General features: G+C 62.5%; 50 protein-coding genes and 2 tRNA genes (2 of these 52 running past the window's edge). 38 read left to right on the forward strand and 14 right to left on the reverse strand.

What is annotated here, in order from left to right:
* The 8 genes from PU724_RS11480 to PU724_RS11515 form a co-directional block, all read left to right on the forward strand.
* Nucleotides 1–507 carry the 3' portion of an alpha/beta fold hydrolase gene (locus tag PU724_RS11480; RefSeq protein WP_354422169.1) on the forward strand. 537 nt of this gene lie to the left of the window's left edge, so 507 of the gene's 1,044 nt are visible here — the last part of the coding sequence; its start codon lies beyond the left edge, outside the window; the stop codon is at nt 505–507.
* Nucleotides 508–802: 295 nt separating this feature from the next.
* Nucleotides 803–2,659, forward strand: a complete 1,857-nt coding sequence (locus PU724_RS11485) for a PAS domain-containing sensor histidine kinase (protein WP_354422167.1) — start codon at nt 803–805, stop codon at nt 2,657–2,659.
* Nucleotides 2,660–3,445: 786 nt separating this feature from the next.
* Nucleotides 3,446–4,282: an alpha/beta fold hydrolase gene (locus PU724_RS11490; protein WP_354422468.1), complete on the forward strand. Its 837-nt coding sequence runs from the start codon at nt 3,446–3,448 to the stop codon at nt 4,280–4,282.
* Between the two features lie 234 nt (nt 4,283–4,516).
* Nucleotides 4,517–5,167, forward strand: a complete 651-nt coding sequence (locus PU724_RS11495) for a VOC family protein (RefSeq protein WP_354422165.1) — start codon at nt 4,517–4,519, stop codon at nt 5,165–5,167.
* 408 nt (nt 5,168–5,575) lie between these two features.
* Complete coding sequence (locus PU724_RS11500; RefSeq protein WP_426213192.1) at nt 5,576–6,043, forward strand: MaoC family dehydratase; 468 nt, start codon at nt 5,576–5,578, stop codon at nt 6,041–6,043.
* A 406-nt stretch (nt 6,044–6,449) separates the two neighbouring features.
* On the forward strand, nt 6,450–7,169 hold the full coding sequence (locus PU724_RS11505; RefSeq protein ID WP_354422163.1) for a hypothetical protein: 720 nt from the start codon (nt 6,450–6,452) through the stop codon (nt 7,167–7,169).
* A gap of 54 nt (nt 7,170–7,223) precedes the next feature.
* On the forward strand, nt 7,224–7,982 hold the full coding sequence (locus PU724_RS11510; protein WP_354422161.1) for a sulfite exporter TauE/SafE family protein: 759 nt from the start codon (nt 7,224–7,226) through the stop codon (nt 7,980–7,982).
* Between the two features lie 16 nt (nt 7,983–7,998).
* Nucleotides 7,999–8,190, forward strand: coding sequence for a hypothetical protein (locus PU724_RS11515; RefSeq protein WP_354422159.1), 192 nt, complete (start codon nt 7,999–8,001; stop codon nt 8,188–8,190).
* Between the two features lie 152 nt (nt 8,191–8,342).
* Here PU724_RS11515 and PU724_RS11520 read toward each other — a convergent pair whose 3' ends face one another.
* The 5 genes from PU724_RS11520 to PU724_RS11540 form a co-directional block, all read right to left on the reverse strand.
* Entirely contained in the window at nt 8,343–9,374 is a 1,032-nt protein-coding gene (locus PU724_RS11520; protein WP_354422157.1) for an NADP-dependent oxidoreductase, read from the reverse strand.
* Nucleotides 9,375–9,384: 10 nt separating this feature from the next.
* Nucleotides 9,385–10,509 carry an alkene reductase gene (locus tag PU724_RS11525; RefSeq protein ID WP_354422155.1) on the reverse strand — a complete coding sequence of 375 codons (1,125 nt, stop codon included), beginning with the start codon at nt 10,507–10,509 and terminating at the stop codon, nt 9,385–9,387.
* A gap of 74 nt (nt 10,510–10,583) precedes the next feature.
* Nucleotides 10,584–11,162, reverse strand: coding sequence for a TetR/AcrR family transcriptional regulator (locus PU724_RS11530; RefSeq protein WP_354422154.1), 579 nt, complete (start codon nt 11,160–11,162; stop codon nt 10,584–10,586).
* Nucleotides 11,163–11,514: 352 nt separating this feature from the next.
* Nucleotides 11,515–14,532: a PAS domain S-box protein gene (locus PU724_RS11535; RefSeq protein ID WP_354422152.1), complete on the reverse strand. Its 3,018-nt coding sequence runs from the start codon at nt 14,530–14,532 to the stop codon at nt 11,515–11,517.
* 220 nt (nt 14,533–14,752) lie between these two features.
* A complete protein-coding gene (locus PU724_RS11540) occupies nt 14,753–15,229 on the reverse strand; it encodes a hypothetical protein (protein WP_354422150.1) in 477 nt (158 codons plus the stop codon).
* A 601-nt stretch (nt 15,230–15,830) separates the two neighbouring features.
* Between PU724_RS11540 and PU724_RS11545 the strand changes: the two genes are divergently transcribed.
* From PU724_RS11545 to PU724_RS11560, 4 genes are all read left to right on the forward strand, one after another.
* On the forward strand, nt 15,831–16,223 hold the full coding sequence (locus tag PU724_RS11545; RefSeq protein WP_354422149.1) for a response regulator transcription factor: 393 nt from the start codon (nt 15,831–15,833) through the stop codon (nt 16,221–16,223).
* A 41-nt stretch (nt 16,224–16,264) separates the two neighbouring features.
* Complete coding sequence (locus tag PU724_RS11550) at nt 16,265–16,924, forward strand: response regulator transcription factor (RefSeq protein WP_354422147.1); 660 nt, start codon at nt 16,265–16,267, stop codon at nt 16,922–16,924.
* Between the two features lie 168 nt (nt 16,925–17,092).
* On the forward strand, nt 17,093–19,396 hold the full coding sequence (locus PU724_RS11555; RefSeq protein ID WP_354422145.1) for a PAS domain-containing protein: 2,304 nt from the start codon (nt 17,093–17,095) through the stop codon (nt 19,394–19,396).
* Complete coding sequence (locus PU724_RS11560) at nt 19,393–19,767, forward strand: response regulator (RefSeq protein WP_354422143.1); 375 nt, start codon at nt 19,393–19,395, stop codon at nt 19,765–19,767. The genes PU724_RS11555 and PU724_RS11560 overlap by 4 nt, the downstream gene beginning before the upstream one ends.
* 79 nt (nt 19,768–19,846) lie before the next feature.
* Here PU724_RS11560 and PU724_RS11565 read toward each other — a convergent pair whose 3' ends face one another.
* Nucleotides 19,847–20,194 carry a hypothetical protein gene (locus PU724_RS11565; RefSeq protein ID WP_426213193.1) on the reverse strand — a complete coding sequence of 116 codons (348 nt, stop codon included), beginning with the start codon at nt 20,192–20,194 and terminating at the stop codon, nt 19,847–19,849.
* 231 nt (nt 20,195–20,425) lie between these two features.
* Here PU724_RS11565 and PU724_RS11570 point away from each other — a divergent pair, with 231 nt between their 5' ends.
* Together PU724_RS11570 and PU724_RS11575 are read left to right on the forward strand one after the other, a co-directional pair.
* Entirely contained in the window at nt 20,426–20,881 is a 456-nt protein-coding gene (locus tag PU724_RS11570; protein WP_354422140.1) for a (2Fe-2S)-binding protein, read from the forward strand.
* Between the two features lie 12 nt (nt 20,882–20,893).
* Nucleotides 20,894–23,089, forward strand: a complete 2,196-nt coding sequence (locus PU724_RS11575) for a xanthine dehydrogenase family protein molybdopterin-binding subunit (protein WP_354422138.1) — start codon at nt 20,894–20,896, stop codon at nt 23,087–23,089.
* A gap of 185 nt (nt 23,090–23,274) precedes the next feature.
* Here PU724_RS11575 and PU724_RS11580 read toward each other — a convergent pair.
* A tRNA-Asn gene (locus tag PU724_RS11580) sits at nt 23,275–23,349 on the reverse strand.
* A gap of 199 nt (nt 23,350–23,548) precedes the next feature.
* On the opposite strand from PU724_RS11580, the gene PU724_RS11585 reads away from it, so the two are divergent.
* The 5 genes from PU724_RS11585 to PU724_RS11605 all read left to right on the forward strand — a co-directional run bounded on the left by PU724_RS11585 (nt 23,549) and on the right by PU724_RS11605 (nt 27,611).
* Nucleotides 23,549–23,824: a hypothetical protein gene (locus tag PU724_RS11585; protein ID WP_407045990.1), complete on the forward strand. Its 276-nt coding sequence runs from the start codon at nt 23,549–23,551 to the stop codon at nt 23,822–23,824.
* A gap of 267 nt (nt 23,825–24,091) precedes the next feature.
* Nucleotides 24,092–24,165: transfer RNA gene (locus PU724_RS11590), tRNA-Cys, on the forward strand.
* A 96-nt stretch (nt 24,166–24,261) separates the two neighbouring features.
* Entirely contained in the window at nt 24,262–24,936 is a 675-nt protein-coding gene (locus PU724_RS11595) for a protein-L-isoaspartate O-methyltransferase family protein (RefSeq protein WP_128276172.1), read from the forward strand.
* Between the two features lie 183 nt (nt 24,937–25,119).
* Nucleotides 25,120–26,508: a TolC family outer membrane protein gene (locus PU724_RS11600; protein ID WP_127283802.1), complete on the forward strand. Its 1,389-nt coding sequence runs from the start codon at nt 25,120–25,122 to the stop codon at nt 26,506–26,508.
* A gap of 269 nt (nt 26,509–26,777) precedes the next feature.
* The gene (locus tag PU724_RS11605) at nt 26,778–27,611 is read left to right on the forward strand and encodes a PopZ family protein (protein ID WP_354422136.1); all 834 of its coding nucleotides are present in this window, start codon (nt 26,778–26,780) and stop codon (nt 27,609–27,611) included.
* Nucleotides 27,612–27,678: 67 nt separating this feature from the next.
* On the opposite strand, the gene PU724_RS11610 is transcribed toward PU724_RS11605, so the two are convergent.
* Nucleotides 27,679–27,786 carry a VOC family protein gene (locus tag PU724_RS11610; protein ID WP_407045994.1) on the reverse strand — a complete coding sequence of 36 codons (108 nt, stop codon included), beginning with the start codon at nt 27,784–27,786 and terminating at the stop codon, nt 27,679–27,681.
* Nucleotides 27,787–28,101: 315 nt separating this feature from the next.
* Between PU724_RS11610 and PU724_RS11615 the strand changes: the two genes are divergently transcribed.
* The 4 genes from PU724_RS11615 to PU724_RS11630 all read left to right on the forward strand — a co-directional run bounded on the left by PU724_RS11615 (nt 28,102) and on the right by PU724_RS11630 (nt 35,293).
* Complete coding sequence (locus PU724_RS11615; RefSeq protein WP_354422134.1) at nt 28,102–30,885, forward strand: valine--tRNA ligase; 2,784 nt, start codon at nt 28,102–28,104, stop codon at nt 30,883–30,885.
* Nucleotides 30,886–31,244: 359 nt separating this feature from the next.
* Nucleotides 31,245–32,456 carry an OmpP1/FadL family transporter gene (locus tag PU724_RS11620; RefSeq protein WP_128275340.1) on the forward strand — a complete coding sequence of 404 codons (1,212 nt, stop codon included), beginning with the start codon at nt 31,245–31,247 and terminating at the stop codon, nt 32,454–32,456.
* A 289-nt stretch (nt 32,457–32,745) separates the two neighbouring features.
* On the forward strand, nt 32,746–34,470 hold the full coding sequence (gene ilvD, locus PU724_RS11625; protein WP_354422132.1) for a dihydroxy-acid dehydratase: 1,725 nt from the start codon (nt 32,746–32,748) through the stop codon (nt 34,468–34,470).
* Nucleotides 34,457–35,293, forward strand: coding sequence for a tetratricopeptide repeat protein (locus PU724_RS11630; RefSeq protein ID WP_127283793.1), 837 nt, complete (start codon nt 34,457–34,459; stop codon nt 35,291–35,293). The genes ilvD and PU724_RS11630 overlap by 14 nt, the downstream gene beginning before the upstream one ends.
* A 31-nt stretch (nt 35,294–35,324) precedes the next feature.
* On the opposite strand, the gene PU724_RS11635 is transcribed toward PU724_RS11630, so the two are convergent.
* From PU724_RS11635 to erpA, 4 genes are all read right to left on the reverse strand, one after another.
* Nucleotides 35,325–35,618 (reverse strand): hypothetical protein, encoded by a 294-nt coding sequence (locus tag PU724_RS11635; RefSeq protein WP_354422130.1) that lies wholly within the window; start codon nt 35,616–35,618, stop codon nt 35,325–35,327.
* A gap of 79 nt (nt 35,619–35,697) precedes the next feature.
* Nucleotides 35,698–36,492, reverse strand: coding sequence for an exodeoxyribonuclease III (gene xth / locus PU724_RS11640; RefSeq protein ID WP_354422129.1), 795 nt, complete (start codon nt 36,490–36,492; stop codon nt 35,698–35,700).
* Nucleotides 36,489–36,893, reverse strand: a complete 405-nt coding sequence (locus PU724_RS11645) for a VOC family protein (RefSeq protein ID WP_354422127.1) — start codon at nt 36,891–36,893, stop codon at nt 36,489–36,491. Before PU724_RS11645 ends, xth begins: the two co-directional genes overlap by 4 nt.
* 10 nt (nt 36,894–36,903) lie before the next feature.
* Entirely contained in the window at nt 36,904–37,251 is a 348-nt protein-coding gene (gene erpA / locus PU724_RS11650) for an iron-sulfur cluster insertion protein ErpA (RefSeq protein ID WP_126054194.1), read from the reverse strand.
* A 69-nt stretch (nt 37,252–37,320) separates the two neighbouring features.
* Here erpA and PU724_RS11655 point away from each other — a divergent pair, with 69 nt between their 5' ends.
* The 13 genes from PU724_RS11655 (at nt 37,321) to PU724_RS11715 (ending at nt 53,144) form a co-directional block, all read left to right on the forward strand.
* The gene (locus PU724_RS11655; protein WP_354422125.1) at nt 37,321–38,550 is read left to right on the forward strand and encodes a deoxyguanosinetriphosphate triphosphohydrolase; all 1,230 of its coding nucleotides are present in this window, start codon (nt 37,321–37,323) and stop codon (nt 38,548–38,550) included.
* A gap of 64 nt (nt 38,551–38,614) precedes the next feature.
* Nucleotides 38,615–40,372: an arginine--tRNA ligase gene (gene argS / locus PU724_RS11660; RefSeq protein WP_127283788.1), complete on the forward strand. Its 1,758-nt coding sequence runs from the start codon at nt 38,615–38,617 to the stop codon at nt 40,370–40,372.
* A 103-nt stretch (nt 40,373–40,475) separates the two neighbouring features.
* Complete coding sequence (locus tag PU724_RS11665) at nt 40,476–43,832, forward strand: SPOR domain-containing protein (RefSeq protein WP_354422122.1); 3,357 nt, start codon at nt 40,476–40,478, stop codon at nt 43,830–43,832.
* Nucleotides 43,833–43,964: 132 nt separating this feature from the next.
* Nucleotides 43,965–44,984 (forward strand): beta-N-acetylhexosaminidase, encoded by a 1,020-nt coding sequence (nagZ, locus tag PU724_RS11670; RefSeq protein ID WP_354422121.1) that lies wholly within the window; start codon nt 43,965–43,967, stop codon nt 44,982–44,984.
* Between the two features lie 63 nt (nt 44,985–45,047).
* A complete protein-coding gene (locus tag PU724_RS11675; RefSeq protein WP_127286573.1) occupies nt 45,048–45,848 on the forward strand; it encodes a segregation and condensation protein A in 801 nt (266 codons plus the stop codon).
* Nucleotides 45,845–46,600, forward strand: a complete 756-nt coding sequence (gene scpB / locus PU724_RS11680; protein WP_127286569.1) for an SMC-Scp complex subunit ScpB — start codon at nt 45,845–45,847, stop codon at nt 46,598–46,600. Before PU724_RS11675 ends, scpB begins: the two co-directional genes overlap by 4 nt.
* 180 nt (nt 46,601–46,780) lie before the next feature.
* Entirely contained in the window at nt 46,781–47,002 is a 222-nt protein-coding gene (locus PU724_RS11685) for a twin-arginine translocase TatA/TatE family subunit (RefSeq protein WP_127286570.1), read from the forward strand.
* 29 nt (nt 47,003–47,031) lie between these two features.
* The gene (tatB, locus tag PU724_RS11690) at nt 47,032–47,820 is read left to right on the forward strand and encodes a Sec-independent protein translocase protein TatB (RefSeq protein ID WP_128275374.1); all 789 of its coding nucleotides are present in this window, start codon (nt 47,032–47,034) and stop codon (nt 47,818–47,820) included.
* Complete coding sequence (gene tatC, locus PU724_RS11695; protein WP_127285296.1) at nt 47,817–48,692, forward strand: twin-arginine translocase subunit TatC; 876 nt, start codon at nt 47,817–47,819, stop codon at nt 48,690–48,692. The genes tatB and tatC overlap by 4 nt, the downstream gene beginning before the upstream one ends.
* Nucleotides 48,693–48,792: 100 nt before the next feature.
* Nucleotides 48,793–50,097, forward strand: coding sequence for a serine--tRNA ligase (gene serS, locus PU724_RS11700; protein WP_292557003.1), 1,305 nt, complete (start codon nt 48,793–48,795; stop codon nt 50,095–50,097).
* Nucleotides 50,097–50,855 carry a 5'/3'-nucleotidase SurE gene (gene surE, locus PU724_RS11705; RefSeq protein ID WP_126054204.1) on the forward strand — a complete coding sequence of 253 codons (759 nt, stop codon included), beginning with the start codon at nt 50,097–50,099 and terminating at the stop codon, nt 50,853–50,855. The genes serS and surE overlap by 1 nt, the downstream gene beginning before the upstream one ends.
* On the forward strand, nt 50,852–51,511 hold the full coding sequence (locus tag PU724_RS11710; RefSeq protein WP_127311166.1) for a protein-L-isoaspartate(D-aspartate) O-methyltransferase: 660 nt from the start codon (nt 50,852–50,854) through the stop codon (nt 51,509–51,511). The genes surE and PU724_RS11710 overlap by 4 nt, the downstream gene beginning before the upstream one ends.
* 115 nt (nt 51,512–51,626) lie before the next feature.
* Nucleotides 51,627–53,144, forward strand: coding sequence for a peptidoglycan DD-metalloendopeptidase family protein (locus PU724_RS11715; protein WP_354422117.1), 1,518 nt, complete (start codon nt 51,627–51,629; stop codon nt 53,142–53,144).
* A gap of 137 nt (nt 53,145–53,281) precedes the next feature.
* On the opposite strand, the gene PU724_RS11720 is transcribed toward PU724_RS11715, so the two are convergent.
* Together PU724_RS11720 and PU724_RS11725 are read right to left on the reverse strand one after the other, a co-directional pair.
* Complete coding sequence (locus tag PU724_RS11720; protein WP_354422115.1) at nt 53,282–54,106, reverse strand: isocitrate lyase/PEP mutase family protein; 825 nt, start codon at nt 54,104–54,106, stop codon at nt 53,282–53,284.
* Nucleotides 54,107–54,235: 129 nt separating this feature from the next.
* A complete protein-coding gene (locus PU724_RS11725; protein WP_354422113.1) occupies nt 54,236–55,111 on the reverse strand; it encodes an ATP-binding protein in 876 nt (291 codons plus the stop codon).
* A 274-nt stretch (nt 55,112–55,385) separates the two neighbouring features.
* Between PU724_RS11725 and yajC the strand changes: the two genes are divergently transcribed.
* Together yajC and secDF are read left to right on the forward strand one after the other, a co-directional pair.
* Nucleotides 55,386–55,724, forward strand: coding sequence for a preprotein translocase subunit YajC (gene yajC / locus PU724_RS11730; RefSeq protein WP_126054208.1), 339 nt, complete (start codon nt 55,386–55,388; stop codon nt 55,722–55,724).
* A 52-nt stretch (nt 55,725–55,776) separates the two neighbouring features.
* Nucleotides 55,777–57,671 carry the 5' portion of a protein translocase subunit SecDF gene (gene secDF, locus PU724_RS11735; protein WP_292350768.1) on the forward strand. It continues 661 nt past the right edge of the window, so 1,895 of the gene's 2,556 nt are visible here — the first part of the coding sequence; it begins with the start codon at nt 55,777–55,779; its stop codon lies beyond the right edge, outside the window.

The following is a 57,671-nucleotide window of genomic DNA, read 5'->3' on the forward strand; positions in this document are numbered from 1 at the left end:
CTCATCGGCAGCCAGGAGCTCAACAAAGAGCCCCTTCCGCCCAGGGCCGAACTTCAGTGGTGGTACCAGTACTATTTTGCCACGGAACGAGGTGCGGCCGGCTACGCGCAATACACGCACGAATTTGCACGTCTGATCTGGGAGTTGGCCTCCCCACGGTGGAAATTCGACGACGCCACTTTCGCGCGCTCCGCCACCGCCTTCGACAATCCCGATCATGTCGCGGTCTCGATCCATAACTATCGCTGGCGGCTAGGCTTGGCACAGGGCGAGGTAAGGTTTGACGCCCTGGAAAAAAAGATCGCGGCGATGCCCGACATTGGCGTGCCCACCATCACCATCGAAGGCGATGCCAATGGCGCGCCACATCCGGATCAGTCTGCGTATGCCAAGCGCTTTACCGGCAAGTATCAGCACCGGATTTTTAAGGGCGGGATAGGCCACAACGCACCGCAGGAGGCGCCCAAGGAATTCGCCCGGGCCGTTATCGACGCCGACAGACTTTGACGGTCAGTTGCGGTTAAATCATGGATCATAGGTGTTGAAGCCATCGTCATTCGAGCCGGTCAGGCCGGACCCTCGCTGCCCGGGTGGCCCCTGGGGCGTCAGCGGCCAGGAGGCGACCCACCCGATCCCGGGACGTCGTGCCGTCGTTCAGACGTCGAGCGCACAGGCCGATGAGCGGCTATGCGCGTCGACCCAGGTGAGGGACCATGCTAGGCTTGGCCATTAGAGGCGAAAGGACCGGCGGGGATCCAGTCACCCGAGACTAACTTGTCAACGGTACAGACAGACGAGTGACATGTCGTTCGAGCTCAGCGATCTGATTGATGCGCTTCCGGGCTTGGCCTGGAGCGCCCTTCCGGATGGTTGCGCAGAACTCCTCAATCAATCCTGGCACGACTACACGGGTTTTACCGCGGAGGAGGCCGCGGATCGAGGGTGGATCCATGCAATTCATTTGGAAGACCGATTGCGTGTCGACAATTGTTGGTCGTCGTGCGTGTCCTACGGCGAACCTAGGGAGACCGAAGCGCGGTTACGTCGTCGCGACGGGGTCTATCGGTGGTTCCTGTTTCGCGCCAATCCATTTCGCGACAAGGCCGGCAACATCTCCAGATGGCTTGGTTTCGCCATCGACATAGAAGACTTCAGACACCGCGAGGAGCCGCTTCAATCCAGCGAGCGCAATCTGAGTCTGATCATAAACACTATTCCTTCCCACATCTATGTGCTGAACACCGAAGGATTCGTCCAATATGTAAATCAGGCGGTGATGGATTACACGGGCCTCACTTTGGAGGACGTTCAGCAAGAGGACTATCGGGATCGTGTCATTCACCCGGAGGATTTCAAACGAGTCCGCGAAGGACGAGCAGCGTCGCTGAAGCGAACAACGCCTTTCAGCACTGAGCAGCGAGTTTTAGGCAAAGACGGGGAGTATCGCTGGTTCCTCGTGCGCTACAAGCCTTTGCTTGATGAGCAGGGACGCATAACCCGGTGGTATGTTGCGGCGGTAGACATCGAGGACCACAAGCGCGCCCTCGACCAGCTACAACTGCTCGTCAACATGATGCATGCAATGCCTGCAGCAGTATGGTCGGTGACGCCCGATGGAACTCCGGATATCGTGAATCAGAGCTTGTATGACTATATCGGGCAGACGCCTGAGTACGTCCATAGGCACCCCGAAGCGTTGACGGCCACGATACATCCCGACGACTTGGGAGCAGCGCGAAAAACCTACTGGGAAGGTATTCGGTCCGGCTCTGGCTTCGCCATGGAGGTCCGGTTCCTTCGCGCTCGGGATCAAACTTACAGATGGCACCTGAACCAAGCGATTGCCATACGCGACCAGGAGGGAAACATCATCAGGTTCCTCGGTAATTCCACGGACATCGATGATCTCAGAGTTGCCCAGGAAGAATTGCAGACGACGCGGGCGAGCCTCGCACATGTCAGTCGCTTGATTACGATGGGCGAGCTAACCGCATCTATTGCTCACGAGATCACCCAGCCGCTTACGGGCATCGTCATTAACGCCAACGCGTGTCTTCGGATCTTGGCGGCTGATCAGCCCGATCTCGAACGTGCACGTGGTACGGCGCGTTTGACCATTCGTGATGCTGGTCGCATGTCTGATGTGATTTCTCACTTGCGGGCAATGTTTGCAAACAAGAAACCAGCGGTCGGACCGATTGATCTCGCGGAGGCCACAGAAGAAGTAATTGCGCTTTGTGGAAGCGACTTGCGGCGAAAGGGTGCTCTGCTTTTTAGCGAGTTCTCCAATGATCTTCCCGTAGTGGTCGGTGATCGAATCCAGCTTCAGCAGGTGATCCTGAACCTGCTTACGAATGCCGCAGATGCCATGCTGACAGTCGACGACAGGCCGCGCGAGCTGAGCATAAAAATCGGAATCGACGCCGATACACTAGTGAGAGTAACGGTTCGAGACAGTGGCGTGGGCTTCGAGTCCAGCGGCGCAGACAAGCTGTTCGCCCCGTTCTTCAGTACCAAGCCGCAAGGCATGGGTATCGGCCTATCCGTCAGTCGCTCGATCATCGAGAGTCATCACGGTCGCATCTGGGCGGAAAGAAATGAAGGCTCCGGAGCAACATTCGCTTTCGCAATCCCACGCAGTCCTGCGCCAACTGAATGAGGCACACCTTAGCGGCAGCACCTTCGTCTGATGGACTTTGGGTTCCCGTTCCTATTGCTTGAACCCAAGGTCAAGGCCACGCCGATCGTGCCGACCGAAATCACGTCAGTACGGTCGCAGATGAGAAGGGCGCGCTTGGCATCCTCTCGATCAAGACGACCGAAGGCATCCTCGAGGTGGCTTTGGACGCCGCAGCCGCCGACGCCATCGGGAGGTTTAGCTGTGCCTAATGTGCATTGCCATCATGACGCTTGGATGAAGCCCCGTTTGGCCATATCTGGTTGTCGCCGCGCATAAGCCGGCAGCTCTCGTCCAAACTAGGCACGATCACCGAAGCTCCCTTGACCGAATAGAACGTCGCTACGGGTCGTGGCGATGGCGTCAACCACGCTATCCAATTGGTAGTCTCTCGATTCGGCTAGTCGTCTCCCACCGACGGTATCGTCGGCTGACTTCCACCAGCCGTCTTCTATGATGGAACCCGAGAAGGGCGCACGGCCTCCATCCATACCAACGTATCGCCGACACCATCATGCAATAGATTGACTTGCGCACAGCTGATATTCGACTCTGTGTCCGAGCGGATTGGTGAGATCGCCAAGGCGGTCGGTCAATACAGCGGAGAGTTACATGAAAACAGAAGATCAGGCGAGCAGCGCAAACGCTTTCTCGCGACGGGTAGTATTGACGGCCAGCGCTATTGCAGCAGCGACGACGCTGCTTCCACGCATCGCAATCGCCCGGTCCGCAAGCAATGAACCCACTCGACATCAAGGAGACCCGACCATGTCAACCGTAACGACCAAGGACGGTACAAAGATCTTCTACAAAGATTGGGGGCCAAAGGAGGCCCAGCCACTCGTGTTCCATCACGGCTGGCCGCTCAGCGCGGACGACTGGGACGCGCAGATGCTATTCTTCCTGGCAAATGGCTTTCGCGTCGTCGCGCACGACCGCCGAGGGCACGGCCGCTCCGCACAGGTCAGCGACGGTCACGACATGGACCATTATGCTGCCGACGCATCAACCGTGGCAGAGCACCTCAAGCTGAAGAACGCCATCCATATCGGGCATTCGACCGGCGGCGGCGAAGTTGCCCGTTACGTTGCAAGGTATGGCCAGCCCCAAGGCCGCGTCGCCAAGGCTGTCCTGATCAGCGCGGTTCCTCCCCTCATGGTGAGAACCGACAGCAATCCCGGTGGCACCCCGCTCGAGGTATTCGACGGTTTCCGAAAGGCACTTGCCGCCAACCGGTCGCAGTTCTTTCTCGATCTGGCGTCGGGACCGTTCTACGGCTTTAATCGGCCGGGCGCGGCGATTTCGCAGGGCATCATCCAGAACTGGTGGCGCCAGGGCATGATGGGTGGCGCCAAGGCGCATTATGAAGGGATCAAGGCCTTCTCGGAAACCGATCAGACAGAAGATCTGAAGGCGATAACGGTGCCAACCCTCGTCATGCAGGGAGACGACGATCAGGTCGTGCCCTATAAAGACGCGTCCCTCATCCAGGCCAAACTGCTCAAAAACAGCTCCCTCAAGATTTACCCGGGCTTTTCGCATGGCATGTGCACGGTGAACACGGATGTGATCAATTCCGACCTGCTCTCGTTTATACGCTCATAGGCCCGAACGTCGGCTCGGCACCGGTCGAGGGGGAACAGCGCGAGGTGTGCCGAAAAGCAGCCTTGCCGATACCAAAGTATCGCCAACACCATGGTGCAATAGATTGGATTCGGTCCACGGCCGATATTCGCCTCGTGTCCGCGACAGAGTGGTGAAGTAGGCTGGGAAGGCCAATCCAGGCCGTCGTTGATCACGCCAATCAAGATCGCCGGAGCAGCACTATTGGAGACTGACATGAATATCACGCAAACCAGCGGAGAAACCAAAGCACGAGGCCGCATGTCCGACCTGAAGCTCGAGGTCGTCGTGATCTCCGTCAAGGACGTGGAACGTTCGAAGCGATTTTACAGCGGCCTTGGTTGGAGGCTCGATGCGGATTTCCCGGTCGGCGACAGCTTCCGCGTCGTGCAGTTCACCCCGCCGGGCTCGCCAGCCTCGATCCACTTCGGCATTGGGATTACCAGCGCCGCTCCCGGGTCGGCCAAGGGGATTTATCTCATCGTGGCCGACATAGAGGCGGCACGCGCCGAGCTCATCAATCATGGCGCTGACGTCAGCGAAATCTTTCACACCGCAGGTCCGGGGACTCCGCCGGTCGATGGGCCGGATCCGGAGCATCACAGCTACTCGTCATTCGCAAGGTTCAGTGATCCGGATGGCAATGAGTGGATTCTGCAGGAGATCAGGGCGCGACTTCCCGGCAGGGTCGACACCGACGCTACCAGCTTTGCTTCCGTCGCGGATCTTGCCGGCGCGCTGAGACGGGCGTCGATTGCCCATGGCGAGCATGAAAAGCGGACCGGCGGCCAGTATGATCAGAACTGGCCTGACTGGTACGCTGAATACATGGCTAGCGAGCAGGCCGGAAGGCCGCTCCCGACCTGAGCGGATGCCAACCCATGGACGTTGCTGCCGGTTCGCTGGAAGACACGTCAGCGGACACGGCAGAGGATCGAGTGAACGGGTGCCCCCGACCCGTTCTCCTCCCAGGGCGGACCGGGTCGCTTGAGCCCGGTCCGCCTCCCGTCTGTCCGACCGAACGAGCCGCCATCAGGCGATCCCCATGAGGACAGGGAAGCTGATACTAGCTGTTTTGCTTGCGCGGCATCAAATGTGGCGGAAGCTTGCATTGCAGATCAGCTGGTGCGCCAACCGACGCCAGTCATTGGCCGCTGGATCGAATCAAATTCTATGGCTCCGATGTGGAGGCCTTCGACTTCACATTTGGATAGCTGGCCCCGGCGGCGGCCAATCTCTTCAAAGGCCTGCCGCCAAGAAGACCCGGAGGAAGCCATGAGCAAAATGTCTGCACCTGCGGCCCGGCTGTTTCTCGATGATCTGCATGTCGGCCAGACATTTGCGAGCGCGGACCATGCGATCGACGAGACTCAGATCAAGGCCTTCGCGGTTCAATTCGACCCGCAACCTTTTCACACCGACACGGAGGCGGCTGCCGAAACTCTCTTCAAAGGCCTGGCGGCAAGCGGATGGCACACTGCTGCCATTACAATGCGTCTGAACGTGGATGGCGGCCTGCCGTTTGCCGGCGGCATTGTCGGCGCTGGGGGAGAGATCAACTGGCCAAATCCGACACGTGCCGGCGACGTCCTCCATGTGGAAAGCGAAGTGGTCGAAATCACACCGTCGCGTTCCAAGCCTGACCGGGGCATCGTTACCGTCATAAGCCGTACGTTGAACCAGCGTGGAGATGTCGTTCAGACGCTCAAGGCCAAGCTTGTCGTTTTCCGCAAATCGCTATGAAATGAACGCCGATTCTGTCGGCATCGTCTTGTCTCGATTGGTTAGGCAAGATCTCTATGGCGACTGGTAGATCGACATCGCAAGCATCGTCGGTGCCCTACAAGTAAAGAACGCGACGTTTCCGTCGTTCGGTATTGAACCGATACCTACGTGCAATTGCCCGCATTTTCCCAAGTCACCAGATTACGCCTTACCAACATTTCGCCGGAAGGCGCGTTTTCAGCGGGATCGTCGTGCGCTCATCGGCACAGCGGCGTCCTCATGCACAGAAGCGCTTTGCAGGTTGGCAGCGGCGCCAGCCGTGTCACAGCGTTTCCGAGAGTGCGTTATGGCCGAAATGGATTTGGCGGGGTTGCTGGGAAGCCCGGAAGAGTGATCTCGCCGACGAACCGAAAGGAACTTAGTCATGAGCACGACCGCAACATCAATGAGTCGCCCCACCAGCGTTTATGCCACTCCTGCGTTCTGGGAGCGCTTCTGGCGCTCAAGCGGCATTCAGGCCGCCGGTCTCTTTGTAATCGCCTACGTTGTCGTCGGGTCTCAGCCGCGGATCGGCGCCTCCAACGATGTCCTTGTCGCCTTCTACGATGGCGATCGCATCAGAGTCCTGGTCGCGGCGATATTGTCGGGCTTGGCGGTTCTCAATCTTCTGTGGTTCGCGGCGGCCCTGCGTGCGACTTTGGCCGATAGAGGACAAGATGGTTGGGGCGCCGCCGCGACCGCGGCCAGCGCGATGTTTGGCGCGCTGTTGCTGCTTCAGACAGCTGTTGGCTCCGCACTCGCTTATACGATCGCCGGCTCACAGGATCATTCGCTCGTCTCTGGCCTGAACGCTTTCGCCTGGACCCTCGGCGTGTTGAGTTCATTTCCGCGCGCAATGCTGATCATGTCAGGAGCTTTCGGCCTTTGGCGTGCCGGTCTGATCTCCAACGCACTTTTCGCGGCGGGGGTTGCGCTTGTCGTGCTCGGAGTGCTTGGCGGCACCACTTGGTTCGGCGACGGGATCTGGGCTCCCGACGGCGCCTATTCGCGGCTGGTTTCTCCGCTGCTGCTTCTCTTTTGGATCCTGGTTGTCAGTCGGGTTCTCCTCAGCCGCGCACTGGCAACGCGTGACGGATGGTGGTGAGCCCGGTCTCCAAGCGTTAGCGGCGTCGAAAGCAGCATAGAAGGAGTCGGACGCTTGGAGTTAACCGCCACCACAATCATTGTCGCTTTTGCCGCGGTGTTCCTGATCAGCTTCATGCGGGGCGCGTTCGGGGGCGGGTTTGCGATCATCGGCATCCCGGTCGTGTCGCTGGTGATGGATCCGGTGACCGCCGGCGGCCTGCTGGCGCCATTGTTCGTGGCGATGGATCTCGTCGCCCTGCGCTACTGGAAACCCTCGACATGGTCGAGGCCGGACCTGGCGTTGCTGCTACCAGGACTTGTCGTGGGGATCGGGCTCGGCTTCTCGTTGTTTGGTGTGCTTGACCACCGTGCCATATCCATTTTGATGGCGGCGATCACCTTGATCTTTGTCGGCCTCTGGTTTGGGGGCGGCGCCGAGGTGACCGTCCGGCCGCGCTCAACGCCGAAAGCAATCGCGGCGGGATTCACTTCCGGTGTCACCACAATGGTGGCGCATTCCGGCGGACCGCCGCTGGCGATCTATCTGCTACCGCTGGGACTGAGCAAGCAAATGTATGCGGGCACGACCAGCCTGTTTTTCACAGTGGGCAATGCGATCAAGGCCGCGCCCTGGCTGTTTCTGGCGAAACCCGCGGCCAATGTTTGGACGCTGATGGCGATCTGCCTGCTCGCTATTCCCGCCGGCGTCTGGCTCGGCTGGCGCTTTCACGGCAAGCTTGGCCAGCGTCAACTCTACCGGGCCTGCTATTCCCTGCTCGTCGTGACCGCGCTGAAACTACTGTGGGACGGCGTCTCCGGATTTCTTGGGTGAAACTTGGTGATTGGCCATGAACGAACTCCTGAACAGCGTCCTGGAAGCGCATGGCGGGCTACCTCGCCGGAACTCATTCAGCACGGTCCGCGCGCAAATCGTGACAGGGAGCGGCCTGTGGGCACTCAAGGGCCTGGTCCAGGACGCTGCGCCCAGGCGAATGACGGTGTCGCTGCACGAGGAATTCCCCACCGTCGCCCTTCGGTGAGCCAATTTGGCGTAACAGTTTCCGCGACCGCCTGGCGATCGAGACGCTGGAAGGGAGATCTGGTGCGCGAGCCACGCGCGACGGGCACGCAACGAACACGGCAGGCACTTCCGCTGGCACGAACGCAATCGTCGAGGCTTCAATGAGGTCGCTCATTGCGGTTCATTCAGCCGCACCAGCAGCTTCCCGAAATTGCGCCCCTGCAGCATGCCGATGAAGACTTCCGGTGCGTTCTCCAAGCCCTCGACCACGTCCTCCCGAAACGTGAGCTTGCCGTTGCGATACCAGTCCAGCATGTCGCCGATGGCCTTCGGCAGGCGCTCGCGGTGATCACTAATTATGAAGCCGCGCATGGTGATACGCCGCTTCAGCAGCCATGTCAGGTCAGGCCCCGGCACGGCCGTTGTGGCGTTGTATTGGGCAATCAAGCCGCAGACCACGACGCGCGCGCCGGGATTGAGCAGTGGCCATATCGCTTCCAACACTGGGCCACCCGCGTTCTCGAAGTCGATGTCGATGCCACTCGGACAGGCACCCGCCAACGCCTTCGCAAAGTCGGGCGCCTTGTAATCAACGCAGGCGTCGAACCTCAGCTCTTTCACCGCGTAGGCGCATTTGCTGGGGCCACCGGCGATGCCCACAACGCGTAGGCCCTGGCTTTTTGCCAGCTGACCAACGAGCGAGCCCACTGCGCCCGAGGCCGCTGATACGACAAGCGTTTCGCCGGGCCTGGGCGCGCTAAGGTCGAAAAGCCCCACGTAGGCTGTCCACCCAGGCAGCCCCATCGGCCCCAGCCACGCCGCCGCGGGCGCAGCTACAACATCGATCTTGCGCGGCGGCGGCGCACCTTGAGGGTTTTGGACGGAATAGTCCTGCCACTGCCCCGCGCAAAACACGATGTCGCCGTCCACAAAGCCCTCTGCTCGCGAGGTTACGACCTGCGAAACAGTGTGGCCCCGCATCACCTCGCCGAGCGGAACGGGCGACTGATAGGACTCTCCTTCATCCATGATCCCGCGCATGTAGGGGTCGAGCGACAACAGCAGATTCCGCACCAGGACCTGTCCGGGACCCGGCTTCGGGATTGGAGCCTCTATCAGCCCAAAATCCTCCTGCGTCGGCATGCCTTTGGGGCGCGCTTTCAGTATCACTTGGCGATTGATGGAAGGATAGTTGTTGCTCATGGCATGCTCCTTAAGCGGCGTTCTGCTTCCACGCGGAATAGTCCGTGTACCCTCGCGCTGCGCCGCCGTAGACCGTGCGCTGGTCGTAAGTGTTGAGCGGGGCGTTCATCGCCAGGCGCTGCGGCAGATCGGGATTGGCGATGAAGGCGCGCCCGAAAGCGACAGCATCAGCGATGCCGCTTTCGACGGCGGCGAGCGCCGATATGCGATCGAAACCCCCGGAGGCGATTAATGGCCCATTGAAGGCGTGCCGGAATAGGGCGGCGACAGAGGGCGGTGCAGCGAGGTTCAGGTCGTCGCGGATGCCTGCGTTGGCCCGCGGCTCGATCAGGTGCAGATAGGCGATACCACGCTGGGCGAGCGCTTTGATGACTTGCTCGAACAACCGCTGCGGATCGCTGTCGGCGATGTCGCCGACGGTCCCGAACGGTGACAGGCGCACTCCGACCCTATCCGCGCCCCAGACCTCGCTCACTGCGTCAATCGCCTCAAGCAGGAGACGCGTGCGGTTCTCGATCGCGCCGCCATAGCGATCTTGTCTGAGATTGGTGCTGTCTTCCAGAAACTGATCGAGCAGGTAGCCGTTCGCGCCATGGAGCTCGACCCCGTCGAAGCCCGCATCGTGCGCGTTTGCAGCGGCGCTCCGATAGTCCGCAACGATCGCGGCGATCTCCTTGATTGCGAGCGCGCGCGGCGTCTCGTAGGGCACGCGGTTCCACGCTGCATCGAACGCCTTCCCCTGCGGCCGCATTGCAGACGGCGCGACCGGCGGTTTGCCGTCCGGCTGATGGGACGAATGCGAAATCCGGCCAACGTGCCAAAGCTGAAGAAAAATCACGGCGCCTTTCGCCTTTGCCGCCCGTGTCACCTTTCGCCACGCATCAACCTGGGCCGACGAGTAGATGCCAGGAGTGCCCGGATAGCCCTGACCTTGCTTGGATATTTGTGTCGCCTCGCCGATCAGGAAACCGCCCTCGCTGGCACGCTGCGCGTAATACGTGGGAGCAAACGGCGAGGGCACGCCATCGGCCAGTCCAGCTCGCATGCGGGTGAGCGGTGGCATAACAACCCGATGGCTCAACGCGTGCGGTCCAATACGCCAGGGATCAAACAGTGATGTTGATGATGGGTTCATGGGTCCTACTCTCAATGTGACCGGTCATCTTGACATGTATTGCGAAAATACCACCCTTCGCCCTGAGCTTATGCTCAGACGAAAAGGCCGGCGAACACCACTTCGTCGAACTGTTCCAGAGCTTCGCCATGCTTGTCGACCTTGGCTCGAAGGACTGCGCCTTCCCAGGCGTTCACTAGGAAGGCGGCAACGGCTGCAGGATCTGCTCCGGTCCTAAGTTGGCCCGTCTGCTGCGCTTCCCGCACGCAGATCTCGATCGCACACGTCCAGCCAGCGTAGATAACCGCTAGGCCGTCGCGGATCGGCGGACTCTGGTCGGGCAGCTCGGCGCTAAAATTCCCGATCAAGCAGCCTTTCTCAAAGTCGTACCGGCTCACTGCCTCGGATAAGGAGTTGAAATGCCGGCGGAGGCGCTCCACAGGGGACAACGTCTCGTCGCCAAGGATCGCGCGCCGCGATGCGCTGCCCTGCCAGTAGCGCTCCAAGGCCTCAAGTCCGAGAACTTCCTTGCTTGGGAAATGGTTGTAGAAAGAGCCCTTGGGAACGCCCGCTGCTTCGGTGATATCCTGCACGGCACAGCCGTTGAAGCCGCGTTTATGCAGCGTTCTTAGCCCCGCATCGATCAGCTTTTCCTTAACGCTTGGCCGTGGCACCAGACCTTCCTCCAGATCGCTATCTCAAGCATCAATATGACCGGTCATCTTAACGGTGTCAAGTCCGTTGCTCAAATAGTTCGAGCCGAAGTCCCTCACGTACGGAAGCCCGCGTCGCGAGGTCAGCATTTTGAATGCCTTGGACCTCCACCATCTCGGGTAAACGCGCTGCGCGGCCGCGAAAGGACCCGCGACATATTCCCTATTGTCGTGACGGCGAACTAGCGAGATCGCTGCCGAAGTAGAATTCTGCTTTCTCGGAATGACTGACCTACTCAATCGGAAAGCGCCGCGCGACAGTTGCGCTCCACGAGCGGGGCCTCACCTTCCAGCCGGATCGTTCATGCCCTTGTCAGTGGTGCTTGGCAGGCAATTCAGTCGCCCCTCTCGCCTTGCTGACGAAGGGATGCAACGTAAGATTGTTCTGGAATTCGTCCCCGGAATGCTCGGGGATAGAGAAAGAGAATGTGGCTCCTGGTCCAACATTCTGTTCAGCCCATAGACGCCCGCCCAGACTCTCGACGATCGATCGGCTGATGGATAGCCCAATCCCCATCCCATCGCTCTTCGTTGTATAGAAGGTCTCGAAGAGGCGGGCTGTTCCCTCCGGCCCGAAGCCGGCGCCGGCGTCCTGAACCGTCAACTTGACCTGATAGTTCTCGGCGGGCTCGGTTCGAACGAGCAAACGCCTCGGACGGTCATCGACTTCCGTCATCGCTTCTGAAGCATTGCGCAGCAAATTCATGATCACCTGCTGGAGCTGCACACGGTCGCCGCCAACAGGTCTAATGCCGTTCGCGAGTTCAGTGCGCAGAACAACCTGATCGCGCTGCAGGTCATTGCGTGCCAGGGCGATGACCTCGCGCACCACCTCGTTCAGGTCGACAGGTTCGATCTGGACGGTCTTCTTGCTGAAAAGCGAGCGCAATCGTGCGATCATTTCGGCGGCGCGGTTGCCGTCGCGGATGGTGCGACGTGCGGTCTCCTGCGCCATTTCTATGTTTGGCGGATTGGCAGACAGCATTCTAAGGCAGGTGCTGGCATTTGTGACGATGCCCGAAAGCGGTTGGTTGACTTCATGTGCGATCGACGCGGTCAACACTCCCAGACTTGTGACCCTCGTGACGCGGGCCAGTTCTGATTGGGCCTTGCCGAGCGCCTCTTCTGCCAGCCTGCGCTGGGTTACGTCCAAAACAGCTCCGATGTATTCAAGTCGCTCAGGCGAATCTCCCGCCAGATGCGCGATCAGATGCAGGTACTTGACCGTGCCGTCCGGCAGAATGATCCGATGCTGATAGTCCAGGTCCCGATCGCCGCGTTGTGCACCTTGCAAAAACTCTGCCATGAGAGGCAAGTCATCCGGATGAACTCGGGACGCGACAAGGTCCATTGTCACAGGCTCTTCTGCATCGAAGGCGAAGATGCGGCGAAGTTGGTCTGACCAAACGATCTCGCCTGTGGCAACCAGCCACGAAAAATTGCCCATTCGAGCTAATTGCTGGCCTTCGGCGAGGAATGCTTCGCTGCGCCGCAACTTCTCTTCGGCCTTCTTACGCTCGGTGATATCGCGGGTTACTCCAAGTTGCACGATCGATCCATCACGGTCGAACATGGGAGCGCCATGGGTTTCCATATGCCGGCGAACCCCGTTTATGCTCACGAGATCAAATTCCAGGAAGCCTTTCTCTCCGGCACAGACGCGCTCGTGAAACTCCCGATACTGCTGCCGATGCTCCGGCACGACAAAATCGAAGAAGTTGTGCCCCGCCACATCCTCCGGACTGGGCACTCCAGCCATCATTGCGCCAGCCTGGTTCGTTCTTAGCACGGTTCCGTCGCGGGCAACCACTTTGACGCACTCGGGAGTGGTCTCAACGATGGTCCGAAAACCTTCCTCGCTGCGCTTGCGTTCTTCGATATCGATGTTCACCCCATACCATTTGACGACGTTACCCTTGTCGTCGCGGAGCGGATTGGCGCGAAAGAGGAACAATCGATAACTGCCGTCGTGACGACGAAGGCGAGCCTCTGCCTCCCCTGGGGCGCCCGATGCCAAAATCGTCTGCCAAGCGCCAGCGAGCGTTGGCATATCATCCGGGTGAACCGTAGCTGTCCACCCCCAGCCCTGAGCCTGATCAGCGGACATCCCGATATAATCAAGATAGTGCTGGTTGAAAAATTCGGCACTTCCGTCAGTGTGCGCGCACCATGCCAATGCCGGAATGGTGTCGATCGTTGTCTTCAAACTGCGTTCGCTGGCGGCGAGCGCCTCTTCTGCGCGTTTCTTCTCATCGATGTCGATGTGCAGGGCGTATCGCCCGATGATCCGGTTTTCGGCGTCTCGGACGGGCCAACCGCTAACGCGAAACCAACGATAAGACCCGTCTTTGCCGCGAAGCCTTTGCTCCGTGTCGTAGGAAGCCCCCGCTGCGATGAAGATCTGCCTATTTTGAATGACGCGCTGGAGGTCGTCTGGGTGGACGACGTTCGCGGTTTCCCACTGTTTCATTTCCTCTTGCGATTTACCGAAATATTCGAGCTGCCGAGCGTTCATCGCCAAAACTTCGCCCGTTGGCGACAGGACGCTAAGCCCTGCCGGGATCGTATCGAAGATCAGCCTCGAATTTCGCTCGGCCAGCTTTCGGTCCTCGATGTCGATCAGCAGGTGCAGCCAGCGGACGATACTGCCTGCCGCATCTCGAAGAGGCAGGCCCAGTACATTGTACCAACGGTAGAAACCGTCGGCGCCGCGATGCCGGCTCTCGATGTTGTAGGGAACACTTCTACGGTGCGCGTCCATTTGGGCAGTGATCGTTCGTTCCAAATCTTCCGGATGCACCACATCCGAACTCTTCCACCCTTTGAGTTCATCGAGCGATTTGCCGAAATAGTCGAGCGTGAGTTGATTGAGTCCTTCGACTTCGCCAGAGGGCGTCGTCACCGCGACAGGAATGGGAACGCTGTCGACGATGTTCTGAAAATCGAGCTCACGACGCCGCAGCTGTTCCTCCGCACGTCGAATGTCCTCGACATCCGTTGCCGTTCCGCACCATTTCTGGATGCTGCCGGCTGCGTCGCGGATTGGAGAGCATTGGAACAGAACGCTGCGAAACTGGTCGTCGAAGCGCCTGACACGCACCTCCATCTCTCCGGTCGCCCCGGATGCCAGGATCGTCCGCCATTTATCGAGCAAATGGTCAAGGTCATCTGGGTCGACGAAAGCCTGCCATTCCGATCCACGGACGTCTTTCAAGCCAAGGCCAACGTATTCAGACCAGCGTCGATTGACGAAATCGATCGACCCGTCAGGAAGAGCCAGCCAGATCATGGCCGGTAGCGCGTCAAAGACGCTGCCGAGATCCACTTCCATGTCATCCCCTCGCGTGCGCGACCTGCGCCAGCGCAATAAACGCTCATTATGCTCCGGCATGCTATTCTAGTCTAGGAAGCTGTCCGCGGGGCCCGACATGCGAGGATCGGCGCTTCGTTTGATGCCATCCTGCGAAGGTTGTTTCGCGCCGTCGTGCGAAAAGCTCGCGGCTTCGCCTAGAGCAGCGAGCCCATTAACACAGACTATCGAAGGTGTTGGCTCAGGCGCCCACGGCCGCCCGCCGTATATTGGTTGCCAGCGCTCCGAGGCCCGGTGTCGGCAGCCGTTGCGAGCGAAACGCGTCAATTTCGATGTCCTGTCTCTCGAGGAAGGACATGAAGGCCCTGGAAGCGTTTGATCGTACGTGGTTTGTGAGCTTGGACCTTCCGCCATCCACGGCCGTTACGCTTATTTCCCAATGGATGTGGACCGACGTTGGTCCTCGAGCTGTAACCAGATCCGAACGCGATTCCAGCACCAGCTTGTCTCTTCTGGCATTTGTCTCGACATAGTAGTGCGTCACCAGGCTGCCTCCAATGAGCTCGACCTGTATCGACATGAGCTTGCCATCCGGAGTCCTGATGAAATCTGGGGTCAGATCGCTTGCGACAGGTCTGTCACGTTCGATGGAACCGTGGAACCATTTGGCCAGGTCGATGTCCTGAATGGGTGCTCGAACGATGGTCGTTCCAGTCATTTCGACCGTCTCGCCGTCTGCTGAAGGAGATCGTGCGAGAAACACGGATCGCGGGGCTCGCGAAGCTGCTCGTCTATCTGCCGCCAGATCGTCACAGTCGACCATGCCTCGAGGGCGACCACCCAATACGGATGATACTGCGTTCGGTGACATGTCTTCCTCCTCTGCCTTCGCGCCTGAACCTGATGATCAGACTTCGACCAACAGGGGCGGCAAATCCATTGCACAAAGGTGTCTGCGATCCCTTCGTATTGGTTCACTTGATCTGGCGTGAAAAGATCGAAGACCGACACCAAGGGACAATAGACGTAGACAAGGAAAGGCGCATTTCATAGGCACGTACGCGTACCTGAAAGGACGACTATGGTTCTGAAATTTAGCTGCTGCTGGTCCGACGGTACGATGTTGAGAGCGCCGCGACTCCGTTCGCCAATCCCCGAACTTGTTGGCCCTGCTCTCAGGGAATCGCCGCCAGGATTCCGAAATTTTCAACCCATGATGGATCAACGGCGGACGTTGCTAGCAAGCTATGGCCCTTGGAGGTCACCCGGAAATGGAGCGACATTCGAAGCCAGTGCCTCCCTTGAGATGGGAGGCGGCAATGGCGAGCGGTAGTGGAGGTCGTACGAGCGCTTCACGTCCACTTGTCGCGGTTGTCGACGACGACGAGTCGGTGCGCGAATCCTTGCCTGACCTGCTCAACGAGCTTGGCTATCGGGCTGCAGCTTTCTCTTCGGCCGAGAGCTTTCTCGCGTCGGACGGTATCGACAATGCTAAATGCTTAGTCCTTGACGTGGGCTTGCCGGGCATGACGGGGCCCGAGCTGTTCCAGGAATTGGCGCGCTCGGGCCGCGCAATCCCAATCGTTTTCATTACAGCCCAAAGAGGTGATACGGTGCGCCAGGACTTGATTGGTCTCGGCGCGATCGAGTGTCTGTTCAAGCCTTTCGGCGATACGGAGCTCAAGAACGCGTTGAGTCTCGCGTTTCAATAAGGCGAGCTCGATGCAACCAAGCACATCGGAGGATGGTTGCGATGTATTCCGAGACACTGCGAAATGAGGGGAGCTCTGCACCGATGGCACAAGAAACGCCGATCGTGTTCGTCGTCGACGACGACATCTCTGTTCGTGAATCCCTGGAACTGGTGGTCCGATCGGCAGGTTGGGAGCCGAGGATTTTCGCGTCCGCGCAGGAGTTCCTGAACCATCCGCGCGCTTCCGTCCCAAACTGCCTCATACTCGACGTCAACCTGCCCGATCTCAATGGTCTCGATCTGCAGAGCATGGTGTCCACCGAGCGGTCGGAAATGCCGATCATTTTCCTTACGGGATATGGCGATGTGCCGATGACGGTGAGGGCGATGAAGGCCGGCGCCGTTGAATTTCTCACAAAGCCGTTTTCGGACGAAGTTTTGTTCCACGCTATCGAACAGGCTCTTGAGCGCAGCCGAGTTTCGCTCGCACTTCAAACGGAAATGCGCTCGCTGGTGGATCGGCATGCATCGCTGTCACGTCGCGAGCAGGAAGTTATGGCACTTGTCGTCTCAGGTCTTTTGAACAAACAGGTGGCTTTCGAACTCGGCATCAGCGAGATCACGGTTAAGGCGCATCGGGGCCGTGTTATGCGCAAGATGAATGTTACATCGCTTGCCGATCTTGTTACCATCGCAGCAAAACTAGACATCAGGCACTAGACAAGTATCGCGAAACGCAAATCGCCGGATCCCCCCCTATTTCCCTGTGCGGGTCGTTACTTTGTGAGGTGCTCCCGGCCCGATGCGCCACCTTGCGCAACCGACACCTAAGCACAATGGAATGAAGTTCTAGACGGGCTCATAGTCCATCGCCAAGAAAGGATACGAATGAGCACCGGTCTCGATCGCGTGATGGACGCGTTGCCGGCCATGGTATGGACCGTGGACCCCGAGGGTCGCGCTGACTCGGTCAACCGCCGTTGGTCCGAGTACGCAGGTCCAAGTCCCGACGGCGCTCGAGGTCGGGATTGGCAGGCAGCAGCCCACCCGGACGAAGTTTCGGATCTGCTCGAATGCTGGCGCGCAATTCTAGCTTCCGGGAAGGCTGGCGACATACAGGCCCGTCTGCGACGTCACGATGGGCAGTATCGGCGTCATCTCATCAACTGCAGCCCCATGCATGACAGTGCAGGACAAATCGTCAACTGGTGCTTACTTGCGACGGACGTTGAGGATTTCCAGCGCGCCGAATGGAGGAGCGCTGAGGATGCTCTTGCAGACCAGATACGTCAGTCGAGCCAGATTCTCGACAGCATTCCGGCCCGGGTGGGTATCTATGACGTTGCCGGTGTTCGCATTTCCGCAAACAAGCAAGCCATTGAGCTCAGCGCAGCGGCCCGCGCAGTCGACTGGAGAGATCTCATTCATCCCGATGATCTTCCGCTCGCCGAGAAACGATGGCGCACTGCTCTGGCGACGGGTGAGCCATTCGAATGTGAATATCGCGTGCGGATGGCTGACGGCACTTACCGCTGGCACCAAGGTCGTCGCGCGCCTATGCACGACAACTCGGGCAAGATCGTACGCTGGTTCGGCGTGAGCAGTGACATCGAGGATCTCAAGCGTGCGGAACACCGTCTGATAGACAGCGAGCACCAGCTGCGCATGATCGTCGACACGATCCCCGGGTTGGTCGCAATCTTCGGACCCGATCGGCAGGTCGAAGGTTTGAACAAGCAGTTGATGGAGTACCTGGGCCAAACCCCTCAAGATTTTGCACGCTGGGAAGTTAATGGGACGGTTCATGCCGACGATCTGGCGCGTTGCATCAACATCTTTAAGAGTGCGTTAGAGGGCGGCTTGCCGATCGATTTCGAGGCCCGGCTTCGTCGTTACGACGGCGCCTATCGCTGGGTCCAGGTTCGCGGCAATGCGGCTCGTGATGCAACTGGCAACATCGTGCGTTGGTACTGCCTCATGGTCGATATCGACGAGCGAAAGCATGCTGAAGACGCGCTGAAACGAAGCGAGGCATTCTTGGCCGAAGGTCAGCATCTCGCCCGGATGGGAAATTTTTCTTGGCATTTGGCGAGTGGCCAGATCGCAGGATCGGAGCAACTATACAAAATTTTCGAGCTAAAGCCCGACACTGTCGTCACATTGGACTTGGTGTCGAGCCGTTGCCATCCGGATGACATGCCAGTTATGTTGGACATGGTCGAACGAGCCAAACGCGGCGAGTCCGAATTCGAATACCAATATCGAATTGTCCTGCCCGACCGATCGATCAAGCATCTACACTTGATCGCACGACGTGCCCCCGAACTCGAAGACAAGGCCGAGTATCTCGGAGCAATAATCGACGTAACACATCGGCGGCTGTCGGAGGAGGCGCTTGAGCGGCTGCGATCCGAGCTTGCCCAAGTTACACGCATCATGAGTCTCGGCGCTTTGACGGCGTCAATTGCACACGAAGTGAACCAGCCGTTGGCGGGCATTGTCACCAACGCCAGCACATGCCTTCGCATGCTCGGCGCAGACCCACCCAACGTCGATGGGGCGCAGGAAACGGCGCGGCGTACGATACGCGACGCCCAGCGGGCAGCGGACATAATTACAAGACTGCGCAAGTTGTTCAGCAAACGTGCTATCGCCTTTGAGCCCGTCGACCTCAATGACGCCGTGCGTGAGGTCATCGCGCTTTCATCGAGCGATCTGCGGCACCATGGTGTGACATTGCGGGCCGAAATGGCCGAAGGACTCCCGTACGTCGCCGGCGATCGAGTTCAACTGCAGCAAGTCGTCATGAATTTCATCCGCAACGCCGCGGACGCGATGAGCTCGGTCGACGACCGTGCGCGAGTGGTGGTCGTGCGCACCGCCCCCGAAGACGATCAGGTTTTGCTTTCAGTGCGCGACACCGGGGTTGGGTTTGAGCCAAACGAGGCGGGCCGCTTGTTCGACGCGTTCTACACGACGAAAAGCGATGGAATGGGTATCGGGCTCTCCGTCAGCAAGTCGATCGTGGAGATGCACAACGGGCGACTTTGGGCACAAGCCAATAACGGCCCAGGAGCGACATTCTCTTTTTTGGTCCCTTGCTATGTCGGAGATGCCGCTGCCGTTGGCAACGCATTTCCCAATCATTCCGCAACCGTTGCGACACTAGCGACTACGGCGGTACGCCCATGAAGGCCTCGCACCCGCTCATATCGATCGTGGATGACGACGAGTCCGTTCGCGAGTCTTTGCCCGACCTGGTTAGAGAGCTCGGATTCTGCGCGGAGGCGTTTTCATCGGCGGAGGAATTCCTGGCATTCGATCGCCTCGACTGGACCAGGTGCCTGATCCTCGACGTCGCAATGCCCGGCATGACAGGACCGGAGCTTCAACGTGAACTGGAGCGCCGACGCCAGGCGATCCCGACCATTTTCGTTACCGCGCACAGAGACGACACGCTGCGGCCGCGCCTTGTAGCGCAGGGCGCGATCGACTGCCTGTTCAAGCCATTTACGGATGAAGCCTTGCAGGAAGCGCTGAGTCTGGCACTGCGGGCGAATTGAATGAAGTAGCCGCTGAAACTACGTCCCTGCTATCCAGCACGCAGCGAGCATACTATTTGTCACAGCCTGGGCAGGAGTATCATTGCGCCGGGTAATCCCAAACGTCGGGCGGCAGCTTGTCCTTGAGTGCTGCATACATCGCGTCGCGGAACAGTTTCACCGCCGGATAGGGGCGAAGGGCAATTGTGCGCTCTACAATCCTGCCCTGCTCGTCGTCCACTATGACCTCGAGGCTCTCGATTTTGTGGCCGTCCATAGTACCGACCCAGCGCAAGAAGGTCGTGCGCTCGTCGATCTTGTACTCAGCGGTGTAGGCACCCGAACCTCGCGTTGAGCTCGACTGAGCAAAGATGGCCGCGATGGCTTCGCGCCCTTCGATCGCTCGCGCCAGGATCGGGCTGTTGAATACGATGTTGTCGGCAAGCAACTCACTTACTTGAGCGGGCGTAGGGCGACCTGATTCTCGCAATTTTCGTAGCGGATGCATCGGCTCTCTCCAGAAGGGGCGACCTATTTGTTCTACATCCCACGGCATCCGGCCGGAATGAGACCAACGTATCGCCAACACCATTGTATAATCGATCCAGGGCGCTCTCCCGCTGCATGCTCTGTTATGCCGAGGCAACCAGCCTTGGCGAGAAAGCTCAGGGAGAGAGCCATGCCGTTCACTATCAAAGTCAACGGTCAGTCCCATGAGGTCGATGTCGACGGTGACACACCGATCCTATGGGTGTTGCGCGATGTACTCGGCATGACAGGCACGAAATTCGGATGTGGCATGGCGCTCTGCGGTGCGTGCACTGTGCATGTCGACGGCGAGCCAGTGCGCTCATGCATCACCACCATCGACAGCATCGGTGAGTCCTCGATAACTACGATCGAGGCGATCGGCACGACCGAGGCCGGCGCCAAGGTTCAACGCGCCTGGCTAAATCTCGAGGTGCCGCAATGCGGTTACTGCCAGTCTGGGCAAATCATGTCCGCAGCCGCACTGCTCGCGAATAATCCGCACTTGGCAGATGCCGACATCAACGACGCTATGTCGGGGAACATCTGCCGCTGCGGCACTTACGTCCGCATTCGCGATGCAATCAAGCTAGCTGCAGCAAGCTGAACGGGGGCTATCATGATAAGTCCTAACTTACTCCGAACTTCCACACGATCAGGTCGGGTAGATGGCATCTCAAGGCGCAGCTTCTTGCAGGCAGCGGCGGCTGTGGGTGGAGGCCTAGTTCTCAGTCTTAGTCTCCCCCTAGGTAACGGCGAAGCCGCGCAAGACGATACCGGGACGTTCTCGCCTAATGCCTTTATCCGAATCAACAACAACGGGCAGATCATACTGACGATGCCTTACGTGGAGATGGGCCAGGGGACCTATACATCCATTCCGATGCTGATTTCTGAAGAGTTGGAAGTTGATCTGAAGCAGGTGAGTCTGGAACATGCACCGCCCAATGAGAAGCTGTATGTCAACCCGCTGATTGGGGTGCAGGCAACAGGCAACTCCAATGCGATCCGCGGAGCCTGGCAGCCACTTCGCCAGGCCGGAGCGACGGCGCGTGAAATGATCGTTTCGGCGGCAGCAAGGCGTTGGGACGTCGATCCCACCAGTTGCCATGCGGAGCATGGAGAAGTGGTCCATGCGGCTACGGGACGACGTCTCAGCTACGGTGCATTGGCCTCGGAAGCGGCCCGAATGCCGGTTCCGCAAAACGTTACACTGAAGCAGCCGCAAGAATTCAAACTGATCGGCACGCCGGCCAGGCGACTGGACCTAGCGGCGAAAGTCAATGGCACTGCAATCTACGGCATCGACGCCCGCCCGCCGGGCGTGAAGATTGCGACGCTATCGCAATCGCCTGTCTTCGGCGGTCGCGTGAAAAGCGTGGAAGACACCGCGGCAAAGGCGGTGAGAGGTGTACGGCAGATCGTTCGGCTGGCCGACGCCGTCGCGGTCGTGGCGGACCACATGGGTGCCGCGAAAAAGGGCCTCGATGCGCTAGTGATTGAATGGGATGACGGACCCAACGCCGCTCTGACTACGGAAGCCCTCGCTGACATGCTCAAGCAGGCGGTCGTAAAGCCAGGTGTAGTTGCTGCGACTGCCGGCGACACTGATGCCGCGATGGCAAACGCTGCTGTCAAAGTCGAAGCGAGCTACCATGTGCCGTTTCTGGCGCATGCGACGATGGAACCGATGAATTGCACCGTCCACCTGCGCAATGATGGTTGCGAAATCTGGGTGGGCAGTCAGGTCCTCGGTCGAGCTCAGGCTGTCGCCGCGAAGGTGGCGGGTCTGCCCCTGGATCAGGTCGTCGTGCACAATCACCTGATCGGCGGCGGTTTCGGTCGGAGGCTCGAAGTCGATGGCGTCGCTCGTGCCGTGGAGATCGCCAAACATGTCGATGGCCCGGTGAAGGTCGTATGGACGCGCGAGGAAGACATTCAACACGACATGTATCGTCCAATGTTCGTCGACCGGCTGTCAGCTGCCCTCGACGCAAAAGGAAGGCCGGTCGCCTGGAACAATCGTTTTGCCGGTTCCTCAATCATTGCAAGATGGGCGCCTCCAGCATTCAAGAACGGGCTCGATCCCGATACCACCGAAGGTGCGATCAATCTCGTCTATGACTTACCTAATTTCCATGTCGAATACGTTCGCCTGGAGCCTCCGGGCATACCGACTGCCTTTTGGCGTAGTGTCGGGCCATCTCACAACGTCTTCGTGACGGAGAGCTTCATGGATGAACTTGCCGCTGCCGCGAGACAGGACCCCGTAGCCTACAGGCTGTCTCTTCTCGACAAAGCGCCTCGCGCGAAGGCCGTGCTGCAACTGGCAGCAGCAAAGGCGGGCTGGGGAGAGAAACTGCCCGAACGCGTCGGTCGCGGTGCATCGCTCCAGCATGCATTTGCCAGCTATCTCGCACAGGTTGCCGAAGTCGAAGTCTCGAAGGAGGGCAAGGTCCGAGTCCGACGGGTGGTATGCGCCGTCGACTGCGGAATAGCAGTCAATCCCAATACGATCGAGGCACAGATTCAGAGCGCTGTCATGTTCGGCATCACCGCGGCGCTTCATGGCGAGATCACGATAAAAAAGGGAAGGGTGGAACAGTCCAACTTCGATGCATATGAAATTCTGCGGATCGACGAAGCTCCGGCTGTGGAGGTCCACATCATTCCCAGCACCGAAGCGCCAGGTGGAATGGGCGAAGCGGGAACTTCAGCGATCGTCCCGGCCGTCGCCAATGCGATCTTTGCCGCCACCGGACAACGTATCCGCAAGATGCCGATTAAGTGCAGTGCTCTTAAGTTGCCCCGATGAAATATGAGCGAAGAGGTTTACAGAGCGCTGTGGGCCTCCGATGGCGCATTCGTCCACCGCCATGACTCGGCCCCTTGATCAGGAATTCCCATAGATCGACACCTAGCGAAGTCGAGTTGTGTAGATATGCTGTAGATCAGCCGTTTTTCGGCCAATTTGGAAACCGCTGTATGCCTTGAAAAACTTGGCTCCCCGGGCCGGATTCGAACCAGCGACCAACCGGTTAACAGCCGGTTGCTCTACCACTGAGCTACCGGGGAACAGAGGCTCTTGTGTGAGTGGCGCAGCCTATAGCAAACCCGTTTCGGCTTTGCAAAGAAGCATTTCACATTTTTTTCCGCCATTTTGTGCATGGCGCTTTCTGGCAATCGACGGCTGGGCTCCTCATATGAGCGGTTCCGCAAGGAACGTAGGGCGGCGAAAGGCGTTGCGGCCTTGGGCGGCCGATGGCTTTAATCGATGGGAACCGAGATCGAGATGACTGCAGCAGGCGACGACGCACCGGCACGGAAAATCACGGTCTTCGGCCGTGAGTTCACCATGCCGCGCTCGCGCGGGCTCAGGATCGCCATCGGCGTCGTGCTGATTCTCGGCGGCATTCTCGGCTTCTTGCCCATCCTGGGCTTCTGGATGATTCCAATCGGATTGCTCGTGCTTTCCTACGAATTTGCCATGGTGCGCCGCCACCGGCGCCGCTTCGTCGTATGGTGGGAACGCCGGCGCCGTCCGGATTGATTTGGCCGGGCGCTTTGCCGGCCTCTCGCAGATCCCCTGGAGGCCTCGCCCGGAATCGAACCTGGCGTGAAAAAGCGTTGCGGCGCTTCACGCCGCCGCGGCGCAAGCCGGGTTGCTCCGTCACAGGCGGAGGCGGCGTGCTCTTGGAAACCGATCGGAAACGGCGTCCGCTGCTCGCATGAGGAAAGCGCCGGGAATGGCGCGCGGGCGCTTGACGGCCTTTCACCGCCAACATATTGAGTCCGCTCGGAACGCCGGGAGCAACGAGGCCTCGTGGCGGAGTGGTTACGCAGAGGACTGCAAATCCTTGCACCCCGGTTCGATTCCGGGCGAGGCCTCCAGTTGCCTGGGCTCCCTAGGGGAGCAGGCGTTCCGGTCGGATTGGACCGCGGTCGTGGCGCGGCAGGCGGGCCTTGTTGGGCGGAATGGTTGGAACGATGAGCGCTGATTTCTCCGAACGCCGCGTCAAGATGGTCGATGGCCAGGTCCGCACCACCGACGTGACCAGCGCGCCGTTGATCGATGCCATGCTTTCGGTGCCGCGCGAGAGCTTTGTCGGCGCCGGCCAGCGCGATCTTGCCTATATCGATGAGGACATCCGCATCTCCAGCGGCGCCAACGGCAGCGGCGCGCGCTATCTGATGGAGCCTTCGCCGCTGGCCAAGCTCTTGCAACTGGCCGAGATCGGCGCCGGCGATTCGGTGCTCGATGTCGGCTGCGGCACCGGCTATTCGGCCGCTCTTCTGTCGCGGCTGGCCCGCTCCGTGATTGCGCTGGAAAGCGATTCGGCGCTGGCGGAAATCGCCGGATCGGCGCTCTCGGCGCTGGCCTGCGACAACGTGACCGTGGTCACCGGGCCGTTGGCGCAGGGGCATGCCGCCAAGGCGCCCTACAATGTGATCTTCGTCGGCGGCAGCGTTGAGGAAGTGCCGGCCGCGCTGCTCGACCAGCTTGCGGAGGAAGGCCGTCTCGTCGCCGTGGAAGGGCAGGGCAATTCGGGCGTGGCCAGGCTCTTTTTCAAAGCGGGGGGGGTTGTAACGGGCAGACGCGCGTTTAATGCGGCAATTAAGCCACTACCTGGCTTTGAACGTACCCACGCATTTGAATTCTGAGCGTTTTTGCCTTGCAGTGAACGCGCTGTCGTGATCGCTTGCATTTGAACAATCGTTGCTGATCGCATAACCATGTATTCTCGGGGGCAGTCAGCGGGGGAACGATAGAAGCGCGGCGCCGGCTGCTCATGGATGAGCGACTGTCGTGGCGCGGTTCCCATGCAAACGAATGAGGGATATTACGTGCCGTCCGTACGCAAGACTGTTCTAGCCGCCATCCTGGTTTCCGCGACAGCGCTTTCGCCGCTGGCCGCCTCGGCGGAAACCATCACCGGCGCGCTTGCCAAGGCCTACCAGAACAATTCGCAGCTGAATTCCGCCCGCGCCGGTGTGCGCGTCACCGACGAGGGCGTGGCCATTGCCAAGTCCGGCTGGCGCCCGACCGTTACCGGTTCCGGCAGCATCGACTATTCGAGCAGCCATCTGAACGGCACCAACCAGAGTGTGCGCCTCACCACCGGCAATTTCGGCGTGCAGATCGACCAGACGCTGTTCGACGGGTTCCAGACCAGGAACAACGTCGCGGCTGCGGAAGCCCAGGTCCGGGCCTCGGTCGAAAGCCTGCGCAACACCGAGGAAAACATCCTGTTCAACGCGGCAAGCGCCTATATGGATGTCATCCGCGACCGCCAGGTGGCGGTGCTCACCGAACAGAACCTGCAGTTCCTGACCGAGCAGGCGCGCGCCGCGCGCTCGCGCTTCGAGGTCGGCGAAGGCACGCGCACCGACGTAGCCCAGGCCGATGCCTCGCGCTCGACCGCCGTGGCGCAGCTCAGCGCCGCCCGCGCCCAGGCGCTGGCCAGTGCGGCGACCTATCACCAGATCGTCGGCGACGAGCCCGGCAAGCTCAAGGCAGCGGCGCCGCTGGCCAGGCTTTTGCCGTCCAGCCTCGACGCGGCGATCGTCATCGCCTCGGCCGAGCATCCGGCTATCCTTGCCACCGCGCACCTGGTCGACGCGGCGGCGTTCGCGGTGAAGTCGCAGGAAGGCGCGCTGCTGCCGCAGCTTTCCGCCAATGCCGGCGTTTCCAGCGCCTATCGCAACACCGTGCCCGGTGCCCTGAGCACGTCGGACGGCACCACCAATTCGGCCAGCATCGGCGCGACGCTGACCATCCCGATCTATTCGGGCGGCCGCACCTCGGCACTGGTGCGACAGAAGAAGGAATCGCTCAGCCAGGCCCGCATCGAGGTCGATGTCAGCCGCGATCAGGTGCGCCAGGCCGTGACCTCGGCGTGGACGCAGTACACAGCCGCGCAGCAAAGCGTCGCCGCCAACAGGCAGGTCATCGCCGCGGCCCAACTGGCGCTCAACGGCGTCATCGAGGAGCGCAATGTCGGCCAGCGCACCACGCTCGACGTGCTGAACGCGCAGAACGCCGTCATCAGCGCCAAGATCAACCTTGCCAGTTCGGAGCGCGACGTGGTGGTGGCGAGCTATGCCATCCTGTCGGCGACCGGCCGGCTGTCGGTCGATCGCCTCGCGCTCAACGTGACGAAGTACAAGCCGGAAGAGCACTACAACGCCGTCAAGGACAAGTGGTACGGGCTGCGCACGCCCGACGGCCGCTAAAGCGTCCACTGCAATCAAGGTTCGGCTCGACAAGACGCCGCGTGTCCAACGGATGCGCGGCGTTTGGCATTGTCGGGCCCGATGCTCCTTCCTCCTCTGCCGCGGCCATCCGAGAGCCTGAGGCATAAGCTAATCTGTTGAAATCCAACATCTCCCCAGAATGGGGATTCTCGGACGGCGATCCGTCGGCTACCCTGTTGCCATGATTCGAATCCGGCTTTTGCCGGGGCGAAAATCTGGAATGGGTCACAAGGGCGGCGGATGTGACAATGGCGACGGCAAGCAGCGCGCAGCGCGAACCTTCCATGGAAGAGATACTCGCTTCCATCAGGAGGATCATCGAAGACAGCGACACCGGGCGCAAGCAGCCGGGTGACGCGAACGAATTGCGCCAGGATCTCCAGCCCGCGCCGGCGGCGGTCGTGCCGGCTCCGGATGTGGATGCCTTCCGTGCCGAACTCAATGCCGGGACCGAAGCCCGCAAGCCGGTCTCGCTGGCGGAGGTGCAGGCGCACCTGGCGGCCGAACCGGTCATCGCCCGCATGGAAACGCATACGCGCGTGGATGCCGCTCCGGCGGTCGAGCTGAAGGCGCCGGCGACGCTCGCCGAAGTGAGCGCCAGGATCGCCGCCGAGCCGGGCCCAGCCGCACCGGAGAAAGTTGTCGAAACCAGCGATACGATCGTTGCCGACTGGCGGCGCGAGATCGCCGCCGTCGGCGAGACGGCGAAGGCTGTGAGCAGGCCGGAGCGGGTCGAGCCGCGCGCGCCGGCAGTTGAACCTGAGCTCGAGATAGAAGAGGACGAGCTGGCGGACGAAGCCGGTTACGAGCCGGCCGCCGCGCATGTTGCGACGGCGCCGCAGCCCGCGGCAGAGGCGCCGCCCGTCCGCGCAGCGATCCTTTCAGAGCATGTCGGCCGCCAGGTCGCCGCCGCCTTTGGCGAGCTTTCCGATGCCTTTGCCAGCCGCAGCAAGAAAAGCTTCGACGAGATGGCCGAGGAGATGCTGCGGCCAATGCTGCAGGACTGGCTGGACAACAATCTGCCGACGCTGGTCGAGCGGCTGGTGCGCGAGGAAATCGAGCGCGTCGCGCGCGGCGCGTAGTAGCTTTCGTAGATCAGGTCAAACAAAATGAAAGCGCCGCCTTCGGGCGGCGCTTTTTTGCCGTTGCTCAGCCGGTGGCGAAGCAGATCAGGTTGCCGTCGGGATCGCTGACGATGAACGTGCGGGCACCCCATGGCTCCGTCCGCAGCGTCTGATGAAATCTGGCGCCTGGTATTCAAGAAACAACGGCTTGATCGCGTATCTTGTGGTGTTCGAGCGTTGGCATGGGCGCGTTACGGGGTTGAGATGGCGTAGGCGGGCAATGCCCCTCCGGGCAACAGCCGATGCGCCCTACAGCAGCGTGGCCAAGCTACGGGGGGTGCCGTCCGGGGCCCAAGAGCCACGCCGCTGCTCGGCTCCGGGAGTTGCCTTGATCTGTCCTGCCACTATCTAGCAGCAGTGCCGTCGGCCACGCGCCTGCGGTTGACTTGCCCACAGCCTTCCGATTTACACCGGACCCAACAAATCCCGACAGCCCGGACCGCTCCCCATGCTCGAAAAAACTTACGACGCCAAAACCGTCGAGCCCAAGATCGCCAAAATCTGGGAAGAGGCCGATGCCTTCCGCGCCGGCGCAGGCGCGGAGGAGGGGGCGGAGGCCTTTACCATCGTCATCCCGCCGCCGAACGTCACCGGCTCGCTGCATATGGGCCATGCGCTCAACAACACGCTGCAGGACATACTGGTGCGCTTCGAGCGCATGCGCGGCAAGAACGTGCTGTGGCAACCGGGCATGGACCATGCCGGCATCGCCACGCAGATGGTGGTCGAGCGCCAGCTGATGGAAAAGCAGATCCACCGCCGCGATCTTTCGCGCGAGGATTTCATCGAGAAGGTCTGGGAATGGAAGGCCCAATCCGGCGGCGCGATCTTCAATCAGCTGAAGCGGCTCGGCGCCTCGGCCGACTGGAGCCGAGAGCGCTTCACAATGGACGAGGGCCTGTCCAGGGCGGTGTTGGAAGTGTTCGTGACGCTCTACAAGGAAGGGCTGATCTACAAGGACAAGCGCCTTGTGAACTGGGACCCGAAGCTCCTCACCGCGATCTCCGACCTGGAGGTCGAGCAACACGAGGTCAACGGCAATCTCTGGCACTTCCGCTATCCGGTCGAGGGGGCTGTCTTCGACCCGGAAGACCCCAAGACGTTCATCACGGTCGCGACGACGCGTCCCGAGACGATGCTTGGCGATACGGCGGTGGCGGTGCACCCGGACGACGAACGCTTCCGTCATCTGGTCGGCAAGAACGTCATCCTGCCGATCGTCGGCCGCAGGATCCCCGTCGTGGCGGACGAATATTCCGATCCGGATAAGGGCTCGGGCGCGGTCAAGATCACGCCGGCGCACGACTTCAACGACTTCGAGGTCGGCAAGCGCCACAAGCTGCCGGCGATCAACATCCTCACCGTCGAGGCGGCGATAACCCTCAAGGACAATGAGGATTTCCTCGCCGGCCTCGAAGTGACGCCGGAACGCCAGGCCGTCTGGGACGAGCTCAATGGCCTCGACCGCTTCGCCGCGCGCAAGAGGATCGTCGAGCTGATGGAGGCCGGCGGCTTCCTCGACAAGATCGAGGCGCATCGCCATACGGTGCCGCATGGCGACCGCGGCGGCGTGCCGATCGAGCCGTTCCTGACCGACCAGTGGTATGTCAACACGATCGAACTGGCGAAGCCGGCGATCGCCTCGGTGCGCGAGGGCCGCACCAACTTCGTGCCGAAGAACTGGGAAAAGACCTACTTCGACTGGATGGAAAACATCCAGCCCTGGTGCATCTCGCGCCAGCTCTGGTGGGGCCACCAGATACCGGCCTGGTACGGGCCGGATGGGCGCGTCTTCGTCGAGAAGACCGAGGAAGAGGCGCTGGCCGCAGCGATCGAATACTACCTGGCGCTGGAGGGGCCGTGGAAGGCATGGGTCGAGGACAAGCTCGAGAATTTCAAACCGGGCGAGATCCTGAGCCGCGACGAGGACGTGCTCGACACCTGGTTCTCGTCCGCGCTGTGGCCGTTCTCGACGCTGGGCTGGCCGGACCAGACGCCGGAGCTCAAGACCTACTACCAGACCGACGTGCTGGTCACCGGCTTCGACATCATCTTCTTCTGGGTCGCCCGGATGATGATGATGGGCCTGCATTTCATGGACGAGGAGCCGTTCCACACGGTCTATGTCCATGCGCTGGTGCGCGACAAGAACGGGCAGAAGATGTCGAAGTCGAAAGGCAACGTCATCGATCCGCTCGAGCTCATCGACGAATACGGCGCCGATGCGCTGCGCTTCACGCTTGCCGTGATGGCCGCGCAGGGGCGCGACGTGAAGCTCGATCCGGCGCGCATCGCCGGCTACCGCAATTTCGGCACCAAGCTCTGGAACGCGACGCGCTTCGCCGAGATGAACGAGGTGGCCCGCAATGACGATTTCTGGCTGAACGACGCCAAGCTCGCGGTCAACCGCTGGATCCTCACCGAGCTGACGCGGGCGGCGCGCGACATCACCGACGGTATTTCCTCATACCGCTTCAACGAGGCGGCGGGTGCCGCCTACCGGTTCGTCTGGAATCTGTTCTGCGACTGGTACCTGGAACTCCTGAAGCCTGTATTCATGGGCACGGACGAGGCGGCCAAGGCTGAGAGCCGCGCCTGCGTCGCCTTCGTGCTCGACGAGATCTACAAGCTGTTGCATCCGATGATGCCGTTCATGACCGAGGAGCTGTGGGCGCAGACCGCCGGCGAGGGCCAGGAGCGCGCTTCGCTGCTTTGCCACGCCGCCTGGCCGTCGCCGGACTTCGAGGACGCGGACGCGGCCGCCGACATCAACTGGCTGGTCGATCTCGTCTCCGGCATCCGCTCGGTGCGCTCGGAAATGAACGTGCCGCCGGCGGCGATCGCGCCGTTGATGGTGATCGGCGCCAACACGCTGACGCAAGAGCGGCTGGAGCGCCACGCCCAGGCCATCAAGCGGCTGGCGCGCGTCGGCGACATCGCGCTGGTCGACGCGCCGCCGAAGGGCTCGGCGCAGATGGTGCTCAACGAGGCGACGGTGTGCCTGCCGCTCGGCAGCCTGATCGACCTCGCGGCGGAAGCGGCGCGGCTGCAGAAGGAACTGGCCAAGGTGACCGAGGAGATCGCCCGCCTGCACAAGAAGCTGTCGAACGAGAAATTCGTCGCCAATGCGCCGGAAGAAGTGGTCGAGGCCGAACGCGAAAAACTGGCCGAATACCGCGAGGCGCAGGAGAAGCTTTCGGTGGCGTTGACGCGGGTCCGCGACGCCGGCTGAAGTCAAGATTCGCCTCTACTTGGAGGCAGGTTTCCGGTAGGTCAATTGCCTCGAAAACGGCCATGCCGTTGGGTTAATTTTGACGTAAACGGAAAGTTTTAGCCCCATTGTTGCCATAATGTAACAATGGGGCCAAATAGCCCCGAAAGGCCTTGTTTTTGAGCTTTTTGTGACAGGTTTCACAGATTTTTCCGCCGAGTTGCCCCGGCAAAGCCATTTTTCGGCTAGGCGGCGGCATAGGCCGGTCCGCCCGAAAGGCGGCCAACCAAGGTGTACATGTACGCCTCCTGAATTCATTGTTGCGCCGTTAACCCGAATTGGTTCTAGCTTGATCCACTAGTATTTCGGGGAGGACATCCATGAACAATTTGCGTTTGAAAGCACTGCTGGGGGCGGGGTGCTTTTCGCTGGCTCTGATCGGATCTGCGATGCATCCGGCGCGTGCTGGCGGCCTGGAGCGGGGCGGCTACGACATCGATCTCCTGTTCGATCCGGCACCGTTCGCCACTGAGGCCGAAGCGACCTATGTGATGCCCGACCGCAAATACAAGAATGCGCGCGGTCCTGGTGGGGCCGATCTCGGCCTGGGTACCACGGCCGATGGAGCGGAGCCATACTGGGTCCCGCGGATCGGAGCCAAGGTCCAGGTTGTGCAAGGCGTGGACTGTATGGTCGACTATTCGCAGCCTTGGGGCGCACATGTAGCACCTGGCATGTGGAACGGCGCGATCTCCAATATCGAAACCGATATCAAGAGCGACAACTACGCGGCCACCTGTTCCTATAAGATGGATGCCGGAAAAGGCCAACTCCGTTTCATTGGCGGCGTCTTTTATCAGGAAGTGTATGGCTTCAAGGAAGGGCTGGTGTCGCTGTTCCCTATAGCGACCGGACGTGTCGATCTGTCGAGCAGCGGTTGGGGCTGGCGAGCCGGGCTCGCATACGAAATTCCGGACATCGCGTTGCGTGCTAGCCTTGTCTATAATTCGCAGGTCAAGCTCGACAACATCTCTGGTTCGCTGACGACTCCCCTGGGTTCTACGGCGATCTACTCGCCAACGCAGTCGATGCCGGATTCGCTGGAACTGAAACTGCAGTCGGGCATCGCGCCCGGCTGGCTGGCTTTCGGGTCGATCAAGTGGGTGAACTGGAGCGTGCTGCAAAGTGTTCCGATTTGCCCGACCTTGGCTCCAGCTGCACTTTGCTTCACGAATGGTCCGGGACAAGTGACCTCACTTGACCTGATGTATCGGGATGGCTGGACGGTAACGGGTGGCATCGGCCACAAGTTCAACGATGAGTGGGCCGCAGCCGGTCAGCTTTCCTGGGATCGCGGCACTTCGCATGGCTACGGCTCGCAGACCGATACCTGGACATTGGGCGGCGGCGTTGCCTACACGCCAAAGCCGAACATCGAGGTTCGTCTGGCCGGCGCGATCGGTGTCATGACCAGCGGCCATTCGGGCACGCTGGCCGGTGAGAACGGCTATGTGGCGGGCACCGACGCCAGCTACGACTTCGGCAACGATCTGGTCACGGCGATCTCGGGCGGCGTCAAGATCAAGTTCTAAGTATCTGAAAATTCGACTAAAGGGCCGGGCAATGCCCGGCCTTTTTCGTTGCCTAGACAGTAACTGACCACGCCCGTAGCTGCCTGCGTTGCAGATAAGCCGCACAATTGCCGCCCCTCCACAATTGTGATGTTTTAGCAACACTTTATGAACAACCCCAGCGCTACAGTTCCGGCCAGGGGGATTGCCCATTTCCCGCCATAAACCCGGCGCACCTCGAATGGTCTCGGGACACGCGCCAAAAGGCTCGGCGATGGGGCAGGCCGCACCGCCCGCGGCAAGGACGAGTATGGACGCCAGAGTTATCTCCAAGGCCAAGCTGCCCAGCCGCTACGTGACCGTCGGTCCGGCGCGCGCGCCGCATCGCTCGTACCTCTACGCCATGGGATTGTCGGCGGCCGAGATCGCGCAGCCTTTGGTCGGCGTCGCCAGCTGCTGGAACGAGGCGGCACCTTGCAACATTTCGCTGATGCGCCAGGCGCAGGTGGTGAAGAAGGGGGTCGCTGCCGCCAACGGCACGCCGCGCGAATTCTGCACCATCACCGTCACCGACGGCATCGCCATGGGCCACCAGGGCATGAAATCGTCGCTGGTGTCGCGCGAGGTGATCGCCGATTCCGTCGAACTCACCATGCGCGGCCATTGCTACGACGCGCTGGTCGGTCTTGCCGGTTGCGACAAGTCGCTGCCCGGCATGATGATGGCCATGGTGCGCCTCAACGTGCCGTCTATCTTCATCTATGGCGGCTCGATCCTTCCCGGCAGCTATCGCGGCCGGCAGATCACCGTGCAGGACGTCTTCGAGGCGGTCGGCCAGCATTCGGTCGGCACGATCAGCGATGAAGAGCTGCTCGAGATCGAGCAGGCCGCCTGTCCGTCGGCCGGCTCCTGCGGTGCCCAGTTCACCGCCAATACGATGGCCACCGTCGCCGAGGCGATCGGCCTGGCGCTGCCCTATTCCTGCGGCGCGCCGGCACCCTACGAGATGCGCGACCGCTTCAACTACGCCTCCGGCGAAAAGGTCGTGGAGCTGATCGCAAAGAACATCCGGCCCCGCGACATCGTCACGCTGAAGTCGCTGGAGAACGCCGCGACCGTGGTGTCCGCCACCGGCGGCTCGACCAATGCCGCGCTGCACCTGCCGGCGATCGCGCATGAGGCCGGGATCAAGTTCGACCTCTTCGACGTCGCCGCGATCTTCGAGAAGACGCCTTACATCGCCGATCTCAAGCCCGGCGGCAAATATGTCGCCAAGGACATGTTCGAGGCCGGCGGCATTCCGCTGCTGATGAAGACGCTGCTCGACCATGGCTATCTGCACGGCGATTGCATGACGGTGACCGGCCGTACTTTGGCCGAAAACATGCAGCATGTTGCCTGGAATGACAGCCAGGATGTGGTCCGTCCCGCCAACCGGCCAATCACCAAGACAGGCGGTGTCGTGGGTTTGAAGGGCAACCTTGCCCCCGAAGGCGCGATCGTAAAGGTCGCGGGCATGTCGGAACTGAAATTCTCGGGTCCGGCGCGTTGCTTCGATTCGGAAGAGGAGTGCTTCGAAGCGGTCACGCAGCGCAATTACAAGGAGGGCGAGGTTCTCGTCATCCGCTACGAGGGTCCGCGCGGCGGTCCGGGCATGCGGGAAATGCTGTCGACGACGGCGGCTCTCTACGGCCAGGGCATGGGTGGCAAGGTGGCGCTGATCACCGACGGACGGTTCTCGGGCGCGACGCGCGGCTTCTGCATCGGCCATGTCGGGCCGGAGGCGGCTGTCGGCGGCCCGATCGGGCTCATCAGGGACGGTGACGTGATCTCGATCGATGCGGTCAACGGCACGATCGAGGTGGCGCTGTCCGACGCCGAACTGGCGGCGAGGAAGAAGACGTGGAAGGCGCGCAAGACCGACTATCAGTCGGGCGCGATCTGGAAATATGCGCAGACGGTCGGATCGGCCCGCGACGGCGCGGTGACCCATCCGGGCGGTGCGAAAGAAACACATTGCTATGCGGATATCTGAGGTGTTGAGGTCGTCTGTCTTTTCGGCACTGGTCGTGTTCGCCACTTTTGGCGCGACCTTCGGCGCCGTGGGCCAGGCCGTGGCCTTCGACGACAAGGTGTTCGACGACAAGACCGGCGTGAAGCCGCAGTCCAGCCCGTGGGCGGTATTCCAGTTCGGCTTTTCCGCCTACAAGAACGGCCACAAGGACCAGGCGGTCGAGGCCTACAAATATGCCGCCGAGAACGGCCAGATCGGCGCCACCTGGAAGCTTGCGCGCATGTATGCCGAAGGCGACGGCGTGGCGCGCGACGACTACGCGGCCTTCAAGTTCTTCTCGGAGATCGTCGATCAGGACGTCGAGCCGGGATCGCCGGAGGAGAGCTATGTCTCCGACGCGCTGGTGGCGCTCGGCGACTATCTGCGCAAGGGCATACCCGGCAGCCCGGTCACCGAGAACGAGGTGGCCGCGCAGGAATACTACATGCGCGCCGCCGCCAACTACCGCAATCCGAACGCCCAGTTCGAGATCGGGCAGATGTTCCTGAAAGGCGAGGGCGGCGTCAAGGCAAGCGTCAAGCAGGCCGGGCGCTGGCTCCAACTGGCGGCCGAGAAGGGCCATGCCGGCGCGCAGGCGACGCTCGGCAACCTCCTGTTCCAGAGCGGCAAGGTGGTGCGCGGCCTGGCGATGATGACGGCCGCACTCGAACGTGCTGCACCGGCCGACCAGCCGTGGATCCGCAGCATGCAGGAAGAGGCCTTCGCCGCCGCCGGCGAAGCCGACCGCCGCACGGCCATCTCGCTCGCCGACGACATCCTGACGAAGGGGGGCGGCGACCAGTAAGCCGCGCCGCTGCCAAGTCACTCCAGGTAAATCAGTTCTCGGTCGGTTCCGTCGGCACCATGCTTGGCGCGGGCGTCGAGATCGGCGTGGTCATGACCGGCGGGGTCGTGCCCGGGCAGTCGTCATGGATCTTGGTCCACGAGGTGTTGTTGAGCACCATGTCGCAGCGGGCAAGGTGGCTTTCGCCGGCAATCGTCAGGCAGGCGGTCTCACCAATCTTGAACGATTTGCCGTTGGCAAGGCATGCCTGGGCGGCAAGCACCGTTGCCGGCGCGATCAACGCCAACACAAGGCCAGCCGAGCAAAGAACAAACCGGATCGCCATCGAACCCCCGCAGCAAGTCGCATCAAACGCGCAATTTGTGGCGATATCAGGGTTTTGCGGAGATTTGCGTGAGTAGCCCTCAGGCGGGCTGCAGCGCCAGCTCGATCGCCACCGGCACATGGTCCGATGGCTTCTCCCAGGCGCGGACATGCTTTTCGACCGAGGCCGAGGAAAAACGGTTGGCGGCTTCGGGCGACAAAAGCAAGTGGTCGATGCGGATGCCGTTGTTCTTCTGCCAGGCGCCGGCCTGATAGTCCCAGAACGTGTAGACATCGGACGAATCGGTGACGGCGCGCACCGCTTCGGTGAAGCCGAGGTTCTTCAGCCGGCGGAAGGCCTGCCGCGTCTGCGGCTGGAACAGCGCGTCGCGCAGCCAGTTCTCCGGGAACCGGGCGTCGGCGGCTTCGGGGATGACGTTGTAGTCGCCGGCCAGCACCAGCGCCTCCTCGAGCCGCAGCCGCTCCTGCGCCCACTTCTCCAGCCGCGCCATCCACGACAGCTTGTAGGAGAACTTCTTCTCGTCATCGATCGGATTGCCGTTCGGCAGATAGAGCGAGGCGACGCGCAGCGCGCCCCTGTCGGTCGAGAACACGCCCTCGATGAAGCGCGCCTGCTCGTCCTCGTCATCGCCGGGCAGGCCCTTGATAACTTCGTCGAAGCGCAGCTTGGACAGGAGGGCGACGCCGTTGAAGCCCTTCTGGCCATGGGTCTCGACATTGTAGCCGAGCGCCTCGACCTCGGCGCGCGGGAACTGTTCGTCGACCGATTTGATCTCCTGCAGGCAGACGATGTCGGGCGCGCTTTCGGTCAGCCAGTGGGTGAGGTTGCCGATGCGGGCGCGAACGCCGTTGATGTTCCAGGTGACGATTTTCATGGATTGCCCTTGGGATCTTCGGACGGGAGGCGTTCGACGAGGCCGATCGTATTGCCTGCCGGGTCCTTTAGGAAGGCCATCCACTCGCTTTCCCCCGCCGGACCGAACTGGCCTTCGGTGTCGCGATGGACGAGTGCCGGCGGCGCGGTGAAGGGAATGCCCGCGGCCTTCGCCTGCGCATGGAAGGCTTCGAGGCCGGTAATGTCGAGATAGACGATGCCTGCCGGCACGCCGTCGGTGAAGAACAGGCGCACATCGCCGGCCATGATGAAGGCGATGCCCGGCGGATCGTAGCGCGCATGCACGCGCATGCCGAGCACGTCACGCCAGAAGGCGAGCGTGACGTCGAGATCGCGGCCGGCCGAGAGCGCGACCTGACGAACCGCGCCGACGGCAGGCATCCGATTTCAGCTAAACAGAAAAACTGGTGCCGCAGCCACAGGAGGCGACGGCATTGGGGTTCCTGATCTGGAACGACTGGCCCATCAGGTCGTCGACGAAGTCGATCACCGAGCCGCCCATATAGACCAGCGACAGGTCGTCGATCAGCACGGTGGCGCCGTCCTTCTCGATGGCGACGTCGTCGTCGTTGCGCGTGTCGACGAGGTCGAACTTGTAGGAAAAGCCGGAGCAGCCGCCGCCTTCGACCGAGACGCGCAGCGCCGTCTTGCCCGGCTCGCCGGACACAATCCTGGCGATCCGCTTGGCGGCGGCGTCGGTCATCTCGACCTTCATGGCAGTCTTGGCATCGGCGCCCATGGCGTCACCTTGCTTTCGGTTTCATATGATAGGTATGAAGCGGGCGGGGCCAAGTCAACTGGTGGGTGAATGGACGTGCGGCAGGGCAAGGATGCTCTCGGCGACATAGGGTTCGGCTACCGGCCGCGCGCCGCCTATGCCAGCGATCCCGCGCGCTCGCGCGGCCGGCTGTTCGAGGAGGCCGAAAGCCCGACCCGCACGCCGTTCCAGCGCGACCGCGACCGCATCATCCATTCGACCGCCTTCCGCCGCCTGAAGCACAAGACGCAGGTGTTCGTCGCGCATGAGGGCGACCACTACCGCACCAGGCTGACGCATTCGATCGAGGTGGCGCAGATTGCGCGCGCTCTGGCGCGGGCGCTGCGCGGCGACGAGGATCTGGCCGAAGCCGTGGCGCTGGTGCACGACTTCGGCCACACGCCCTTCGGCCATACCGGCGAGGAGGCGTTGAATGAGAAGATGGCTGCCTGGGGTGGCTTCGACCACAATGCACAGTCGCTGCGCGTGGTGACGCGGCTGGAACGGCGTTATGCCGAGTTCGACGGGCTGAACCTGACCTGGGAAACGCTGGAGGGGCTGGTCAAGCACAATGGGCCGCTGGTGGATGCCAAAGGGCAGGGGCTGAAGGGCCCCGTGCCGCAGGCGATCCGCGACTATTCGGAGCTGCATGATCTCGAACTCGACCGGTTTGCCGGCATCGAGGCGCAGTGCGCGGCGATCGCCGACGACATCGCCTACAACACCCATGACATCGATGACGGTCTGCGGTCTGGCTTCCTGACGCTGGACATGCTGGAGGACGTCACCTTGCCGGGCTCGATCCTGGCGAGCGTGCGGGAGCGCTATCCGGCGCTCGACGCCGTGCGCACCGGCCATGAACTGATGCGCCGCCAGATCACCATGATGGTCGAGGACGTGATTGCCTCCACCCACGCCAATCTCGAGCGCCTGAAGCCGGCAAGCGCCGACGACGTGCGGGCGGCGGGCGAGACGATGGTGACCTTCTCCGCCGGCATGGCCGCGACCGAGAAGGAATTGAAGGCTTTCCTCTACAAGCATCTTTACCGGCACAGCGAGGTCATGCGCGTGCGTGCCGACGCCGAAGGGATCGTCAGGGATCTGTTCGATGCCTATTTCGCCGATCCGCGCGCCATGCCCGACGGCTGGCGCGAAGGCCTCGATAGGGCGCAGGATCGCATCAAGGCGCGCAGCGTCGCTGATTTCCTGGCGGGCATGACCGATACCTACGCCCTGAAGGAACACCGTCGCTTGTTTGACCACACGCCCGATTTGAGCTAGGGCGAGCGCGATTTTGCCGGCCAACGAGCCGGATTCCCTAGCACAGCCGCCAGAGCCAGACCCAATGAACATCTTCGCCGATTTCAACGCGCGAGTCATAAAAGCCGTAGAAGCGCTTGACCTGAAAGACAAGGATGGCGCGCCGCTCGACCTGTCGCGCATCGCCGTCGAGCCGCCGCGCGATGCCAGCCATGGCGATCTCGCCACCAACGCCGCGATGGTGCTTGCCAAGCCGACCGGGCAGAACCCGCGCGCGCTTGCCGAAAGGCTGGCCGAGGCGTTGCGTGGCGACGCCGACGTCGCGGCGGCCGATGTCGCCGGTCCGGGCTTCGTCAATCTCAGGCTGCATGATGGGTTCTGGCAGGCGCACCTGGCGGCGCTGCTCGGCGAGGGCCGCAACTATGGCCGCTCGACCATCGGCGGCGGCCGCAAGGCCAATGTCGAATATGTTTCGGCCAACCCGACCGGCCCGATGCATGTCGGCCATTGCCGGGGCGCGGTGGTGGGCGACACGCTCGCCAATCTGATGGCCTTCGCCGGCTACGACGTGACCAAGGAATATGTCATCAACGACGCCGGCTCGCAGATCGACGTGCTCGGCCGCTCGGCTCTGCTGCGCTATCGCGAGGCGCTCGGCGAGGCGATCGGCGAGATACCCGCCGGGCTCTATCCGGGCGACTATCTCATTCCGGTCGGCCAGGCGCTGGTAAAGGAGTTTGGCGGCAAGCTTTTGCAGATGCCGGAAGACGAGGCGCTCGCCATCGTCAAGAACCGCACCATCGATGCCATGATGGCGATGATCCGCGAGGATCTGGCGCTGCTCAACGTGCACCACGACGTGTTCTTCTCCGAGCGCACGCTGCATGCCGACAATGCCAGGAAGATCCGCTCGGCAATCGCCGACCTGACGCTGAAGGGGCATATCTACAAGGGCAAGCTGCCGCCGCCCAAGGGCGAGAAGCCGGACGACTGGGAAGATCGCGAGCAGACCTTGTTCCGCTCGACCGCCGTCGGCGACGACATGGACCGGGCGCTGGTCAAGTCGGACGGCTCCTTCACCTATTTCGCCGCCGATGTCGCCTATCTCAAGGACAAGGTCGACCGCGGCTTCGTCGACCTGATCTATGTGCTGGGAGCCGACCATGGCGGCTACGTCAAGCGGCTTGAGGCGCTGGCGCGCGCGGTCGCCGGCGACGAGGTGAAGCTCACCGTCCTGCTCTGCCAGTTGGTCAAGCTGTTCCGCGACGGCGAGCCGGTCCGCATGTCGAAACGGTCCGGCGATTTCGTCACGCTGCGCGAGGTCGTCGAAGAGGTTGGCCGCGACCCGATCCGCTTCATGATGCTTTACCGCAAGAACGACGCGCCGCTCGATTTCGACTTCGCCAAGGTGACCGAGCAGTCGAAGGACAATCCGGTGTTCTACGTGCAATACGCCTCGGCGCGCTGCCACTCGGTGTTCCGGCAGGCGAGCGAGCAGTTGGGCGAGGCCAATTTCGACCGCAATCGGCTGACGGCGTCGGTGGCTTCGCTCTCCGACGAGGGCGAAATCGGCCTGATCCGGAAGCTGGCTGAATATCCAAGGCTGATTGAGTCCGCGGCCCTTGCATTGGAGCCGCACAGGCTGGCATTCTACCTCTACGATCTGGCTTCCAGCTTCCATGGGCACTGGAACCGGGGGACGGATAATCCTGACTTACGTTTTGTTAAGGTTAACGACCGACAATTGACGTATGCCAGACTGGGGCTGGTGCAGGCTGTTTCGGACGTTTTGACGTCCGGCCTGACGCTGATTGGGGCCGAAGCGCCCACCGAGATGCGTTAGGTTTGACTAAAAAGCCTGTCACCTTTTGCCCACATTGCGCTGGTAAGGGCCAACCCTGCGCGACGTCCATGGCGTCCGACTGTGTGCGAGTTCGGGAACAATAATGGCAGACAGAACCCCGCTGAAAGTAGCCGATCACAACGACATCGCTGACGACGATCCGTTTGCGGAACTGACCAGGATCATGGGTTTCGACCCGCGCCAGCCGGTAAAGCCGCAGGTGCCTGTCCAGAAGGCTGCGCCCGCCAATCAGCCTGCCGCGGGCAGCGATTTCGACATCGACCTCGAGAAGGAGCTGATGGGCGAGTTCGGCGCCGAGGAAAGTGCCGCCGTCGCGCAGCCGCCAGAGCCGGCTTTCGAAACCGCAGCCTCCGTTGCGCTGGACGACGAGCTTGCGGCGTCGCTCGACCAGGACTTCGTGTTCGACGATATCGCGGACCATCACTTCGGCGCCCCGGCGCAAGCGGCCGCCGAGCCGCAGGCCGATGCGGAGCTCCAGGTCGAAGCGGAGTCGCAATTCGAAGCGGCCTTCGACGATGATTTCGGCCAGGCGGTCGCCAGTTCGCTCGAAGACGTCTCGCCGCTCGATGACGATCTGCCGATGGACGACGAGCTTGCCGCGTCGCTCGATCGCGAATTCCCGGGCGCCAATGAGGCGGTGGAGGCGGTCGACCACAACGTCGTCGAAGCTGCCGCGCCAGTGGCCGAAGCCGCTTTCGATGACGATCTCGAACATTCGGTTTCTCTGTCGCTCGAGGACGAGCTGACGCTAGACGGACATGGCCCTGCGGAGGATCATGCCGCGCCGGCCGTTGCTGCCGAATATGCAGCGCCTGTGCAGGCGGCTGCCGACCAGGCGATCCCCGAGGAGGACTTTTCCGGTCATTTCGACGAGGCGATGGCCGATGTCGACACGGATTTCGAAGCGCAGGCCGAAGAGCCGGCTGAAGCCACGCAGGCCGAAGAGCCGGCTGAAGCCGATGAGATGCCGGCCGTCGAAGCCCTCGCCGAGGCCGCCTATGCCGCTGACGATGCCGATCTGCGGGCTTTTGAGGACGAATTCGAAATCGATCACGCGCCGGTCGACGAGCCGGTGGCTGCCGAAGCGCCTGCCGAGGCCGCTTACGTCACCGATGCCAATGACGATGCTCCCGAATTCGACGACAATTTCGAGCTTGATATCGACGATGCGCCGACCGCCGAGGATCAACAGCCGACAGCCGAAGCCGCTGCCGAGGAAATCGCTCCGATTGCGCCCGCCGTCGTCGCGGTCGAGCCGCCGAAGCCCGCCGCCGAAGAGCGGAGCCTCGAGGACGAACTCAACGCTCTCCTCGGCGCCATGAGCGCGCGGCCGGTTCCCGTCGCCAGGGAAGCCGAGCCCGTCCGTCAGCCGGTGATCGAGACTCCCGCTCCCCAACAGCTGGCTGATGACCTCGATTGGAATCTCGACGGGCAGGAGCCAGCGTCCGGCGAGGATGCAGCGCCCTCCGCCGACATTGATTTCGACGACGACGCGTTCGATGCCGCCTTTGCCAGGGGTATCGGGGGCGATCAGGAGCCGAGCCATCCCGTGGCGTCGGCTTCCCCTTCGCAGGACTGGCTGCGCTCGGCACCGCCTGAGCCGGCGCGTTCCTGGAGCCGCGTGACACCGGTCGCAGCGGCCGCGCAAGCGACGTTCTCGGCCCAGCCGACGGCATCGGCGGCGCCGGTCTCGGCCGAGCCGTCATACCGGCAGGAGCCGGTCGTGGAGGAGGCTCCGGTCTATGCCGAGCCGGAGCCCGCGCCGCAGGACCAGCCGCAAGCCTATGACGAGATGCCCGACGTCGAAACCATCGACGTGCCGGAGCGCGTAGTGGCGCTTGCCGACGATCTCGATATTCCCGAGCTCAACTTCGAGGAAGAAAGGCCGGCGGCGCCAGCTTTTGACGATCTCGACGCCGAGTTCGCCGGCCTGCTGAACGACATGAACGCGGTCGATGTGGCGCCTGCGCCCGCACGCGCCGCCGCCTATGAGGACGACAGCTACGGCGCCGGGTTCAAGCCGGGCCACGATCACGGCGACGCGCGCGCCTATGCGGCGGCGAAGCCGGCTGAAATGCCGGCTGCCTCAGCGCCGGTTTCCCAGGCCGCCGCGACGGGCGGCTTCGATATTGACGATCTGCCGGGCAGCCGGCCGCTCGCGCAGGCCGACGATTTCGCGGTCGATGAGCTCGACTACGACCCCGAACTGGACCAGGAGATGGCGGTGCCGGGCCTTGCCGAGCGTGAGGCCGCCAGGCCGCGCGGCCGTGGCGTGCTGATCGCCGCCGTCGTCGGCGCCGTGGCCCTGGCCGGTGGTCTTGGCGCCTTTGCCTTGTCGTTTGGCGGCAAGGGCGGCAGCGAGGCGCCGGTTATCGTCAAGGCCGACAACGCGCCGATCAAGGTCAAGCCGGAGAATCCGGGCGGCACGGTGGTGCCGAACCAGGACAACAAGGTCTATGACGCGGTGGTCAAGGGTACCAAGCCGGCCGAGCCGGTGCAGGAAAAGCTGGTCACCAACACCGAAGAGCCGGTCGATGTGAAAGCCAAGGAGCCGGAGAGCCGCGTCGTCGATCTTTCGCCCGCCGATGCTGCGCCGGGCATGGACGATGTGGGCAATGCCGCCGCGACCGCGATGCCGGGCGTGGATGCGCAGGCAGGCGCGGATGCGGCGCCGGCGCCGAAATCCGAGGATCGCATAGCCCAGGTCCTGCAGGAAGCCGACAAAGGGACCAACCCGGAAGTCGTCGCCGTCGCGCCGCGCAAGGTCAGGACCATGATGGTCAAGCCCGATGGCTCGCTGGTTGCGCGCGAGGATCCTGCACCCGAGGCTGCTCCGCAGGTCGCTGCCGCCGAACCGGCCGATCCGGCGCCCCAGCATGTCGCCCCCGCGGCGCAGGCCGGTGCCGAGCAGACCGGCACCGTGGCGCCGGCGACCGATCAGGCAAGCGATCAGCCGACCGACCAGGTCGCCAGCGCCGACCAGTCCGATGCCGCTCAGCCGCTCAAGCCGGCGGCGCCGAAGCCCGAGGCCAAGGCTGAAGCCAAGACGCAGACCACCCACAGCCAGTCGGCCGACACGCCGGCCACTGTTCCGGTGGCGCCGCAGCGTCCGTCCGACCAGCCGGTCGACGTCGTCGGCGAGGTGAAGCCCGACCAGGTCGCCTCGATATCGCCGAGCGCGGCAGCGGCGGGCGGCGGTTCGTGGTCGATGCAGATCGCCTCGCAGCCGACGGTTGAAAGCGCGCAGTCCACCTACCAGGACCTGCAGCGCCGCTACGGCAGCGTGCTGTCGGGTCGCACCGCCAACATCGTCAAGGCCGAGATCGCGGGCAAGGGCACCTTCTACCGCGTCCGCGTGCCGGCGCAGTCGCGCAACGACGCGATCGCCCTGTGCACCAGCTACAAGGCGGCCGGCGGCAACTGCTTCGTGTCGCGCTGAGCCTGGTCGCAATCAGCCAAACCGGCGCGGCCGCAGGGCCGCGCCGGTTTTTTGTAGACCGGGATCGGGCCTTCAGCCGCATGTTGGGCGGGGAGATTCCCTTTGTCCGCGCGAAGCCCTAAGCTTCCACGCATGACCGAATCAAAATCCATGATCCTCGGCTGCGCCGGGAAATCGCTCACCCCCGAGGAAATCCGCTTCTATCGCGGCGAACGGCCGTGGGGGTTCATCCTGTTTGCCCGCAATGTCGGCGAGACCGAGCAGATCCGCGATCTGGTCGCCTCGATGCGCGACGCCGTCGGGCGCGCGGACGCGCCGGTGTTCATCGACCAGGAAGGCGGCCGGGTGCAACGCCTGCGGCCGCCATTGGCGCCGAACTATCCCGCGGGCGGCGCGCTCGGCGCGCTGTGGCGCAACGACCGCGAGGCTGGCCGCCGCGCCGCATGGCTGATGGCGCGGCTGCATGCCTTCGACCTGCTTCGCCATGGCATCACCGCCGATTGCCTGCCGGTGCTCGACGTGCCGGTGGAAGGCGCCAGCGACGTCATCGGCGCGCGCGCCTACGGCAAGGAGCCGGGCCCCGTCATCGAGCTTGGCCGCGCCGCCGCCGAGGGACTGATGTCGGGCGGCGTGCTGCCGGTGATGAAGCACATTCCGGGGCACGGGCGGGCCTTCGCCGACACGCATTTCGAACTGCCGACCGTCGATACGCCGCTCAGCGAGCTGCGCAGCCATGATTTCGCTCCGTTCAAGGCGCTCAACCAATTGCCGATGGCGATGACGGCGCATGTCGTCTACAGCGCCGTCGATCCGAACAGCCCGGCGACGACCTCGGCAAAGGTGGTCAACGACATTATCCGCGGCGAGATCGGCTTCGACGGGCTGTTGATGAGCGACGACACCTCGATGAAGGCACTTTCTGGGGATTTCCCGGCAAAGGCGGCGGCGATCCTTGCGGCGGGCTGCGATCTGGTCCTTCACTGCAACGGGGTTTTCGAGGAAATGTCGGGCATTGCGTCACGCACCACGGCGCTTACCGGCAAGCCGCTCGAGCGCGCCGAGCGGGCGCTGACCTATATAAAGGATCGCGACCGCGCGAACGAGACCGAGATACGCGCCGAGTTTGCCACCTATTTCGACGCGGTGGCCTGACAGAGGAAAGAGACAGGGGCAGTGGCGGAAACATTGGACAGCAAGGCCGCGAAGGCCGCACCGATGGACCGTCTGTGGGCCGAGAACGACGATTCGCGCGTCACCGGCGATCCGTCGCTGGTCGTCGACGTCGCCGGCTTCGAGGGGCCGCTCGATCTGCTCCTGCATCTGGCGCGCAACCAGAAGGTCGATCTGGCGCGCATATCGATCCTAGCGCTGGCCGAGCAGTATCTGACCTTCGTCGAGCAGGTGAGGGCGCTGAGGCTGGAGCTTGCCGCCGACTATCTGGTGATGGCGGCGTGGTTGGCCTTCCTGAAGTCGAAGCTTCTGATCCCGAAGCAGCCGGGCGAAGAGGGCGAGAGCGGCGAGGAACTGGCTGCGGTGCTGCAGTTCCGGCTGAAGCGGCTGGAGGCGATGCGCGATGCATCCGCCAGGCTGGTCAACCGCAACCGGCTCGGCCGCGACGTGTTCGCGCGCGGCATGCCGGAAATGGTCATCATCGAGAAGCGCAACGCGTACTCCGCCTCGCTCTACGATCTGCTCACCGCCTATGCGCAGCAGCGCCAGAAGCAGGCGATCAACAATGTGACGATCGCCAGGCGTGGCGTGTGGTCGCTCAAGGATGCGCGCGACATCCTGAACAGGCTGGTCGGCACGCTCAGCGACTGGACGGCGCTGGACAGTTTCCTGATCGAGTATCTCGCCGCTCCGGAAGAGCGGCGCACGGCGGTCGCCAGCTCCTTTGCCGCGACGCTCGAACTGGTGCGTGAAGGCAAATTGGACTTGCGGCAGGAGCAGGTGTTCGCGCCGATCTATCTGCGCGGCCGCGCCCAAGGCATAAAGGCAGTCGAGGTGGTAGCATGAGCGAACGCGCCAACGCTTCGGTCATTCCGTTCAAGGTCGAGGACGAGGCCGAGGAAACTGCGGTCGAGCAGGCTTCGGTCGAGAATCCGGCCGAGCGGCTCGCTCTGGCGGAAGCCGTGCGCATGGCCGAGGCGATCGTCTTCGCCAGCGCCGAGCCGGTCAGCGAAAAGCAGCTTGCCGCGCGTCTGCCCGACGGCATCAACATCGCCGCTGCGATGGCCGACCTGCAGCAGATCTATGCCAGGCGCGGCGTCAATCTGGTGCGTGTCGGCGATGCCTGGGCCTTCCGCACCGCCGGCGACCTGGCGTTCCTGATGAGCCGCGACACAGTCCAGCAAAGGAAGCTGTCCCGCGCGGCGCTCGAGGTTCTGGCGATCATCGCCTACCACCAGCCGGTGACGCGTGCCGAGATCGAGGACATCAGGGGCGTCGAAACCTCGAAGGGCACGCTCGACACGCTGATGGAGACGGAATGGATCAGGATGCGCGGCCGTCGCCGCACGCCCGGCCGCCCCGTCACCTACGGTACGACGGACGCCTTCCTCGACCATTTCGCGCTGGAGGAGATCCGTGATCTTCCAGGCATGGAGGAACTGAAAGGCGCCGGGCTGCTTTCGACCCGCATGCCGTCGAATTTCTCGGTGCCGCTGCCGCCGGCCGACCCTGACGCGCTGGCCGAGGACGAGGATGCATTGACCGACATCGACCTCGAGGAACTCGGTCTTCTGACGCCGCGCGTCACGGAAGATTGACCCGCCTGCCGCTGTCAAAAGCAGCGTTGCGAGGGTAGATGCGCCGATTGGTAGCGGGCGGCATTACCGAAAATGCGTGACATCCGCCGCGCTGTCATAAACTTTGTCGCGGTTGTGTTTGAATCCCAACGCGAAAGCGCATAGATCATCGCCAGGGAAAACATTCGAGAGAGAGTAGCTATGGGTTCGTTTTCGATTTGGCACTGGATGATCGTCCTGGTGATCGTGCTGCTGGTGTTCGGCCGCGGCAAGATTCCGGAGCTGATGGGCGACATGGCCAAGGGCATCAAGAGCTTCAAGAAGGGCATGGCCGACGACGACACCGCCGACGACAAGCGCACCGTCGAGCATCGCGCGGACGAGACCGTTTCGACGGTGAAGGAAAAGGCCAGCAAGAGCTGAGCCCGAGGTTCTAGTCGGAACAGATTGCCATGTTTGAAGTCGGCTGGACCGAGATGCTGGTGATCGCGGTCGTCATGATCGTGGTCGTCGGGCCGAAGGATTTGCCCAATATGCTGCGCACCTTCGGCCGCACGACGGCAAAGCTGCGCGCCATGGCCGGCGACTTCCAGAAGCAGTTCAACGAGGCGCTGAAGGAAGCCGAACTCGACGACGTCAAGAAGTCGGTGGACGAGCTCAGGGGCCTCAGCCCGGTCGCCGAGATCCGCAAGCAGCTCAATCCGTTCGAACAGGCGGCGGCCGATGTCCGCTCCGGCGTCGATGCCGCGATGAAGCCGAAGCCTGCCGTCGATCCGGCCACGCCGGCCGCTTCGACGCCGCAGGCCAGCGAGCCGCTGAAGAACGGCGCGACGGTATTGCCTGGCGTCGAGGCACCGGAAGCGACGCCGGCGGCGCCCATCTTCCCGGCGATGACCGACGATGCCGTTGTGGCGCCGGCAGTTGCCGCTGCAACGGCGGCGCCGCAGAAGGTGGACGCCAAGAAGCCGGCCGCGGCGAAGACTGCCAAGGCACCCGCAACCGTGGCGAAGGCTGCAAAGGCGCAGGCAAAGCCGACGCCAGTGAAAGCCGCCAAGCCAGCCGCACCAGCAAAGACATCGAAGCCGGCAGCTAGCAAGGCGGCGAATAAGTCTGAAGTGAAGGCGGCGCCAGTGACGAAGCCGGCGACGGCGAAGCCCTCGCCCAAGAAGACGGCGCCGGCGACGAAGTCCGCGCCGGCGACGAAGCCCGCGCCTAAGAAGACGGCGGGAGCCGCCAAGTGAGCGTCACGGATCAGGAACGAGACGAAATCGAGAAATCGTCGGCGCCATTGATCGAGCATCTGATCGAGCTGCGCCGGCGGCTGATCTGGTCGCTGGGCGGCTTCTTCGTCGCTTTCCTCGTCTGCTTCTTCTTCGCCAAGCGGCTGTTCAACCTCCTGGTCGTGCCGTTCAAATGGGCGACGCAGTGGGCCGGGCTCGACCCGCACAAGGTCGAGCTGATCTATACGGCGCCGCAGGAGTTCTTCTTCACGCAGGTCAAGCTCGCCATGTTCGGCGGCATGGTCATCGCCTTCCCGCTGATCGCCACGCAGATCTACAAATTCATCGCGCCCGGCCTCTACAAGAACGAGCGCAACGCCTTCCTGCCGTTCCTGATCGCCTCGCCGATCCTGTTCCTGATGGGCGCCTCGCTGGTCTATTTCTTCTTCACGCCGATGGTGATGTGGTTCTTCCTCGCCATGCAGCAGACCGGCACCAACGACCAGGTGCAGATATCGCTGCTGCCGAAAGTCTCGGAATATCTCAGCCTGATCATGACGCTGATCTTCTCCTTCGGCCTGGTGTTCCAGCTGCCGGTGGTGACCAGCCTGATGACCAGGGTCGGCATGCTGTCGTCGAAGGCGCTGGCCGAGAAGCGCAAATGGGCGATCGTCATCGCCTTCGTCGTTGCCGCTGTGCTGACGCCGCCAGATCCGATGAGCCAGATCGGCCTGGCCATCCCGACCATCCTGCTCTACGAGGTCGCCATCTGGTCGGCCCGGCTGATCGAACGCAGCCAGGAGCGGGACCGTCTGGCGCGCGAGAAGCAGGAGGCAGACGAGACCGTGGCCGACAAGACGCCCGACGAGCCCTCGGCGCCGGCGGCATCGTAACGCGGCGGCGGCGGAAAACGGTAACCGCCGCCCGGCCCATCTTGCATCGATCGTGGATGCGGTTTACGCCCTCGAGCCTTAGCTCAGGAGCGTTCAGACCATGCTTGACATCAAATGGATTCGCGACAACCCGAAGGCCCTTGCCGAGGCGCTGGTCAAGCGCTCGTGGTCGGCGGCCGAGGCGCAGTCCACCGTCGATGGCCTGATCGCCAGCGACGAGGCGCGGCGCGAGCATCTGACCGAACTGCAGGTCAAGCAGGAACGCCGCAACGCCGCCTCGAAGGAGATCGGCAACGCCATGCGTTCGGGCGATGCAGCCCTGGCCGAGAAGCTCAAGGCCGAAGTCGGTGAGATCAAGGCCTTCATCCAGAACGGCGAGGCGCGCGAGCGCGAGCTCGACAAAGCGCTGAACGATGCGCTGGCGGTGCTGCCCAACGTGCCGCTGGATGAGGTTCCGGTCGGCAAGGACGAGCACGACAATGTGGTGAAGCGGATTGTCGGCGAGGTGCCTGCGCGCCCGAACTGGGTGAAGGAGCACTTCGAAGTCGGCGAAGCGCTGGGCATGATGGATTTCGAGCGGGCGGCAAGGCTGTCAGGCTCGCGCTTCACGGTGCTTAAGAGCCAGCTGGCGCGGATGGAGCGCGCGCTCGGCCAGTTCATGCTCGATCTGCACACGACCGAGCATGGCTATGAGGAAATCATCCCGCCGCTGATGGTCAAGGACGATGTGCTTTTCGGCACCAACCAATTGCCGAAGTTCGAGCTCGACCTGTTTTTCACGCCGCATGGCGACGGCAGGCTGGGCTTGATCCCGACCGCCGAGGTGCCGCTCACCAACCTGGTGCGCGAAGAAATCACCGCGCATGAAAAGCTGCCGCTGCGCTACACGGCGCTGACGCCGTGCTTCCGCTCGGAAGCGGGCTCGGCCGGGCGCGACACCCGCGGCATGCTGCGCCAGCACCAGTTCTACAAGGTGGAACTGGTCTCGATCACCGACCAGGAAAGCTCGATCGCCGAGCACGAACGGATGACGGCCTGCGCCGAGGAAGTGCTGAAGCGGCTGGAGCTGCCGTTCCGCACGGTGACGCTGTGCACCGGCGACATGGGCTTCGGCGCGCGCAAGACCTATGACATCGAGGTCTGGCTGCCCGGCCAGAACGCCTATCGCGAAATCTCGTCCTGCTCGGTCTGCGGCGACTTCCAAGCACGACGCATGGATGCCCGCTACAAGGACAAGGACGGCAAGGGCAACCGTTTCGTCCACACGCTGAACGGTTCGGGCACCGCTGTCGGCCGCGCTCTCATCGCCGTCATCGAAAACTACCAGAATGAGGATGGCAGCGTAACCATTCCTGAAGCGCTTCGGCCTTACATGGGTGGTCTGACCAAGATCGAATCGAAGTAATGCGCATTCTCTTGACCAATGACGACGGCATCCATGCCGAGGGCCTGGCGTCGCTCGAACGCATCGCGCGCACGCTGTCGGACGACGTCTGGGTGGTGGCGCCGGAGCAGGATCAATCCGGCTACGCGCATTCGCTGTCGATCTCCGAGCCGCTGCGGCTGCGCAAGATCGGCGACAAGCACTACGCCGTGCGCGGCACGCCGACCGATTGCGTCATCATGGGTGTCAAGAAGATCCTGCCGGGCATGCCCGACCTCATCCTGTCCGGCGTCAATTCCGGCGCCAACATCGCCGACGACGTCACCTATTCAGGCACCGTCGCAGGCGCCATGGAGGGCGCGCTGCTCGGCGTGCGCTCGATCGCGGTCAGCCAGGCCTATTCCTATGCCGGCGAGGACCGCGTCGTTCCCTACGAGACGACCGAGGCGCTGGCGCCGGCGCTGCTGAAAAAGCTGGTGGCGATGCCGCTGCCGGACGGCGTGCTGCTCAACGTCAATTTTCCGAATTGCGCGCCCGACGAGATCGAGGGCACCGTCGTAACCTCGCAGGGCAAGCTGGTGCACAGCCTGTGGGTGGACGAGCGCCGCGACGGGCGCGGCCTGCCTTATTACTGGCTGCGCTTCGGCCGCGAGCCGGTCGAAGGCAAGAAGGGCACCGATCTCCATGCCATGCGCAACCGACTGGTGTCGGTGACGCCGCTGCAGCTCGACCTTACAGCTCATGAAATTCGCGACCAACTGACCAAGGCGCTCGCATGAACCAGCCGATTTCAGTCGACGACCGCGAAGGTTTTGCCGCCTTCCTGCTGCGCCTGCGCGGCCGGGGGTCGGCGCCGAAGCCGCTGATTGCCGCCTTCGAGGCGACGCCGCGCCGTGGCTTCCTGTCCGGACAGTTCCATTCGCTCGCCTGGTCGGACGGCATGCTGCCGATCGAATGCGGCGAGGCGATCGAGGGCGCCGACCTGCAGGCCGCGGTGCTCGCGGCGCTTGGCATCGAGCCCGGCAACCGCGTGCTGGAGATCGGCACCGGGACTGGCTACACGGCGGCGGTGATGTCGCGGCTGGCGTCGCGCATCGTCACCATCGACCGTTACAAGACGCTGACCGAGCAGGCCAAACAGCGCTTCGAGGCGCTCGGCATCGGCAATGTCATCGTCCGCCAGGCGGATGGCTCCAACGGATTGCCGAATGAAGGGCCGTTCGACCGCATCGTTGCCTGGGCGGCCTTCGACAACCTGCCGCGTTTCCTGCTCGACCAGTTGTCGAGCGGCGGTGTGGTCATCGCGCCGATCGGCCCGGAGGAGGGCGAGCAGGTGCTGGCAAAGCTCACCAAAGTCGGCAGCCGCTTCGAGCGCGAGGACATCGGTATCGTCAGGCTGCAGCCGATCCTGCGCAGCGTCGCCGCCGTCATCTGACACTCTTCGAATATTTTAAGAAAATTTTCGCCGGATTCTAAGGGGTTAACCGGCCAGTAACATTAACGCGCTTTAATCATGACCAGTTTGTACCGGGTCTGTGCGGGTTAGTGCGATGCAATTCAGTGTTTTGAAGGCAAACGGACGCAATCTGGCGCGTGGCTGCGCCGTCCTCATGATTGCAGGCGCCGCCGCGGGGTGCAGCTCCCAGGTCGCCCGCTTCAACGGTGTCGACGACGTCTTCACCTCCTCGACCAACAATCAGCGCGCCATCATCGATAAACAGGACGCCGCCCAACCCTATCCGGGCGACACCGCGATGGCGCCGGCGCCGGTCGATGGCAGCCACACCCAGTCGGTGAGCCGCTCCAGCCTGGAGCCGGTTTCCGTGCAGCAGCTGCCGCCGCCGGTGTCACAGCCGGCCCAGGCGCCCGCCGCGAAGCCGATGCGCACCGCTTCGGCCCCGGTCCTGGCGCCGCCCGCCACGCATGTCGACAGGACGACCACCGGCACCGTCGCCCCGGCGGCGAAGCCGTTCAAGGAGGCGCAGCCCGACTCGAAGATGGCGGCCGCCGGCACGCCGCACGCCACCGAGATCGTGGTCCGGGACGGCGAGACCATCTCCGGCCTGGCGCAGCGCTACAAGGTGCCGGCCGACGTGATCATGAAGGTCAACGGTCTGAGTGCGACCAAGGGCCTGAAGACAGGCCAGAAGCTGGTCATTCCCGCCTATGCCTATTCGAGCAAGGAGCCGGCGCAGAAACTCGCCGACACCAAGCCCGCGAATGCGCCGAAACCCGCCAGCGCGCCCGAGAAGGTCGCCGTGCTGCCGCAGCAGCCCAAGCTCAAAGATGGCAAGTCGGCCGCGCCGGTCGATGCTTCTGCCGCCGCCAGCGGATCGAAGGACGCCAAGCCCGCGACGCAGGTCGCCTCCGCCAAGCGCGCTGGCGCCGGCGGTACCTACACGGTCCAGCAGGGCGACTCGCTGTCGTCCATCGCCAGGAAGACCGGTGTCGGCGTCGTGGCGCTGAAGCAGGCGAACGGCATGCAGGACGGCCTGCTCAAGATCGGCCAGACGCTGAAGGTTCCGGCCGGCGGCACGGCGACTGTCGCCGCCGCGAAGCCGGTCAAGGTCGATCCGGTGACGACGGCCACCACGCAGCCGGCGGCCAAGCCGACCGAGACGCTCGCCTCCTACACGCCGCCGAAGAAGGACGCCAAGGTCATCCAGCAGGCCGAGGACGACGACGCGGTGGCGCCGGATGCCACCGGCATCGGCAAGATGCGCTGGCCGGTGCGCGGCCGCGTGATCTCCAATTTTGGCGGCGGCAAGGACGGCGTCGACATTGCGGTCCCGGAGGGCACGCCGGTCAAGGCTGCAGAGAACGGCGTCGTCATCTATGCCGGCGACGGGCTGAAGGAGTTCGGCAACACCGTTCTGGTGCGGCACGAGAACGGGCTGGTCACCGTCTACGGCCACGCCAGCTCGATCGAGGTCCAGCGCGGCCAGAAGGTCAAGCGCGGCCAGGAGATCGCGCTGTCGGGCATGAGCGGCACCACCGACTCGCCGAAGCTGCACTTCGAGGTGCGCAAGAACTCCGCCCCGGTCGATCCGTCGGGCTATCTCGAATAGAAGAAGAACAATTGCGGGCCGTCTGAGACCTCCAGTCCAGCCCGCCGGCTCAGCCCGCTCCGCAAGGGGCGGGCTTTTTCAGTCGCTGCCGGCACCGCTTGGGCAAACGTCCAGCGCCGCGGCAGACGGTCGCGAACTCAAGCTTGCGTTGATCCGGTGAAGAAGCCTTCCAGTTCCGCGAAGCCCATCGCTTCCTTGGAAAACCGGAAGGTGCCCGCGGATTTGATCTCCCGCGCGGCGTGGACGAATGTGCCATAGGCAAGCCGCGCCAGCGCCGAGCCGACGCTGATCCGCTTGACGCCAGCATCCGCCAATTCGGCCACGCCAAACGTGGCGCCGGGCATGCCCATGACGACATTGACCGGTTTCGTCACGGCGCCACAGACGGTGCGGATCATGCCGAGGTCGTGGAGGCCGGGCGCATAGAGCACATCGGCGCCGGCCTTCTCGAAAGCCTGCAGCCTTCTGATGGTGTCATCCAGATCGGGGCGGCCCCACAGGAAGTTCTCGCAGCGCGCCGTCAGGACGAAATCATCCGGCAGGGCGCGGCGCGCCTGTGCGGCCGCCTCGATCCGCTCGACCGCCAGCGCGAATTCATAGATCGGATCGTCATGCCTGCCGGTATGGTCTTCGAGAGAACATCCGGCCAGGCCGATGCCGGCCGCGGCCTCGATCGTCTCGGCAGCACTTTGCGGACTGTCACCGAAGCCCTTTTCGAGATCGGCGGAGACGGGCAGTGGCGTTGCTGCCACGATGGACCGACAGTGACTTAGCGTATCTTCTCGCGAGACCTGTCCTTCGGCGACGCCAAGGGAGAACGCCATGCCGGCACTGGTGGTGGCGAGGGCCCGAAAACCCATGGCCGCCAGAATCCGTGCCGTGCCTATGTCCCAGGGATTGGGAATGATGAACGTACCTGGTTCCTGATGAAGCCTGCGAAACGCCGCGCCCTTGCTATCCAATGCGTTCTCCTTCGGGCTTCGAGTCACCGAAGGAAGATGACACAACGATCGGAACAAATAAAGAACAAGCGCTGCGCTTGGTCGTAACGTCAGCCGGCCTGATGTGCGCCTGCTTTCGGATGACAGCTATCAGTCCGTCAGCGGCTTGCCGAGACGTCCCGCCAGATCCTGTGTGAACTGCCAGGCGACGCGGCCGGAGCGGCTGCCGCGCGTCGTCGCCCATTCCAGCGCCTCGGCGCGCAGCGTCTCGGGGTCGATGGCCAGGCCGTGATGGCGGACGTAGCCGTCGATCATGTCGAGATATTCGTCCTGCGAGCATTTGTGGAAGCCGAGCCAGAGGCCGAAACGGTCGGACAGCGAGACCTTCTCCTCGACCGCTTCAGAGGGATTGATGGCGGTCGAGCGCTCATTGTCGATCATGTCGCGCGGCAACAGATGCCGCCGGTTCGAGGTGGCGTAGAAGATGACATTGGTCGGACGGCCTTCGACGCCGCCTTCCAGTGCCGCCTTCAGCGACTTGTAGGACGTGTCGTCATGGTCGAAGGAGAGGTCGTCGCAAAACAGGATGAAGCGGAAGGGGGCGGCCTTGAGCAATCCCATCAGCTTCGGCAGCGTGTCGATGTCCTCGCGGTGGATCTCGATCAGCTTGAGCGGCCGATCGAGCTGGTCGGAGGCATTGACCGCGGCGTGCACCGCCTTGACCAGCGACGATTTGCCCATGCCGCGCGCACCCCACAACAGCACGTTGTTGGCGGCAAAGCCCGAGGCGAAGCGCTCGGTGTTGTCGACAAGGATGTCTCGGACGCGATCGACGCCGCGGATCAGCCCGATGTCGACGCGGTTGACCTTGCGCACCGGCTCCAGATAGCCGGGATCGGCCTGCCAGACGAAGCAATCGGCCCCGGCAAGGTCTGTTTGCGGCACCGGCGGCGGGGCAAGCCGGGTGACCGCTTCGATCAGGCGGTCGAGCTTTTGGTTCAGGGCGTCGAGGGTGCTGTCGGTCATGTCTTGTCTTTTGATCTGGCGTTCGGGATCGGGCAGGCGGGAATCCGCTCTTTCGCGGCGGGATAAGAACCGCTTCCAACCTTTTGCCGGAGCATGATCTTTTCCGCAGACCGCACCCGGCATTCGGCGATCATGCTCTAACACGCGCCAAGCGGCCGGAAAAGCAGCGGATTCGCCCGGCGGCGCAGTTGCATTGGCAACTTTACCGACTATATTCCGGCCAAATTTCGCGGGGCCGCCTTGTGGCGGTTTTTCACCATTCAGGAGTTTCTTGATGTTCGTTACACCGGCATACGCCCAGGGCGTCGGCGCCTCGCCAGACATGTTCATCAGCATTTTGCCGTTTGTCCTGATTTTCGTGATCATGTATTTTCTGATCATCCGGCCGCAGCGCGCGCAGCTGAAGAAGCGCCAGGAAATGCTCTCGGCAGTGCGGCGTGGCGATACGGTCGTGACCGGCGGCGGTTTCGTCGGCAAGGTGACCAAGGTGATCGACGACCACGAACTGGAGATCGACCTCGGCGGCGGCACCAAGGTGACGGCGCTGCGCTCGACGATCTCGGACGTGCGCGTCAAGGGCGAGCCGGTGGCGAACCAGAACGCCAAGAAATAACCGAATTGAAGGCGGAACGCTGCCGCTTGTACGCCTGAACGGATAAGAACGAATGCTCTATTTTTCGCGCCTGAAGATGATCCTGATCTGGCTGGCCGTGGCCGCCACCGTGGTCCTCGCCGCGCCCAATCTCTTCCCCGCCAGCACGTTGGCGCAATTGCCCAGCTGGGTGCCGAAGCGGCAGATGACGCTCGGCCTCGACCTGCAGGGCGGTTCGCACATCCTGCTTCAGATGAACCAGAACGACCTGATCAAGGATCGGCTGGAGACCTCGCGCGACGAGATCAGGACGCTGCTGCGCGACGCCAACCCCAAGATCAATTACACCGGCCTTTCCGGGTCGGGCCGCACGGTGCAGGTCCGCATCACCGATCCCAGCCAGCTTGACGCCGCCAAGAAGGTGCTGAAGCCGCTGACCGACCCGGTGGCGGCGGGTCTCTTCACCGGCGGATCCGTCCAGGAGATGACGCTGGACGATTCCGAGCCCGGCCTGCTCAAGTTCACGGTGACCGACGCCGGCATCAAATACCGCACCTCGACGGCGCTGACGCAGTCGATCGAGGTCGTCGAGCGGCGCGTCAACGAGCTCGGCACGACCGAGCCGATCGTGCAGCGGCAGGGCGACGACCGCATCCTGGTCCAGGTGCCCGGCCTGCAGGATCCGCAAAGGCTGAAGGAAATCCTCGGCCAGACCGCCAAGCTGACGTTCCAGATGGTCGACCAGTCGATGCCGGTCCAGGACGCGCTCAACGGCCGTCCGCCGGCAGGCTCCTCGATCCTCTATTCGCAGGACGATCCGCCGGTACCCTATCTGATCGAGAACCGCGTCATCGTGTCGGGCGAGAACCTCGTCGATGCGCAGGCGACCTACAATTCGCAGAACAACGAGCCGGTCGTTTCCTTCCGCTTCGATTCCAAGGGCGCGACCCGCTTCGGCCAGGCGACGGCGCAGAATGTCGGCAAGCTGTTTGCCATCATCCTCGACAACCAGGTGATCTCGGCGCCGCAGATCCGCGAGCCGATCCTCGGCGGCACCGGCCAGATCTCCGGCAATTTCACCGCCCAGAGCGCCAACGACCTCGCCGTGCTGCTGCGCGCCGGCGCCCTGCCGGCGACGCTGACCGTGATCGAGGAGCGCACGGTGGGTCCGGGCCTGGGGCAGGACTCCATCCATGCCGGCAAGGTCGCCGGCATCATCGGCTCGATCCTCGTCGTCGCCTTCATGTTCGTCGCCTACGGCTTCCTCGGCTTCCTGGCCAACATCGCGCTTGCGGTGCATGTGGCGATGATCGTCGGGCTGTTGTCGCTGCTTGGCGCGACGCTGACCTTGCCTGGTATCGCGGGTATCGTGCTCACCATCGGCATGGCGGTGGACTCCAACGTTCTGATCTATGAGCGCATCCGCGAGGAGCGGCGGGCCGGCCGCTCGGTCATCCAGGCGATCGACACCGGCTTTACCAAGGCGTTGGCGACCATCGTCGATTCCAACGTGACGTCGCTGATCGCGACCGTGGTGCTGTTCTATCTCGGCACCGGGCCGGTGAAGGGCTTTGCCATCACCTATGCCATCGGCATCCTGACCACGGTCTTCACCGCCTTCACCTTCACCCGCCTGCTGGTGTCGATCTGGCTGCGCCGCGCGCGGCCGAAGGAACTGCCGCGCGCGCCGGTGACCTTCATCCCGCCCGGCACGAAGATCCCGTTCATGGGCATCCGCCGCTGGACCTTCGCGCTCTCCAGCCTGCTGTCGATCCTGTCGGTCGTGCTGTTCATGACCGTCGACATCAACTACGGCATCGACTTCAAGGGCGGCTCGCTGATCGAGGTGCAGTCCAAGAGCGGCAATGCCGATCTCGCCGACATCCGCGGCAGGCTGACGGAACTCAACATCGGCGAAGTGCAGGTGCAGCAGTTCGGCGAGCCGAACGACGTGCTGATCCGCGTCGG

This window comes from Mesorhizobium abyssinicae, from assembly GCF_049887195.1.
Classification (GTDB): Bacteria; Pseudomonadota; Alphaproteobacteria; order Rhizobiales; family Rhizobiaceae; genus Mesorhizobium; species Mesorhizobium abyssinicae.

What these genes read in the sequence shown, in the direction of transcription:
- serS (WP_292557003.1), top strand. Translation starts at nt 48,793, where the DNA reads ATGCTTGACATCAAATGGATTCGCGACAACCCGAAGGCCCTTGCCGAG.
- PU724_RS11725 (WP_354422113.1), bottom strand. Translation starts at nt 55,111, where the DNA reads ATGACCGACAGCACCCTCGACGCCCTGAACCAAAAGCTCGACCGCCTG.
- PU724_RS11520 (WP_354422157.1), bottom strand. Translation starts at nt 9,374, where the DNA reads ATGAGCAACAACTATCCTTCCATCAATCGCCAAGTGATACTGAAAGCG.
- nagZ (WP_354422121.1), top strand. Translation starts at nt 43,965, where the DNA reads ATGACCGAATCAAAATCCATGATCCTCGGCTGCGCCGGGAAATCGCTC.
- PU724_RS11485 (WP_354422167.1), top strand. Translation starts at nt 803, where the DNA reads ATGTCGTTCGAGCTCAGCGATCTGATTGATGCGCTTCCGGGCTTGGCC.
- PU724_RS11675 (WP_127286573.1), top strand. Translation starts at nt 45,048, where the DNA reads ATGGACCGTCTGTGGGCCGAGAACGACGATTCGCGCGTCACCGGCGAT.
- PU724_RS11710 (WP_127311166.1), top strand. Translation starts at nt 50,852, where the DNA reads ATGAACCAGCCGATTTCAGTCGACGACCGCGAAGGTTTTGCCGCCTTC.
- scpB (WP_127286569.1), top strand. Translation starts at nt 45,845, where the DNA reads ATGAGCGAACGCGCCAACGCTTCGGTCATTCCGTTCAAGGTCGAGGAC.
- argS (WP_127283788.1), top strand. Translation starts at nt 38,615, where the DNA reads ATGAACATCTTCGCCGATTTCAACGCGCGAGTCATAAAAGCCGTAGAA.
- PU724_RS11635 (WP_354422130.1), bottom strand. Translation starts at nt 35,618, where the DNA reads ATGGCGATCCGGTTTGTTCTTTGCTCGGCTGGCCTTGTGTTGGCGTTG.
- PU724_RS11555 (WP_354422145.1), top strand. Translation starts at nt 17,093, where the DNA reads ATGAGCACCGGTCTCGATCGCGTGATGGACGCGTTGCCGGCCATGGTA.
- ilvD (WP_354422132.1), top strand. Translation starts at nt 32,746, where the DNA reads ATGGACGCCAGAGTTATCTCCAAGGCCAAGCTGCCCAGCCGCTACGTG.
- PU724_RS11550 (WP_354422147.1), top strand. Translation starts at nt 16,265, where the DNA reads ATGTATTCCGAGACACTGCGAAATGAGGGGAGCTCTGCACCGATGGCA.
- PU724_RS11605 (WP_354422136.1), top strand. Translation starts at nt 26,778, where the DNA reads ATGGCGACGGCAAGCAGCGCGCAGCGCGAACCTTCCATGGAAGAGATA.
- PU724_RS11560 (WP_354422143.1), top strand. Translation starts at nt 19,393, where the DNA reads ATGAAGGCCTCGCACCCGCTCATATCGATCGTGGATGACGACGAGTCC.
- PU724_RS11655 (WP_354422125.1), top strand. Translation starts at nt 37,321, where the DNA reads ATGGACGTGCGGCAGGGCAAGGATGCTCTCGGCGACATAGGGTTCGGC.
- xth (WP_354422129.1), bottom strand. Translation starts at nt 36,492, where the DNA reads ATGAAAATCGTCACCTGGAACATCAACGGCGTTCGCGCCCGCATCGGC.
- PU724_RS11620 (WP_128275340.1), top strand. Translation starts at nt 31,245, where the DNA reads ATGAACAATTTGCGTTTGAAAGCACTGCTGGGGGCGGGGTGCTTTTCG.
- PU724_RS11515 (WP_354422159.1), top strand. Translation starts at nt 7,999, where the DNA reads ATGAACGAACTCCTGAACAGCGTCCTGGAAGCGCATGGCGGGCTACCT.
- PU724_RS11630 (WP_127283793.1), top strand. Translation starts at nt 34,457, where the DNA reads ATGCGGATATCTGAGGTGTTGAGGTCGTCTGTCTTTTCGGCACTGGTC.
- PU724_RS11715 (WP_354422117.1), top strand. Translation starts at nt 51,627, where the DNA reads ATGCAATTCAGTGTTTTGAAGGCAAACGGACGCAATCTGGCGCGTGGC.
- PU724_RS11500 (WP_426213192.1), top strand. Translation starts at nt 5,576, where the DNA reads ATGAGCAAAATGTCTGCACCTGCGGCCCGGCTGTTTCTCGATGATCTG.
- PU724_RS11615 (WP_354422134.1), top strand. Translation starts at nt 28,102, where the DNA reads ATGCTCGAAAAAACTTACGACGCCAAAACCGTCGAGCCCAAGATCGCC.
- PU724_RS11525 (WP_354422155.1), bottom strand. Translation starts at nt 10,509, where the DNA reads ATGAACCCATCATCAACATCACTGTTTGATCCCTGGCGTATTGGACCG.
- yajC (WP_126054208.1), top strand. Translation starts at nt 55,386, where the DNA reads ATGTTCGTTACACCGGCATACGCCCAGGGCGTCGGCGCCTCGCCAGAC.
- PU724_RS11505 (WP_354422163.1), top strand. Translation starts at nt 6,450, where the DNA reads ATGAGCACGACCGCAACATCAATGAGTCGCCCCACCAGCGTTTATGCC.
- PU724_RS11645 (WP_354422127.1), bottom strand. Translation starts at nt 36,893, where the DNA reads ATGCCTGCCGTCGGCGCGGTTCGTCAGGTCGCGCTCTCGGCCGGCCGC.
- PU724_RS11545 (WP_354422149.1), top strand. Translation starts at nt 15,831, where the DNA reads ATGGCGAGCGGTAGTGGAGGTCGTACGAGCGCTTCACGTCCACTTGTC.
- PU724_RS11585 (WP_407045990.1), top strand. Translation starts at nt 23,549, where the DNA reads ATGGGAACCGAGATCGAGATGACTGCAGCAGGCGACGACGCACCGGCA.
- PU724_RS11665 (WP_354422122.1), top strand. Translation starts at nt 40,476, where the DNA reads ATGGCAGACAGAACCCCGCTGAAAGTAGCCGATCACAACGACATCGCT.
- PU724_RS11490 (WP_354422468.1), top strand. Translation starts at nt 3,446, where the DNA reads ATGTCAACCGTAACGACCAAGGACGGTACAAAGATCTTCTACAAAGAT.
- PU724_RS11575 (WP_354422138.1), top strand. Translation starts at nt 20,894, where the DNA reads ATGATAAGTCCTAACTTACTCCGAACTTCCACACGATCAGGTCGGGTA.
- PU724_RS11595 (WP_128276172.1), top strand. Translation starts at nt 24,262, where the DNA reads ATGAGCGCTGATTTCTCCGAACGCCGCGTCAAGATGGTCGATGGCCAG.
- PU724_RS11495 (WP_354422165.1), top strand. Translation starts at nt 4,517, where the DNA reads ATGAATATCACGCAAACCAGCGGAGAAACCAAAGCACGAGGCCGCATG.
- surE (WP_126054204.1), top strand. Translation starts at nt 50,097, where the DNA reads ATGCGCATTCTCTTGACCAATGACGACGGCATCCATGCCGAGGGCCTG.
- PU724_RS11570 (WP_354422140.1), top strand. Translation starts at nt 20,426, where the DNA reads ATGCCGTTCACTATCAAAGTCAACGGTCAGTCCCATGAGGTCGATGTC.
- tatB (WP_128275374.1), top strand. Translation starts at nt 47,032, where the DNA reads ATGTTTGAAGTCGGCTGGACCGAGATGCTGGTGATCGCGGTCGTCATG.
- erpA (WP_126054194.1), bottom strand. Translation starts at nt 37,251, where the DNA reads ATGGGCGCCGATGCCAAGACTGCCATGAAGGTCGAGATGACCGACGCC.
- PU724_RS11685 (WP_127286570.1), top strand. Translation starts at nt 46,781, where the DNA reads ATGGGTTCGTTTTCGATTTGGCACTGGATGATCGTCCTGGTGATCGTG.
- PU724_RS11535 (WP_354422152.1), bottom strand. Translation starts at nt 14,532, where the DNA reads ATGGAAGTGGATCTCGGCAGCGTCTTTGACGCGCTACCGGCCATGATC.
- PU724_RS11540 (WP_354422150.1), bottom strand. Translation starts at nt 15,229, where the DNA reads ATGACTGGAACGACCATCGTTCGAGCACCCATTCAGGACATCGACCTG.